This window comes from Microcoleus sp. LAD1_D3, from assembly GCF_036702135.1.
In the GTDB taxonomy this organism is placed as follows: Bacteria; Cyanobacteriota; Cyanobacteriia; order Cyanobacteriales; family Microcoleaceae; genus Microcoleus.
Window position 1 is genome coordinate 123,526 of record NZ_JAUBSB010000009.1, and the last position, 41,835, is coordinate 165,360.

A 41,835-nucleotide genomic window follows, 5' to 3' on the forward strand; every position below is an offset into this window, starting at 1 on the left:
CTGACATCTTCAGCGGCGGTTCTGGTGCAGATGTTCTGACAGGCGGTGCTGGTGCGGATCTGTTTGTTTACAAAGCAGCAGGCGAAGGCGGCGATACAATTACCGACTTTACTGTTGGGGTAGACAAATTCCAGTTTGTCAGCGGCGCTTTCGGCAATTTGACGACGACTAACTTTGACGCTGTAAGTGGTTCAAATCCGGACATTACTGGTAAAGAGTTAGTGATTTTCACAGGCGGCAGTTATGCCTCTTTGGAAGATGCACAAGCTAAGGCCCTGGGCAATTCTACAACTGCTGGTTTCTTCGCATTTACGAATGCCTCGAACGAGACTGTGTTGTATTTTGACTCGAACGGTACCGAAGCGGCTGGTTCTACCTTGATTGCGAATCTGGGTACGGCTGCTAGCAATCTGGGAACGGCGGACTTTGTATTCACAGGTACGATCGCACCTTCTGCCAATGGTACTACTACCAACTCAGGCAGCGTTGTGGATTTAATCACTAATCCCGGTACTTTCCCGACAAGCGGAGTTAACAACTTCGGTTCTGGTGTTGGCGGTTACAACTTCAGCACTCCTGTCTTGTTTACCGGAGGTGCGGCTTCTAACAACGTCACGGGCACTGAGTTTGCTGACATCTTGAATGGCGGTTCTGGTGCCGACATTTTCGACGGCGGTTTGGGTAACGACAGCATTTCCGGCGACGATGGCAATGACAGCCTCTTCGGCGGTGGCGGTAGCGATACTCTCAACGGCGGCATCGGTAATGACACTTTAATCGGTGGTTTGGGAACCAATGTTCTCAACGGCGGTGCTGGTGCGGATGTGTTTGTGTTCACCGGAACTACTGCTGACGGCGGGGATGTAATTACCAATTACAGCACTGCTGAGGATCAAATTAACCTCGACAGCACTGGTTTTGCAGCCTTTACAACCGGATCTGGGCCTTTGGGTTCGAGTTTCTACGCTTACAGCAGCACAGTGTCTGATGTAACCGTGTTTGAAGCAACTTTAACCGGGCCGTCCATCATGGCTATCTACGACGGTTTGTCTACTAAACTGTATTACGATAGCAACGGTTCTACGGTTGGTGGTAACAGTTTGTTTGCCACTGTCGATGTCAATTTGGGACCGACCGGTAATTCTGAATTGTTCTTGTTCTAAACGGCAAGAATCCTAATCGAGATATCGGTGGTACGGTTAGGGACACGGCAAGCCGTGTTCCTACAATAAACAGGTAAGGACACAGCATGGCTGTGTCCTTTTTTTTGGTAATTGTTAAACAATTTAGCCGCTCTTTTTTGGGTAGGGAAATGGCATTGCCGTGTCCTCTTTTGCGTTGTTGTCGAGGGTTGGGGTCGATCGCACTCGCGAGGGCAATTTTACCATCCAATCCGGTATTTTACCCGTTACCCAAAATCAAGACACGGCACGGCGCCCTTTCTCTACAATTAATCGGGCGATGGTTAAATTTGTATTCATTAATCCCTCTCCTGTGCAAGTACAAACGCCCTTTTACTTTTTGATAGTAAATTGTCATAACTTTGATTTTAGTCAACAGCTTTTTTAACAATTAAGCGCAACAGCTAATGATAAAAATTTATAGTTTAATGGTAGGAATGAAGCGGGGAATGCCCAGCCTACAAATAGAGTCCTCCATCGCCCAAATCTAAAATCTATGAGTGCCGACTTCTGTGCCCAAAATCCCTTGTCAGTCAGTTTCACCGATGTGGAGGCGGCGGCAAAGCGCTTGGAGGGCAAAGCTTTCAAGACGCCGGTGCTGACTTCGGAAACTTTCAACAAACGCACAAATTCTCAGGTATTTTTCAAGTGCGAGAACTTTCAGCGCACGGGTTCGTTTAAATTTCGCGGTGCTTGCAATGCTTTGATGCAGCTATCTGAAGCCGAAAAACAGCGGGTAGTGCTGACTTTTTCTTCGGGAAATCACGGGCAGGCGATCGCCCTTGCCGGACTGTTGCTACAAATTCCTGCTACTGTTGTCATGCCGACAGATGCGCCAAAAGTCAAGCAAGAGGCGACTCGCGGCTACGGTGCGGACATTATTTTGTACGATCGCACTCAAGTTGCGCGGGAAGAGCTCACCGCCAGAATTGCCGAGGAGCGACACTTGACAATTATTCCTCCTTATGATGATGCGCGGGTGATTGCGGGACAAGGTACGGCGGCGCTGGAATTAATCGCAGAAGTTGGAGAGTTGGATTTGCTGCTGGTTTGCTGCGGGGGCGGGGGTTTGCTGTCGGGATGCGCGATCGCAGCAAAAACTTTGTCTCCGCAGTGTAAAGTAATAGGAGTAGAACCCGAGCAAGCAGACGATGCGGCGCGATCATTCCGCACGAAAACGCTGCACACGGTGACTAACCCGGATACGATTGCTGATGGTGCGCGCACGCCATCTTTGGGGAAATTAACCTTTCCTTTGGTGCTCCATTATGTGGACGATATGGCAACAGTTTCAGAAGAGGCAATTCGCAGCACAATGTTTTTTATGTGGGAACGCATGAAGATAGTTGTTGAACCGACGGGAGTGTTAGCGGCGGCGGCTTTGTTGTCAGGTGTTGTGCAGGCAGAAAATGCGAGGATTGGCGTAATTGTTAGCGGCGGAAATGTAGATTTTCATCATTTACCCAACACCAAAGGATCGTTAGATGCTGCCATTAATCTTTGATACCTGCGTGCCCAGAGAGGAAATTTTATCGGGAGACTTGTCTCTAGATTTATTTGCAGCAAAATTGCGGCTGGTAGTCGAAGGAACTGCACCTCAAGTTTATCAAGATGCCAATAAATTCTTTGCCAATACCTTCGCAACTGATGGCATTAAAACCCTAATCCGGGAAGTTTTCAGCCGCTTGATATCGAAAACCGCACGAATTGCTAATATTGCCGAAGTGATTATGGCTATGAGTAATGAATAGGCACTTTATTGGTTTGGTAAAATTGCCAAGAGCAATGGTTCAAATGCTTTGAAAGCTTTATGAATTTTATGGGGAGATTGAAGTTATGAAAGTAGCTGATTTGACGTATCTACTTGTTCCCAGGCTCTGCCTGGGAACGCATATCAGGAGGCTCTGCCTCCAACTTTTCCCAGGCAAAAACAAAGCGGAGCCTCGCTTACATCGGTTCCCAGGCCGAGCCTTGGAACAGTTAATTTTATTAGGAGGTTAATCTGATGAAAGTAGCTGATTTGTCAAACGAAACTTTAGCGAAGATTAAAACAGTGCGGTGGGATCGGATTATTGAGAAGCATGAAGGGCCGGAGACATGGGAGTCTGAGTTGAGATACGGCGAACCAGAATTTATCGAAATTGAGAGGCGGTGGGTGTTATTGCCCGTTGAAGCATCTCGTCACCAAAATATCACGATTTTGCGGACAATTTGGAGCGCGGATGGCAACTCGCTGACTCTGTTTCTTAAGGATACAACTTTTGACGATGATATGTTTGTATCTGGATATATGGCTGTATGCGATCGACCAAAAGGAGAAGAGTTTTTCTTGGCAGTATTGTACCACGAATGGTTTATCATTGAAAAAGCAGAGGTATTTGAAGGTTGAGCTAAGAATTTTTGGATAATACCACGCGCCCTGCTTTTAACTGGTTCCAAGGCAGAGCCTGAAAATGCCTAAAGTCTCTGATTCTGGATCTGCTGTACCAGGCACAGTTGGATAACAAGTAAATTTATTGAAGAGGTGAATTGATTATGGTTGATGTAAGAAGTGCAGTAGGTGCTGCTCAACAATATTTTATTTCTCTGCAAGATATGATAGGTTTTGGTACCGAAGATTTGAGGCTGGAAGAAGCAGAACTTTCAGAGGATAAAAAACACTGGTTTATTACATTGGGGTTTATCCGACCAGTGGATAAAACAATCAATCCAGTTGCGGATTTGCTCGCAATTCGCAATTATGAACGAGAGTATAAAGTATTTAAAATAGATGCCACAACTGGGGAAGTGCAGTCTATGAAAATTCGCGAAGTATGAAAGATATTGTTCGTTCTTTATTTCAGAAATACAAACAAAAAGGAATTTTAATTGATACAAATATCCTTTTGCTATGGTTTGTTGGTACGGTTAACCGAGAGCGAATTTCAAAATTTAATCGCACCGAAAAATTTGTGCCTGAAGATTACGATCTTTTGCAGCAAATTTTGTCTTATTTTAACAAAATAGTTACAACTCCAAACATCCTGACAGAAGTTAACAGTCTGGCGAATCAGCTTGGAGAACCCGAACGTTCTCAATGTTTGTCTGTATTTGCTGAAGGAGTGACCAGATTAAATGAATCCTATCTGGAAAGTACGGAGGTTGTTAGGACAGACAGTTTTACTAAATTTGGCTTAACGGATTGCGGAATAGCCACTCTTGCAAAAAATAAGTATCTCGTACTGACTGATGACTTCAAATTAGCTAATTACCTTCAAAAAATTGAAATTGATACGATTAATTTCAATAATATTCGCCCCTCTGGATGGAAGTTAAAAAAGTGACTGTATCAAAAAACGCCCCAAACTATTCATCGAGAAAATCATGCCCGTAAATCTGCTAGACGAAAATGCTTCACTGCAATTGATGAGTTTTGGGAATCCGTTGTTTGAATAAATGCTCAAGGATCTCGCCCTTGTACCAAACAGTCCTTAATCGAACACTGTGGGGCGGACTGTTTAGCTTGTTTCACGAGTTTACGTTGTTTTGAGCTGTGCTAGAGTTTGGTGCTCAACTTTGGCACTTTTAGGACTAAACTACTTTTTATGACGATCGTCCTTTTTATTTAATTTGCACAATGTCTGAAGAAACAAACTCAGCGGCTCAATCTACAACTGGTGCAGATGCGATCGATGTTGCGATCGCCTCTGGAATCGACTTTGACGGTACTCCGATTCCGCAGGCCAAATTAGACCTCTACCAGCAAGTAATGGGATTAGAAGCCGGCAGACAGCGCAGTGGCGTGTCAAATACAATGCGATCGCGCATTGTCCGTATCGGTGTCAAACATCTGCCTCAAAACGAGCTCGATAAAATGCTAGTTGCTGCTGACTTCGCACCACTGAAAGATAAAGAAGTTGCGTTTTATTACGGTGGAAAGTAGAAATTTCTACCCTTCTAGACAGATGAATAGTCATCCCCGGATCGGTCAAAATTGGGACAAATCCTAGCAGATGGTGAGTTTATGAGCACTAACGGAAATAGCGTCATCAGCAACCTCGAGTATGATTTGTTAACAGTTTTGCAAAACAAGTCTGAAGCTTTGAAAGCCTACGATACTTACATGAAAGATGCTCAAAAAACCGGTTCTCAGCCTTGTGCTGAACTGTTTCAAAAATTGCAGCAAGCTGACATGGAGCACGCGCAGGAAATTCGGCAGCACCTTCAACAGGTAATGCAGCATGGCAAGATGTAAAGCTGGTGCAACTCGCTCTGCAAGTTATGAGTTATGAGTTATGAGTTAAGTAGCAGCTAAGAGTTAAAGAGTTTTGGATTCACAACTCATCTTCAATTCCTTAAACTCTCTGTCTACCAAGGGTTCAAAATATCAATCTGACCGCTCAACCAATGTCGCTTAGAACTCTTAATTCATAACTAGCAACTCGTGAACCCACTTCTTGAAACTTCAGCTACCGGTAGGGACTTAGGCTTTGCTTAAGTCCCTACCCCTGTAGTGGTAGAGGTTATATAGCAACCGCCAAGACGGTTAGGACGTTGTTAATGGCTGAAACGATGGATTTTATTGCTTCTTCCTTCTTCCTTCTTCCTTCTTCCTTCTGCTATAAAATCTCCGGTTTCAAAGCTCGTTCCATCAGCGATAAAACAGCTTGTTCAGGAGTAATTTCACCATTTAATAAGCGATAAACTTGACGAGAAACAGGCACTTCAATTCCGCGTTGATTAGCCAAATCAATCAACACATTAGTAGTATTGACTCCCTCAGCAGTGCTCTGCAATTCGTGCAAAATTTGCTCTAAAGATTTGCCTTCAGCCAATCCGAAACCAACCCGATAATTGCGCGATAAAGGACTGTTGCAAGTAGCAAGCAAATCTCCTAAACCAGACAAACCATAAAAAGTTTCTGCGCGAGCTCCCAAACGAACTCCCACCCGAATCATTTCCGGCAAAGCCCGAGTCAGCAAAGCAGATTTAGCATTAGTTCCTAATTGTAAACCGTCGCAAACTCCAGCGGCGATCGCAAACACATTTTTCAAAGTTCCACCTAACTCAGTTCCCAGCGGGTCTTCATTCACATAAACCCGAAAAATATCGGAACTGTAAATATTTTGCACTTGCTTGGCCGCCGCTAAATCCAAACTCGCCGCAACCGTAGCGGCCGGCAATCCCTGCTGAATTTCCTCAGAAAGATTAGGGCCGGAAAGTACGACTATTGAATTGTTAGGAAACGCATTTTGCCAAATTTGAGATGGAGTGCGCGTACTGGCGGGGTCTAAACCTTTCGTGACAGTAACTATAATTGTACTGGGACTTAACTCTAACGCAAGCAGTCGATCGACCGTTGCTCCAACACCTTTCATCGAAACTGCCGAAACAATAACATCCGCACCTGTTATAACTGATTCTAGATTAACAGAACTGCTGCGCGACCACAAATTAACTCGATCGCCTTTTTTGTCTCCCAGATTTGCCAGTGCCGAACCCCAAGCACCTCCGCCTAATATTGTCAAGCTTGGCATAGAATTTAGTTTGATGAATTTAACCGCAGATTAACACAGATAAATCACAGATAAATCATAGAAATCAATCTGTGTTAATCCGCGTACATCTGTGGTTAAAAAATCCTCACCCTACAAACGCGGCCGCAATCCATAATGACGGTAACGCCAATAATCTCGTAAAATGCGATCGTGATCGAAACACAATTCACGAGGAATCTGCCAAGATTCAAAAAATTGTAAATTTTTAGCATCGTCCGCGGCTTGAGGTTCGCCCGTTGCAGAAGCCAAGAATACAATACTAATAGTGTGTTGGCGGGCGTCGCGGTTTGGGTCAGAATAAACGTAAAATTGCTCGATTAATTCTACATTCAAACTTGTTTCTTCTAAAGCTTCGCGTTTTGCCGCCGTTTCTACCGCTTCCCCGTAATCGACAAAACCGCCGGGAAGTGCCCAGCCGTAGGGAATATTGCGGCGTTCGATGAGTATGATCGGCCGATGGGGGCGATCGGCTAATTCGATGATAATATCAACTGTAGGAGCAGGATTTCGGTAAGTCATTTGCGAAGGAAGAAGGAAGGCACGACACGAATTTTGACACGGATACACGGATTAATTTCAACTGGTTCGGAGTTCCTTCTTCCTGCTGAATTATGCTAAACCGCGAATTAGTACGCGCTGCCTTTGCAAAACCTCTGCATAAAGCTTTTCCAACTCAGTAATATTCTGACTGAGAGTGTATCGCTCCATCGCCCGTTGGCGTGCTTTTTGACCAAGCAGCATTCCCAACTCAGGATGGTCGCAAAACAGCGGCAGCAAGGTTTGCAACTGACTCCGTACCCGCTGAGTATTCAAAACTATCCCCGCGCCTTCCTCCAAGGCCTCGCCGTCAGCACCGGCATCGGTTGCCAAACAAGCTAAACCGCAGGCCATCGCTTCCAGCAGCGACAGCGACAATCCCTCCACCAAAGAAGGCAAAATAAATACGTCTGCACCCCGCAGAATTTCGATCCGGCGTTCCTCCTCGGCAACAAATCCGAGCCACACAATGCCATCCTCTTCACCGTAAAACAGTTGCAGCGAGGCTGCTAGGGGCCCGTCGCCTACGATCGCCAATACGTTCCCAGGGCCAAAATTGCACTGTTTCCAGGCCTTTAGCAAAGCCTCGACATTTTTTTCCGGGGCAATGCGGCCTTGGTAAACAAAAATTCGATCGGCTTTTAATTCCGACTTCAACCCCGAAGGCCCGGGCGAATATTTAACAGCATCCACGCCGTTGGGAATCACTGCCACCCGTTCTTCCGGCACTCCCAACTTGACCAATATATCCCGCTGAATCTGAGAAAAAACGATCGTCGAGTCGTAGTTAGCCAAAAACGGAGCGTACAGTTGATACATCAGGTGTTGGGTTCCTGATGTCAAATTCCGCAATTTGCGATCGAACGGCGGGTGAAAAGTCGCCACCAGAGGCAAATTCAATTCTTGACAAATTTCCGGCAGCAGAAAGTCCAGAGGCGAAAGCGTCAGGGAAGCGTGAACCACATCGGGTTTCAGCCGCCGCAGAGATTTCATCAGCACTGTGCGGGACTTGAGAGTCGGAATCGTATAAATTTGCGATTTGTAGTGACAGGGTAAAGAGACTTCGTTGCAACTCGCGGGCGAGAGCGAATTGGTATATGAGGTTTGAGCAATTCCCTTTCCCCATGAACCAGTTGCCATACTCCACGCCGTATTGTTCCTATCCAGTGGGCCCGCTTCTTGGGCAAAGTGCAGGAAACTGACCTGGTATCCCCGGTCTAATAGTGCGTTGGTGACTTCCCTGGAGTAAGTGACGTTACCGCAAAAAGGTGATTTTTTTCCTAGCCAAGCGATGTGCATTCGAGTAAATCAGAGTTTGTTATTTTTTAGATTCGATCGACTTTGCTATTAGTGCTACGGGAAATATACCAGGTTAAGACACCGCCAGCGATCGCTAATCCTGCTAAAGCCAAAAATACTGTCGGCAAACCCAGAAAAGTTTCTGCTACCCCGGCCAAAGCCAACGGTAAACTCAAAGCGATATTAGTGGCATTGTTTTGCAGCCCGAAGACTTTTCCCCGCATTTCTTCTGGGGTTTCTGCTTGAATTGTAGTCTGCATCGGCACTCCTACCAATGAGGCAAATAAACCCAATAGGGTAATGAACAGCACCGAGAGCCACAAATGGTGGGTAAATGCAGAAAGGCCCATCAAAGCAAGTGCCATGCCGATCGATCCGATTAAACTCAGTTGGGAGTGAGAAAATTTGTGGCCGAGATAGCCGACTGTCGCCGCCCCACCAGCCATTCCGACGCCCACCGCAGCCAGCAAAAAGCCAAATTGCGACGCTTTCATACCGGGGAGGATTTCTGCCAGCCGCACCGCTAGAACTGCCAAGGCTGCAAAAATGGAAAAGAGAATAATTAGTTGAATTAAAGCATTGCGGACTTTCGGTTGATCGTTGATGTAACGCAGGCCGTCTTGCAAATCTGCTAGGGGGTGTGGCGGTTCGTGTTCGGCATCGTTTTTTTCGCCTGTTTTCATCGACAGCAACAGCACTCCGGCGAAGGCGTAACTTCCGCCTACTACTAATTCTTTGCCGATGCCGAGTCCGCCGCCGATGTTGGAAAATAGGGTGTCGGCTAAAGCTAGTAAGGGTTCTCCGACTGCAAAGCCAATAATCACCGAACCCATCATGGTTGTGGTGTAGAGGGAGTTTGCTGATAGCAGGTGGCGGCGTTCCACAATTAGGGGAATCACTGACTGTTCTGCTGGGGCGAAAAATTGAGTTAGAGTCGAAACGAGGAATGTCACTAGCAACAGCAAGCAGAATCCGAGCGGCAGTTGACCAAGTTCCCACCCGTCAGAGAGCCACAGCAGCACCGGCAATGTTAAAACGAAGGCTCCCCGCAGCAGGTTTGTGGCGACCAGCACTGCTTTTTTCGACCACCTATCGACATACACGCCTGCGGCGGCCCCGAACAGCACTGCGGGAATGGTAAAGGCGATCATGATTGCTGATACCCACCTGCTGATGGTTTGATCTGGCGCTTGAAAGCGGCTGGCTACGAGGGCGATCGTCAGTACGAGATAAACTTTATCTGCTAGTTGGGAGAAAACTTGCCCACTCCACAATGCTAGAAAATTTCGGTTTTTGAGCACTGGCAGAAATCCTGTTTCTTTTTCGGGAATTTCGGCTACTGCTTCGGAGAGTTCTGGTGCTGGCTCTGCTGTGGGCAGCGGGGGGATTGCTTCGGGTTGTTGGCTTTTGCCGTTGCTTGACTCTGTTTCTGGATTTGTGGGGTATTTATCCATTTCTGGGTGTTGGACGTTGCTCCATTGTCGATCGGCCAAGATGGGCTCGGAGCGAAAATCGGGAAAATTTTCTCGTTCTTCCATCTTGTGGTGGGTCACAGCTAAAACAGATATTCTCAAATCAGAATCGGACAGTCGCATCATAGGATTTGGGGTGGATGGCCTGGGATCGTCGAAGTTGGGGGAATGGGAATTTGAAATTGAGGTGTTAACCCCTAAGTTTATTAATAATCTCGTAACTTTATCTATATCTATTATCTGATGTCGCAACAACCTTGAGAATTTACTTGAAATTGCCGGCAGGTTCGGGTATCCCCCCGGCTGGGGGTGCGATGTACGATCGCCCCTTCACCTATTTAAATCCACACTCAAAATTTAAAACTCAAAATTCTCTAAGTAGGTGTCGATCGAGCTTCCCGACCGAATCGTGCAACCTAAATGATACTGGGCATATTGTCGCAAAATATTTTCTACTGATACCCAAGTTGTTCGATCGGCAATCCCCTCTCCTAGTTCTGGACTAGCCAACTGTTGCAGCGCTGCTAATTCCTTAGCATTAATCTCGAAATTTGTCAAGTGTTTGCTGCTATTCGTTTGGCGGGAACGGGAGGCGGATTTGTACAAGCTACCGGTTTCTGAAGAGAGTTCTGCCTCTAGCTTAGCTAGCTCGGGCAAGCTGAAGCTTCCCCCAGAGGGTATACTAAACCCGGTTTGCCAGTTCGGATCGGTGAAATTTGGGATGAGTGGCCCTCTGGTGGCGCAGCAAACTTGGACTTGGGGCGCGAGGCCTGCTAAGGCTAGCAGGTGAAAAATGCCGTGGCTGAGGTGGGCGACAAGCACGGCGGCGGATTGGATTTCTGTGCGATCGGACAAACGCTCCAAACGGCTCAAATGTTCGCCCAGCAACCAAAAGAGTTCTTCTTGGGGCTCATCGGAAAGGGCACTGGCGATCGCCAATTCGGCCAGATATTGCGCGGCTGCGAGTTTCCCTAGGTTACGGCTCAAACCCGGATGGGATTGTACCGTGTCGGCTTGGGTAATTTTGTCGAGCGATCGACCTTTGGCAATTAGCAATTCGTTGACAACAAATAATTCGCTTCTACCGCCAATAGTCGATCGCTGTTTCCGAACACCCGGTGCTACGGCTCGAATTAAGCCAAATTCCCGCGTTAAAACTGTCAGCAGTCGATCGGATTCGCCGATGGGCGCACTCTTTAGATTGATTCCAGTTGCTTTGTAAGTTCGAGTCACTCGATTTTAGATTTTAGATTTACTACATTACTTCGGACAGTTTCATTTTCCTCGTTGGTCGATCGACCTGGAACAGTCATTCTACTGTTGGCAATCAAAAACTGTCCAAAGTATTGTTACTAGACAGTAGCAAAAACAGTCCAGCAGGCAGAACTTTTAGTTGTAGGGTGCGTAAAGGCGCACCAATTCCCAATTAGCCATTACCAATTAGCCATTGCTAATAACTAATAACTAATGACTAATGACTAATGACTAATGACTTTTATCTAAATTATCTCGCTGGCGGAGTAATTCAGGGCCGCGGGAAGTCCCCAAACGAGTAGCACCAGCTACTACCAAATCTAGAGCTTGTTCATGAGTACGAATTCCTCCGGCCGCTTTAATCCCAATCCGTCCCTTCGTAACTTCCTTCAGCAGTCGCACATCGTCAACTTTCGCCGGGCCAAAAAAGCCAGTGTTGGTTTTGATGTAAGCCACACCAGCTTCCATGCAAATCTCAGCCGCTAATTGTTTTTCGGCATCGGAAAGGAGAGAACTTTCGATAATTGCTTTGATGGTGAGATTAGTTTCTTCGCAAATTTGGGCTAATTCCCGGTGGAATTCGTCGATTCTTCCAGCTTTCAACAATCCTAAGTTAACGGAGACATCTAACTCTACGGCTCCATTATCTGCAGCTTCTAGAGCTTCGTAAACTTTCACCGTTGAAGTCGAAGCACCGGTGGGAAAACCTATAACTGTACAGACTTTGGGACGTTTGCCGTGCAGCAGCTCAACTGCTTGTCTGACGTAGGCGGGATACACGCAAACTGTGACAAAGCCAAATCTCTCTGCTTGTTGGCAACAGTTTTCTACTTGCTCTGGCGTAGCGGTGGGGTCGATCAGGCCGTAGTCGATCAAGGGGGCAATATCGATGTCTGCCTGGTTTGCAGCCATTGTTTTTTTATCTCTGAGGTAACTACTTCCTTATTATGTAGCGCATTTACCAATCTTCGACCGAAAGCAGCCCGGGTACAACCCCTCTGAATTCATCCGTGAGATCGCTTTCTCCAATTCTCCAATCGATTGACTTTACTCCGACCCCGACTGAGTACAAATACTCGATGTGCTGGTAAAAACTCTGGTGGGAATTGGTTGACCAATTAATTACAAAAAAATAATAATTTTGTATCTGTCTTTAGATACATTTTGGCTCTTTCTTTAGGTATACTTTGTTAAAAAGAGTTGCGGTAGAGCCTGCGTCAGCTACGCTATGGCAGAGCCTGGTAGCGTCTACTGTTTTTACTCTTAGTAGTGCTTTAAAAACATAAAAGCCAGTGCCAAGCATGAATCATTTAGAACTCGAACAAGAAATTGGGAAAATGGCTATAGCGATGATGAGTCGCAATAGTTTAATTGGTAAAGATTTGATTGCGGATCTCAGAGGGCGGCTGTCTGTTGACAGTTTAGCTGCTTTGATGATTGTCAGTATGGAGCGTTTGATTTGGTCTGACTGCGAGTCCGTGATCTGGAGTTTGAGTTATTTGATTCCTGCTGACGTGATGGAAGAAATTCGCCGCATTACTGCGCTGGTTGTTTGCAAGCGATTGATGGGCAAGGGTTTTGTGCTGGGGAAAGATTTTAGTATTGATGGAACCGGCCAGTTGATGTTGAGTGAGAATGCTAAAACAGCGGTTGTGGTTGCTTGAATTGGGCAAGTAGAAGTTGGATCTATTAGCACTATGAGATTTGCAGTTGGACTTTGGGCGCTCTAGCACTCTTGGTGTGACTGCAAACCTAATTCGGGATGCGGTGGTAAGAGTTGCGTGATTCACGGAGAGTTAAGATTCGCAGCAGCTCTAAAAAACGATGAGTGCGGTTAGCTAAAAGAGCTTTTTACGAGAGGAAAATAGTTAGTTTCGACCGCAAATTGTTGAGATTGTTATTGGGAGTGTGTACGGGCGATCGCCCTGTATCAAATTTTTCAGATTTTTAGTGGAATTACAGTTTTAATCCAGGTATGGTTTCATGTAGAATCATCCCTAAGATAGATACAAAATATTATGAACTTAATTCAAAACTTGGAAGCGGCTTGGTATTACCATCTGGGTTCGCGCCACCTCGAAGCTAACGATGATCATGGTGCTCTGGCGAACTTTAACAGAGCTGTGAAGTTGCAATCAGATCATTATAAGGCTTGGTTCGGCCGAGGTATGGCTCTGGGGAAATTAGAACGGCACTTAGAGGCGCTGAAGAGTTTTGATGAGGCCTTGGCGGTGGAGCCGAATGCGAGCTTTGGCTGGCACAACCGGGCTATTGCTTTAGGAAAGTTGGGTCAGTGGTTGGAGGCTCTCAACAGTTTTGACCGGGCTCTGGAGTTCAGTCCGTGCGCGGCGAGTATTTGGCACAACCGGGGACTGACGCTGATCGATATGGGGCTGTACGAGAAGGCGGTTCGGAGTTTTGATCGATCTTTAAATTTGCACCCGGAGGCTGCTTGGGCGTGGTACAACCGAGGTAATGCCTTGTTGGAACTCAAGCTTTACTATCAGGCGCTCAACAGTTTTGAGCGGGCGATCGAGTTTAATCCTGACGACGCCAAGGCTTGGTACAATCGCGGTCTAGCTGCCAACTCTATGGGACTTTACAAACAAGCAGTGGCTAGTTTTAGCCGATCGATCGCTCTACAACCGGGCAGAGCCGAAGCTGTGGGCGAACGGAGAGTAGCTTTGGAGAAATTAGTAGGTTTAAATCAGAGAAATGGCAAGTTTACTCCCACATCTGAGCGTCCCTTTGAAGATTATTTAATTTGGTACAACCGGGGTGTGGAATTGGCGCGAAAAGGCTGCTACTCTGAGGCGATTGCTTGCTACGAAACAGTTTTAGAAATAAATCCTGATTTTGCTAATGCTTTTTACAATAAAGCTTGCTGTTATGCTCTACTGGGGTTTGCTGATTTGGCCCTTGACAATTTGCAGCGGGCTGTTGAGTTTATCCCTAATTTATACCGAGAGCTAGCTTTAGCTGACTCTGATTTAAGCTGCATTTGGAAACAAGAACGTTTTGAAGCGCTGATCCAAGGTTGATTTTACGCAAAAAACAGCTCGCCCAATTGGGGAGCTGTTTTTTTGGCGGGTGCAAATTCGATCGCCCGACAGTATTTGTGCAATCTTTGCTATTGCACAGAAACTCGGATTGAGGGGTTAACCGGCCTCTTGGCAACTACGATCACCCGGTAGGTGCCGGACTCGGGGAGTTGAGCAAAAGTTTGACCTTCGCCTTGATCGAGAAGTTGTCCCGACGGAGATTCGATCGCCAGATCTAGATTTTTGTTGCTAGCTGTCACCCTCATTGTCTGTCCCTGCTTGCCTTGAAGCGTGATGGGCTGGATTTGGTAGCCGGACATTTTGAGTTTGACTGTGGCTTGTTTTTCCTTGAATGCTATGGGAATTGCGCGATCGGGCCTATAAGTCCACTTAGCGTTAAAGTCGCGTCCGATCACGAAGCTGGTGGTTTCACCTTTCGGGGTAACTCGCACGCGGTAGATGCCTGACTCTGGCAACTGGCCAATCCACTGATTGTCTGCTTTTTCAATAACCCCCATATTTTCACCATTGGGACTGTACAGTTCGGCTGTCAGTTGTCCCGCCCACAGGGAGAGAGTGAGTTCTCGCCCTTTGATGCCTTCAAAAATATAGGTGGTGGGTTGGTTGATGGTTTCTCGGATTTCCGAGGTTGACATTCGCTTGATCGGTTCGAGGTTGGGAACCGATTCAGAGGTAACGGGTTTGTTAAGGGTTTGTGTAATTTCCGAGGCAGCCATCAGCTCGCTCGGTGCAATTTTGGGGGCTACTGGGCTGGCAAATACTGATTTTGCCGTCATCATGAGTAGCATTCCAGTCAGTAAAATTAGTTTTTTCATGTCGCACTTCCGAGGGGGGTAAGGAATTGTATATGGTTACTTGTGTTTGCCTGTTTTCACCGGATTAAATCGGGCGATCGCACAGAGGCTACAGCAGCATAGAGGATACACGTAAATATCCCGTACTTGCACAAAACCTGATGGTAGCAGATTGGCAGTGCGGGAGCTAAGTAGTAGGCTCTGTTTTTCGGGACATTTCAATGATACTACCTACGCATAATATCATCAGAGAATATTAGTAATTGGGTCGAGGAAAATTAAAGCTGTTTCCCAGGATCTTGTTAAAAAAATGCCCACACCCAAAAAACGCGGTGTTTTGGATTCTGGCTCTGCCTTACTACTAGAAAACTGCTAGCACCCCACGGGGTTACAGCCCCTCGTATTGCTTCGTTTTTGGCGATCGCCTAATTATGTAGGGCGCTGCAAACCGCACCTTACCATATTTGTAGCACGTCCAACCCTGGTTTTCCTAAGTTTTGATCCTGTATTTTTATCGGGCAGATTTAGTCAGACTCTCTGATACAAACGAGTTTATCACTGCCAAATCTGCCTTGCCAGACGAGGTTAATTTGTATTACGAACCTGCCAGAATTTTTAGGTAAGCTTCTACTGTTTTGGACAACCCCATTTCTAGCGCTTCTGCAATTAAAGCATGACCAATCGACACTTCTAGTATATCAGGAATCGAGCAAAATTTTGCTAAGTTTTGCAAATTTAAATCATGGCCGGCATTCACCCCTAAACCTGCTGATTGAGCGGCTTGAGCTGCTAAAACATATTGTTGAAAAACAAATTCTACTCTACCTTCGCGAAAAGCAGTTGCGTAGGGTTCCGTGTACAATTCTACTCTGTCTGCTCCAACTTCTTTTGCTAGCGGCATGAGAGCCGCATCTGCGTCCATAAACAAGCTGACTCTGATGCCGTTGTCTTTTAATTTTTCAATGATTGGTAAGAGCCGATCGCGATTTTCGGGAATATTCCAACCGCTATCCGATGTTAGCACGTCGGGAGCGTCCGGCACCAAGGTGCACTGAGCCGGTTTTACGTCGCAAACTATATCCATAAAGGGCGGCTGAAACGGATTTCCTTCGATGTTAAACTCGACGGTTAGCATTTTGGCTAATTCGTAAACATCGGCAGCTTTGATGTGCCTTTCGTCGGGGCGGGGATGGACGGTAACGCCGTGAGCTCCGGCGGCAATTACTGTTTTTGCGGCTTCGGTAACGCTGGGGATGCCGATGTTTCGAGAGTTTCTGAGGAGGGCGATTCTGTTGATGTTGACGCTGAGTTTTGTCACGGGATGTTACTCTTTAAGGTTGATGCTACTATATTAATCGCTTTCGGTACGAAACCTTGAGCCTATTGCGGTAGTGTTAGGGCATTCTCCGAGTAAAAATTAGCTTCTGCAAGCGGTAAGCTCTCGGCAAACAAAGCCTCCGCTATTGGCTGTTTTACTGCCAAATCTTCAAGATTTGCGATGCAGAAAAGCGGTGCGACGCGCTCGACTATTGCAGGGGGAAAATCTCGGCTGAAATATTTTAGTTGAAAGTCGTATCTGTGGGGACGGTAAATCATGCCCAGCAGTTCGATTAAGGGTAGAAGCGTCCAATTGTGATAGTTGCCGAGCGCATCTACTAAATGTCCGCGATAAATCTCTTTTTTTACCAGAGGTTGCAGCAAATCGAAACGGATTTTAATTTCGTTGAATCTCGACTGCATTGTAGATAAATGTTTGCTTCGATCCAAAGGAGGCGGTACAATTAGATTAACTTTGTCAAAGGCGATTGGCACTTTCCCGTGTCTCTCTATTTCCAGGAAATCGTTGCGACTGCTGCGCCGAAAAACGGCGAAATCAATTAGCAAGAATGGCGGGGTTTCTTTCAGCCGCCAGAAGCACTGCGATTGACCGTGCCAAGCGGGTTCGGCAACTCGATATTTTAGTTCGATTTCGCCAATTTCTGCGAGGGCTTTTTCAACAATCTCAAATGTTTCTTCCACGCAGTTATCTTCAACCACAACGGCAATATCGAGGTCTGACCACTCGTCGGTGTATCCGTGGGCTGCTGAACCTCCTTGCCACAAACCGAGAACAAAATCTAAAGGTTGTAAGGTAGAAACAATCTTTTCGAGAATGATTTGTCTCATGGAATCAAGCTACACTGTTTGTTTTCCCTGGCTTGCACAAGTTTAACAAACGATCGCGTGTTGAGATTGCTCCGCGACAGTTCTCCGAGGAGTTGCTAATGCGTGCGGTTGTCTACTGCTGCCAAAAATTACACGGCAAGCAGCAGGGGAGAGAGGCAATCTTTGGGATAGTGCGATCGCCCGCGATTGAAAATCAGCCTTATATTGTCAGAATCAGAAACTTGCCCGCTGTCCGGTAACATGAGAAAGGATTAATTTTTAACAGCGCGGCATGGCTACTACTTGGGAACTCGACTTTTACAGCCGTCCAATCCTAGACGAGCGAGAGAAAAAAAAATGGGAAGTGTTGATCTGTGAAAGCCCGCTGAAGGTAGGCGACAAAGCCGAATCTCTGTTTCGCTACTCGCAATTCTGCTCCAGTTCTACCGTGAATTCCCTGTGGCTAGCGGGTGCAATTAAAGAGGCGATCGCCGCAGCACCGAAACGGCCCGAAAAAATTCGCTTTTTCCGCCGCCAAATGGCGAACATGATTACCAAAGCCTGCGAGGACTTGGACATTCCCGCCGCCTGCAGCCGCCGCACCCTCGCCCTCAGCCTGTGGCTGGAAGAACGGATGCAAGACGTTTATCCAGGCGAACCGGGCTATCAACCGGTTGTGAACCCGAGCGTTCAATTTGTACCCGAAACGCCTGTGGCACTGCCGGAGGCTTTAATCGGCGAAAAATGGGCTTTTGTGAGTTTGCCGATCGCAGCTTTTGACGAAATGTCCGAGTGGGATATCGGATTTGGCGAAGCTTTCGGACTACCGATGACACGCCTCGCCCCTGAAACGCAAATTCCGGGACTAATTATCTACTCGTCGAGAGCAACAGCCCTGGCAGGTTGGATGTCAGGGTTGGAGTTGGCTTTTCTGAAATTTGAGAGCGGCCCACCAGCTAGGCTGGTATTAGATACGGGAGCTAATGATCGCTGGATTTTAGCTAATCTCAGAGACGCAGCAACTGAGAGAGAAGCGAAAGGATTTGAAGCCGCGAAAAAACAAGCAAAACAAGTACATTTCTTAGCAATTCAGTCGAATCCCGAATCGGAATCTTTTGCGGGATTTTGGCTGCTGCACGAACTAAATATTTAGTCATTAGTCATGAGTCAGCAGTCATCAGTCAGCAGTTAATCTACAGTCATTTAGAAAGAGAGTTAACAGCTATATTGACTAATAACTAATGACTAATGACTAACGACTAACGACTAATGACTAAATATTTACCGATCGCCCATTACCAACCACCGAGAATAATGACCAATCACCAATCAGCAGAACAACTGTTAGAACTAGCCACCAAAGCAGGTGCAGAAGCTGCTGAGGTATTGGAATCGCAATCGCTCTCACGGCCGGTCTTTTTTGAAGCAAACCGCCTCAAACAGCTAGAAACCGCCCAAGCAGAAGGCATTGCACTGCGGCTGTGGCGGGATGGGCGGCCGGGTTTGGCGGTGGCCTACGGGCCTGTGGAACTACAAATTTTGGTGGACAGGGCGATCGCGCTTTCGCAACTTAACGAACCGGAAACCATTGAACTTGGCACCGGTGAGAAAGTTGTTTATCCCGATCGCGGAGTGTCGGTGCCGGCCGAACAGCTAGTAAACTGGGGAAAAGAGGGGATCGCGATCGTCCGCGAAGCCTATCCCGAAAGCCTCTGCACCGCCGAACTCGACTGCGAAATCGAGAGCACCCGCTTGCTGAACACCAGAGGCTTGGATTCGAGTCACACCGACACCACCCTCAGCGGTTACTTATCAGCAGAATTAGTGCGGGGCGAAGATTTCCTCAACATTTGGGAAGGCGAAACCCAACGCGGCACCCTCGACTTAAACACCAGCGCCAGGCGAGTTTTGCAACGTTTGGAATGGGCGAAAGACAATGTAGCCCCCGCCACGGGCCGCGTGCCGGTGCTGTTTACAGCCAAAGCCGCCGATTTGCTGTGGGGGACTGTCTGTGCGGCGTTGAACGGCAAACAGGTACTCGAAGGCGCTTCGCCTTGGAACGATCGATTAGGCCAACAAGTGACATCGCCGCTTGTCACCCTCTCGCAGCAGCCGGATATCGGGCCCTATAGCTGTCCCTTTGATGACGAAGGTACTCCCACTCGGGCGATCGTCTTTATCAACAATGGAGTGTTGCAGCTATTTTATACCGATCGCACCACCGGTCGAGCCTTGGGCAGCGGCACCACCGGCAACGGATTTCGGCCGGGTTTGGGCAGCTATCCCACGCCGAGTTTGTTCAATATTTTGATTAAACCAGGAGAGCGATCTTTAATTGATTTAATCGCTCAATTAGACGACGGAATTGTAGTCGATCAAATGCTCGGCGGCAGTGCCGGAATTTCCGGCGATTTTTCAATTAATGTCGATCTCGGCTACCGAGTCAAACAAGGTCAAATAGTCGGCAGAATCAAAGACACAATGGTAGCTGGCAACGTCTACAACGTCCTCAAACAATTAGTAGAATTGGGAGGAGACTCTGAGTGGAACGGTTCTTGCCACACACCGTCTCTAATTGTAGAGGGATTGTCTGTCATCGGCAAGAATTAAAGTCAGTTGGCAGTTGGCAGTTGGCAGTTGACAGTTGGCAGTTGACAGTTGTCAGTTGTTCGTAGTCATCAGTCAACAGTAATCAGTCAACAGTCAACAGTCAACAGTCAACAGTCAACAGTCAACAGTCAACAGTCAACAGTCAACAGTCAACAGTCAACAATTCCCAATTCCCAATTCCCCACATAATATGCGTATTTGTTTTATCGGCGATTCTTTTGTAAACGGTACTTGCGATCCCAAATGTCTCGGTTGGACAGGACGGATTTGCGCGGCTGCTTGCGGACAAGGACACGATATTACCTACTACAATTTAGGCATAAGGGGAGAAACCAGTGCCGATATAGAAACTCGCTGGTTCAGCGAAGTTTCTTGCCGCTTACCTCACTACAGCGACGGCAGAATCGTATTTTCCTTTGGCGTCAACGACACTTACCTAGAAAACGAAAAAATTCGCATAGAAGTTGAGAAATCAATTGAAAATGCCCGCTCTATTCTCACGTCAGCCCAAAATATATTTCCAGTATTAATGGTAGGGCCCCCGCCAGTTATCGATGCCGATCGCACAAGGCGGATTGCCAACTTATCCGAAGAGTTTGCCCAAGTTTGCAACGAGTTAAATGTGCCGTATTTAGATGTTTGCACCCCGCTGCAAAACTCGGAAATTTGGCATAAAGAACTTACCGAAAATGACGTTTCCCATCCCCGCGCCGCCGGTTACGCTGAATTGGCTAAAATAGTTCACAATTGGGACGGTTGGAAAGCGTGGTTTAAAAATATCAATATATCAGATCAAGAGACAGTAACGCTGTTCCGAGCCGTCGGCAAAAAAGAAATGGAACTGATTAAAGAAAGCGATTTTCTGGCATTTCCGCCACGCTTATCCTTTCAGCCTACTTTTTATCCCGTAGTTCACAAAGCCTATGCCATACAAATCGCGCGAGATTGGAATACAAGAGATGCAGCATCGGGATATTTCGGCTATGTCACTCGCTTTCGGGTTGCGGCAGAATTCTTAAAAAAATATCCAGTTCAAAATGTGGGCAGTTCGATTCACCAAGAATATTGGATTCCGGCAGAAGAATTGAGCGAATTTAATCAAAACATTGTGGGAAAAATTGAAATTTTTGCGGAATATCAACCCTAAACTAGGAGCGAACTATGCTAGAATTTAATCAATTTGAAATAGTGAGTTTTGACTGCTACGGCACTCTGATAGATTGGGAAAGGGGGATATTACCTGCCTTGAAACACTTGCTGTTAAATCGGCAAATTGATTTCAGTGATTTGTTTGCTGGTACAGCCCAACACTTAAAAGTTGAATTCGACTGGTTGATTACTGCGGAAAAAGTGCGATCGTACAAACCGTCAACTCGCAACTTTGAAATAGCTCTAGAAACAATGAGAATTTCTGCTGACAAACTCCTGCACGTTGCTCAGAGCATTTATCACGACACTGTACCAGCCGCATCCATGGCAATCTCAACGGTTTGGGTAAATCGTAGACACGACAAAACAGGATTTGGGGCGACACTGCCGGCCAGCGGCCAGCCAGACTTGGAAGTACCCGATTTGAAAACATTGGTGGAAATGATAGGGTAAACAACCGCAGAGTAACGCCGATTAGTAAAATTCATCTACGTTAATTTTGGTGCACCTCCGGTTAAAAATTAATTATATTTTGCCAAGTCGAATGATTTTTCGCTAAAGTGCGATCGATCAGACAATTCTCAGGTCATCTACGCTATTTATGCCGTACATAACTATCCCTAAACAATTTAGGGAACCTTCCAGGGTCATCAAATCTCAACTGTTTTTACGACCGAAACGCCTCGCTATTTTTGAAGCTTGTCTGATCGGCTTAGTGGCCGGACTGGCCGGTGTTTTGCTAAAGTCAGGAGTCGGATGGCTCGGCAGTTGGCGAGTTGCTACCTCGACATTAATCCCAGCTTGGATATTACTGCCCAGTGTCGGTTTATGCGGCGGGTTGCTGACAGGTTTCTTGGTTGAGCGTTTTGCTCCAGAAACTGCCGGCAGCGGCATTCCTCACGTCAAAGCTGCTCTCGGCGGAGTCAATCTTTCCTTAGATTTGCGAGTAGCCGTCGCCAAACTTCTGACGACTATTTTAGCAGTTGGTTCCGGTTTAACTTTAGGCAGGCAAGGCCCGACTGTGCAAATAGGAGCATCTTTAGCTGGCTGGATAGGTCACTTGATGCCCACTTCCCCAGATTACCGCCGACAATTGATTGCTTGCGGTGCTGCTGCTGGATTGGCTGCGGGTTTCAATGCTCCCATTGCAGGAGTTTTGTTTGTAGTTGAAGAACTGCTGCACGACGTTTCAGGATTGACTTTAGGGACTGCAATTATCGCTTCATTTATCGGTGCAGTTGTCTCGCAGCTTTTGGGGGGTGATAGTTTAAGTTTGAACCTTCGCGCGTACCAAACCAGTTTTGAGGCTCAGGAAATCCCATTTTACATACTATTAGGAGTTTTAGCGGGATTGCTGGGAGCTTGGTTCACCAAAGGGATTATGGCTAGCTTGCAATTTAACAGGCGATCGCTCAAATTAGCTTTGCCTGTGCGAATGGCTCTAGCTGGTCTAATCTGCGGTTCAGTAATAGCTTTTCTTCCAGCAACTTTCCGCGATAATACGGGTTTACGGGAGTTTATGCTGACCGGCGAAGCAAGCGGCATAACGAGTTTAATTGCTTTTATAGCTCACTTTTTTCTGACAATTATTTCCGCTGCTTCTGGAGCTCCGGGAGGATTGTTTTCCCCTGCCCTAGTTCTCGGTTCTGCACTTGGTCACATGGTGGGCATTGTGCAGGCAGATTTCCTGGGTGTCGGTTTGCCGGTAACTTACGCTTTGGCGGGAATGGGAGCGTTTTTTTGTGCGGTTTCTAGAGCGCCAATTACTGCGGTAGTAATTGTGTTTGAAATTACGGCGGATTTCAAATTAGTGCTGCCTTTGATGATCTGTTCTGTAGTTGCTTATTTGGTCGCGGAAAAGGTGGACAGTGGTTCTTTATACGATCGCCTTTTGGAGTTTAACGGCATTCAACTGACAAAGGCAAAAGCTGCGAGCAATACTTTGAGCGACTTGCACGCAGATGACGTGATGCAGTGCCGAGTTGAAACTCTTTCGAGTCTGCTGACTTTCGATGAAGTGATGCAGGCATTTTCGCGATCGCACCACCGAGGATTTCCAGTAGTTGAAGATGGCAAATTAGTCGGAATTGTCAGTCAAACCGATTTGGCAAATGCCAGCGAGCGCAATTTATCCGGCAACTCGCTGCTCAAAGAATTTATGACTGTACAGCCGATCGCAGTCAAAGCAAGGGATACTTTAAGCGAGGTATTGTACAGGCTCAACAACTACAATATCAGCCGCTTGCCAGTCGTAGAAGGCCGGCGTTTGGTGGGAATTATTACCCGCAGCGACATTATCCGAGTTGAATCCGATCGCCTCAGCGGAGAAACAACCCAGGGCCCGCATCCAGAACCTTCCTATGTTGTCTATCAAACCAAAGCTCCGCAAGTCGGAAACGGCCGCTTATTAGTGCCACTTTCCAATCCCCAAACAGCACCCGCTTTGCTGCGGCTGGCGGCTGCGATCGCGCGCGATCGCAATTACGAATTAGAATGCCTGCAAATCATCTTAGTACCGCGCAACAGTTCCCCTTCAGAAAGCACAGTGCGGACAACCAAAAGCCGCCGCCTTTTGCAACAAGCCGAACGAATTATTCGCAATTGGAACTTGCCGGTACACACCCAAATACGGGTAGCTCATGACGTGCCTAACGCGATTCTGGAGACAATTAAGGAGCGACATATCGATTTGATTTTGATGGGCTGGCAAGGCGAATTTTCCACAAAAGGACGCATTTTTGGCGATGTAGTTGATACCGTAATTCGGCAAGCAGGCTGCGAGGTGATTTTGGTTAAATGGAGCGAAAAACTATTAGCAACACGCAAGAAAAACGAGTTTTCTGCCACTTTTAGCGGGCGGAAATATGCGTCTATAGAATGGGAGTTAAATGCCGAAAAAGTTGACGGCGCAGATAATCCCACATTGGCGAGAGCCTCCGATTCATCAGCGACTCCTGAAACTGAATTTTCCCCGCCGAATTCAGACATTCCAGCCCCAGAATTGGGACTGCACACGCTGATGGGTTTGCAACGCTGGTTGGTGCCTATTCGTGGCGGTTACAAGCAGGCTGCGGCTTTGCGGCTACTACCTGCTTTGGTGGCTGCGAGTGCTGTACCGGAGATTAAATTGTGTCAGGTTCATCAGCCTTCTGTTGCAGAACCCGATCGCGGAGAATTAAAGCAAGCGGCGGAGTTTATCAAGCGCAGGGTTAGCTGTTCGATAATAGCGACTTCGGTTTGCGCTAAATCGGTTTCTGATGCTTTAATTGATTTGGCTCAGAACGATCAGTGCGATGCGATCGTCCTGGGAGCGAGCCGTGAAGGGCTGCTGAAGCAGGTGATTCACGGGAACATCCCGGAAGCTGTGGCGCGCGGGTGCGACTGTACAGTCATTTTAGTGCGATCGGCCTCTTAGCAAATTCATACCATTTTATTCTTCTTCCCAGGCTCTGCCTGGGAATACATAGCCGGAGGCTCTGTTTCCCATCACTAATACAGCGTATTCCAGGTTTATGAAGTTTATAGACAAAGACTTTCCCCGTGTCTCTGCTGGGGTCGAAGTATCGGTAGTATGTTTTATAAACTAATACGGTTCTGTTAAGGCTTAAATAGTAGACAGATGTGATTTTACTGTTTCAGCCTGCCTATAGTCGGGAAGTAAACCCAATAGAAAGACTGTGGGGGTATATAAAAAAACGGCTTTGCTGATTTACGGTATGAAATTCTAAAGAGGCAAATTAGAGAAACCAGTATTCATAAAGCTTCTGGATTTTCCAATTATTTTTTTCATACCCTGATTAAGCATCGCCCAAAATTTTAAGGGTTCCCCGCAACGCCGTCTTACCTCAGCTTTTGACCTGGTATTTTACCAGGTGGGTACCGTTGGCTCGGACTTAAAGTTTCTGGGTACAAGCCCAGTTTACTGCTGTCCAAACATCTTGATTCCCGAGAGTTAAGAGTTATAGATCAAAAAAACATTATTGGCAGTCACCAACGTCGCAGTAGAACCTTTATTTAATATATACCAACTAACCCGATTTTGGCAAGCTTCGAGCAATTTAACCTGCATACCAGATAGATTCAACGGTTTGAGCAAGATCCTCTGCTGACGATCGCCCCTGAGCCACCTTGTCCGCGTCGAGCACAACTGTAACGTGACCGAGTTTGCGGCCGGGACGCGATTCTTTCTTACCATACCAATGGACAAAAGCACCGCTAATTTGTGCCAGTTGTTGTCTTTTTGCTAAATAATCGGACTGGGCCGACTCGTAGCCTAGCAAATTTACCATGACAGCGCCTGCACATTTCAGAGCCGAATTACCTAAAGGCAGTTGACAAACTGCGCGCAAATGCTGTTCAAATTGTGAAGTTTCACAGGCATCAATGGTAAAATGTCCCGAGTTGTGGGTACGCGGTGCAATTTCATTGACTAACAGCTTATTATCGGCGGTTAAAAATAATTCAATGCCGAATACCCCGACAGCTTGCAAACTGTTGAGGAGAGTGCGGGCGATCGCGCAAGCTTCAGTTTTCACATCTAAGCTAATATCAGCGGGCGCAATTACCAGATGACAAACCTGATTTTGCTGCTGAGTTTCGACGATCGGATAAATCGCAATTTCGCCACTTGCCGATCGAGCTGCAATCACAGCCAACTCGCGATCGAACGGCACAAACTCTTCCACCAGCAAAGACTGACCTTCGAGTTTAGCACGAATTGACTCCAAACTCCCTCGATCATTAACAATAAAAGTACCTTGCCCGTCATAACCGTGGCGGCGAACTTTGACGACAAAGGGAAAGTCGATCGATCCAGCATCCGAGTCTCCTTCACTCGGCACGCTGTCGGAAACAGAAATTGCCGGAAAGTCGATCGCCACCGCCTTAAACAATTCCGGGGGCAAATCTGCGCTGCAATCCCATTCCCAAAACCTCGGAGTTGGCAAACCCAAACCTTGTAAATAACAGCGCTGAACGTACTTATCCAACAAAGGAGAAAGCGACGACAAACTCGGCTGAAATAACACACCTTGCTCTTCTAGCGGCCGCAAACCATCCAAATCCACAAACTCATTTTCAAAAGTAATAACATCGCAGTCATCCGCCAATGCAGCCGTAGCCAAAACATCATCAACAGCAGCCAAAACAGCACCAGCAGCAACAGAAACTGCCGGGTCACTAGCATGGGGAGTTTGCACTACCAATTCAATACCCAGCGCACTAGCAGCATCCCCCATCATCGAAGCTAGCTGGCCGCCGCCGACAACGCCCACCCGCTTAAATTTTGCAGACGAACTCGCGGCGGTTTGATTTGATTTCATGTGAGTAAAATTCCCCAGAGTCAACCTGCCTATCTTATCGCTATTTGCCCCCGGAGCAATTATAGTAATTGCAGAGTTAAAAGCCAAAAAATAGTTTTAATTGCCTGATTAAATCGAGGCAGAACCCATAAAAATTGGGCAGCTAAAGTCTTTAATTATTGCACGCTCCCAGCCATTGAGAAACAGCCGTCGAAGCCCACTCCTCCAGAAAAGTGCCACATCTAGCAATTCCCTAGCGCCAAGCATGGCATAATTGACAGCACTGCAAAAAGCAGATAGACAGATGCCAACACTGAAAATCAGACATTCAGGGAACAAAATTTATAGGTGAGGATACTGTGAAAGTTTTAGTTGTGGGAAACGGAGGTCGCGAACACGCGATCGCAAAAAAACTGCTAGAATCTACGCGGATTAAACAAGTATTCTGCGTACCGGGCAACGGCGGCACAGCTACCACCCCAGGCTGTCAGAATCTGTCGCTCAACATCGACGACTTCCAAGGCATCGAACGCTTTGTGATGGTCAACAACATCGGATTAGTCATCGTCGGCCCCGAATTGCCCCTATCGCTAGGCATCGCCGACTATTTCCAACAGAAAAAACTCATGATTTTCGGCCCCACCAAAGCCGGCGCCCAAATTGAATCCAGCAAATCCTGGGCCAAAGAATTGATGCTCGAAGCAGGCATCCCCACACCCCAAGCTGCCGTATTTACAGACGCAGAAGCAGCAAAAGCATACGTTCTGGAACAAGGAACCCCAATAGTCATCAAAGCAGACGGACTCGCATCAGGCAAAGGAGTCACCGTTGCCACCACCGTCAAAATGGCTCACAGCGCCATCAACACCATTTTCCGAGGCGAATTCGGCACCGACAACATCCGAGTAGTCGTCGAAGAATTCTTAACAGGTCAAGAAGTCTCGATTCTCGCCCTCACCGACGGCATCACAGTGGAACCGTTGCTGCCGGCCCAAGACCACAAAGCTATCGGCGAAGGCGACAAGGGAGCCAACACCGGCGGTATGGGAGCCTATGCCCCAGCGCCCATTGTCACCCCGGAACTCATGGAAAGGATTCAAGAAGAAATTCTCGAACCCACCCTCGCAGCACTGCAAAAACGCAAAATCGACTACCGGGGTGTACTCTACGCAGGTTTAATGATTACCCCCGACGGAGAACCCAAAGTCCTAGAATTCAACTGCCGTTTCGGAGATCCCGAAACTCAAGCGGTTTTGTCGCTGCTGGAAACCCCTTTAGAAGATTTGGTGCTCGCCTGCTGTCAGCAGCGTCTGGGTGAATATTCTATTCGCTGGAAGTCGGGGGCCTCTGTTTGCGTAGTTTTGGCTTCTGGGGGCTATCCTGGAAGTTATCAAAAAGGCAACGTTATTACAGGTATCGAGGAAGCTGAAGCCAAAGAAGCACAAGTGTTTCACGCCGGCACCCAGTTGAAGCAGCAGCAGTTGGTGAGCGACGGTGGCCGGGTTTTGGGCGTCACTGCGACGGGAGAAACTTTGGAACAAGCTATCTCCAAAGCTTATGCAGCAGTTGATTGCATCCAATTTGAAGGCGTCTACTGCCGCCGGGACATCGGCCGCCGAGCTCTGGGTGATAAAAATTAGGAATTGCGACATCGGCCGCCATCCGAAAGCCAAGCAATCTCAATGTAGAAATGTAACAATGAAGTTTGGTATCTCTGCGGTGGCGGTAGCGGACAAGTCGCAGCAGAAAATTTGATCGGGAGCCAAGGGAATTGATCTTGCTTTTAATATTGAACGGGTGAACTGGTGAAATGCTGGCCATACTAAACAAAATCGGAGAAATTATTGCCCGCTGGTGGTCGGATTTTACCCTCCAGACCCGCCTGATGGCCGCTGCTACCCTCGTAGTGTCGTTAATTATGAGTGGCCTGACATTCTGGGCCGTGAATACTATCCAGCAAGACGCCCGACTTAACGATACTCGCTACGGCCGCGACCTCGGCCTGCTGTTGGCGGCAAATGTGGCGCCGCTGATTGCCAAAAACGATCGCTCCGAAGTCGCCCGCTTTTCCCGCCAATTTTACAGCAGCACCTCCAGCGTCCGCTATATGCTTTACGCAGACGAAGCGGGGGATATTTTCCTGGGGATACCCTTTTCCGAATCGGAGGTGCAGACTTCCCTGACGCTGCGCCGCCAGATCAAACTTCCCGATAATTTTCTCGCGGATATTGAGGCGAGAAATTTAACTTCTTTGCCTTTGGTGCGGCAGCATTTGACGCCAGATGGAGAAGTTACCGATGTATTTGTGCCGTTAATTCATGAAGACAAATATTTGGGAGTTTTGGCGATCGGCATTAACCCAAATCCCGCCGCAGTTATCTCTTCAAATCTTACTAGGGATGTCACTTTAGCAGTATTTGTCACAATTTGGGTGATGGTAATTTTGGGGGCTGTATTTAATGCCCTGACAATTACTCAGCCCATCAAACAATTAGTCTTCGGGGTGAAAAATATCGCCAGCGGGAATTTTAAGCAGCGAGTTGACCTGCCTTTAGGGGGAGAATTGGGCGAGTTAATCGGCAGTTTTAATGAAATGGCCCAGAAACTCGAAAGTTATGAAGAACAAAATATTGAAGAGCTGACAGCAGAAAAAGCTAAGTTGGAAACTTTGGTATCAACGATTGCTGATGGCGCCCTTTTATTAGACGCAAATTTGCAGGTTATTTTAGTTAATCCGACGGGGATGCGGATTTTTGGATGGGAAGGCAAAAAGGCGATCGGAGTAAATGTTCTTAACCTTTTACCTTCGGAAGTGCAGCAGGACTTGGCGAGACCTTTGCAGGAAATAGCTGCGGGCGATCGCGAAGGCGGCGAATTTCGCATCTCGATGAGCGAACCCGTTAACCGTACAATTCGGATTGTTTTAACTACTGTCATTCTGCACAAAGCGCCCGGTGCCGAACCGCTGTGCAAAAGCTGCATCCGCCATGAGGAAGATACCTGTACCGAACCACAACACCCGGTAGCTGTAGAGTGTACTTTCTACGAGCAAACCTCGAAGCATCAAGGTTCCGGACATTACCGGGAAAGTCTCAAAGGCATTGCAATGACAGTGCAGGACATCACTCGCGAAGTTGAACTAAATGAGGCTAAAAGCAATTTTATTAGCAATGTTTCTCACGAATTGAGAACGCCTTTATTTAATATCAAATCTTTTATCGAGACTCTCCACGAGTACGGAGAAGACCTTCTAGAAAGCGAGCGCAGGGAATTCCTAGAAATTGCCAATCGAGAAACCGATCGACTAACTCGTTTAGTTAACGACGTGTTAGACTTGTCGCGACTGGAATCCTGCCGAGTTTATCACTTGGACGCTGTTGACCTCCCGCAAGCTGTGGAACAAACCCTGCGGACTTATCAGTTAAATGCTAAGGATAAAGGCATTGAATTAGAGCAAGAAGTTGACCCGTATTTGCCACCTGCTTTAGGTCATTACGATTTGCTGCTGCAAGTATTTGCAAATTTAGTAGGAAATGCCTTAAAATTTACGCAGTCCGGCGGCAAGGTGGCAATTCGAGCGTATTTGCTAGAGTCGGAGGCTGCGACTACCAAAGACGGCAAATCCGGGAACCACAACTTGTCACCGAATGCCGGACATTTTCCGGTAGTGCGGATCGAAATTTCTGATACTGGAATTGGCATAGATCCTGAAGATCAACAAGCAATTTTTGATCGCTTTTTCCGTGTAGAAAACCGAGTACACACTTTAGAAGGAACGGGATTAGGTCTTTCTATTGTCAGAAACATTATTGACAAGCACCACACTAAAATTAATTTGGTTAGCGAAGTTAATGTGGGTACGACTTTCTGGTTCGACTTGGCAGTTTATCAGCCGAAACAAACAGTAGAGATGGAGAATTCTTGGCCAGTGGAAGCAAAGGTGGAGACTGAAACAATTGCGAGTCATGTTAGATCGATTCCGGTTGCACCGGAATGATTGTTGACTGTTGATAGTGATATTGTTTCCGGTTGATTAGGAATCAAGAAGAAAGCAGATTAGTTAGATGGGGATTTTTTAATCGCAGATATCAGTTTCGGAACACAGATGAACGCCGATGGGATTTTATCTGTGTCTATCGGCGTCTATCTGCGGTTAAACCTACATTCCTTGTTGTCCGGTAGATGGGGTTCTAATTACGTCAAGACTTAAGAAAGAGTCTTTCTAGCACGTTCCGATCGCTCTTCTGCGGTATCCATAACATCCGCCATTTTATCCACCATTTCCCCTGGGTAATTTTCTAGTACCCGAGTAGAAAGCGAAATTCGGCCACGACTTTCATCGAGGTCAACCACGATCGCTTTCAGGGGTTGACCGGGAGCAAACACCTTTCCAAGGTTATCAATATATTTTTGGCTAACTTGCTTGATGTGCAGCAAACCGCTAACTCCTTCCAAGTCCACAAACACGCCAAAAGGCTTGATGCTGCTGACTTTTCCTTCGACCAACTGACCAATTTGCAAATCCTTGAAAGCATTCGATTGAGTGGCCATCCGCTGGGAAAGTACGAGTTTTTCTCGTTCACGATCGACCTCCAAAAAATTAACGCTCAAAGATTGACCGATCAGCGATTCTAGGTTATCGCGGTCCACTAAGTGCGATCGGGGAATAAAACCGCGCATTCCCTGAACATCTACAGTCACGCCGCCCTTATTCGCCCCAGAAACCCGCACCTGAAGAACTTTACCGGTTTCCTGCAATTCAACTAAATCTTCCCAAGCTTGCTGAATTTGTAACTGCCGCAGGGACAAGGTAACTTGGCCATCTGCATCTTGTTCGCGGATAATCAAAAAGTCCCGTTCCTCGTCCAGCGGAACCACTTCCGACAAATCCGTTACTGTTCTCAAAGCAGCCTCTTCGATCGGCAAAAAAGCCGAAGACTTGCCGCCGATATCAACATACGCGCCGTTTGAGTCGTACTCGAACACTTTGCCGCGCACTACTTGTCCTTTCTGGAATTCGTAATTGTGCTGTTCGAGGGCTTTAGCAAAATCATCCATTGAAAAGGATGCTTTTGCGCTTTGAGAACCTGTAGATTTGGAATTCATGTCAGTTTAGTTGTCAGTTGTCAGTAATTTAGTTGGCAGTCGTCAGTAGAAAAAATTTTCCCACTCTCCCCATCTCCCTATCTCCCCATCTCCCACTCTCTAAGCTGGTTGAAGTTGCTGATGAAATAGCTGCTTCACCTGCATCCACGAGTCGGCTGCTGCCGTAGCGTCGTAACTGCCGCGGTGGTCGCAGAAGAAGCCGTGATCGGCATTGTAGCGGAAAATTTGGTGAGAAATACTGTGTTTTTGCAATTCTGCGGCGATTTGGTCAACTTGTTCTAAGGGAATGCTGGGGTCTTGGGTGCCAAAAAAGGCGTAGAGAGTGCCTTTAATGTCTGCTGTGCGGGCGATCGTGGGGGTTCCGCCGCCGGGGGTTTGGGTGGCGATACCGGCGCCGTAGAACGACGCTGTAGCCTTGATTTCGGGCAAAGTAGCGGCAAGGTAGGCGACGTGTCCTCCAAAGCAGAAACCAATGCAGCCAAAACCTTCTTGTTTGACAGAGGCTAGAGTTTTGAGGTAATCGATGGTGGCTTGGATATCGCCCAGAAGTTCGGAAGCTGTGGTTTTTTCTTTGTATTCTCTGCCGATTTGGATGGCTTCGGGTGTGTAGCCGGTTTCAAAGCCGGGGGCTTGACGCTGGTAAATGGCTGGGGCGATCGCCACATATCCTTCTTTTGCTATTCTTTCAGTAACTTCGCGGATGTGCGAGTTGACGCCAAAGATTTCTTGAATCACGATAACTGCGGGAAATTGCCCTGGGGAGGCTGGCTGGGCTAGGTATGCAGCTATTTGCAAATCCCCGTTAGGAACTGTGATGTTTTTGGTGCTAATTTCGGCTTTTGTCATCGGGAGTTTTAAGGTAAATGCCACTCTACTGATTTTAAGTTAATTTGGGGATTTTGTATGCAATTTGCCAATAATATTTTTCGGAACTGGGAAGCGCAAATACTGCAAATCTGGCAGGTTAAAATTCGCTATTTATTGAAGGTTTTGGTTTTGCTGAATAAGTCGGGGCAAATCACTCCTAGCAATTAATTGGGGATTCAATCCCGGTAAAATATAACTTGTTATCTGTGATTTGCTAAAGCATAGATTTTGATAAGGCTACGATTGGGAAGCTTTTGTCTGGCTTTTTGGGGAGATTTTCTAGATAAGCGTCTAACTCGATTAGCTGTTCAATATGAGCTAATCTTTTTTTGATATATCGGAGTTTTTTTTTAATCTATTTGCTTTCTGGTTGGCGGAAGCGTTGTGGTTTTTTAGCTAATTTTAAGTAGTTTTTTATGGCTATATTGCGGTAGGTTATTGGTTTTTCCTTGAGCTTCCCTTTATGGGCAGTGGATGTAGTAGAGTGTGTTTGAGTGTGGTGAGTTAAGTGAGACTGAGTATGGTAAGTTACGATCGCCATGCCGAACAAAGTCATGCAACCAGTTGAGGAGATTGATGCTCAAGTGGGCGCTTGAAGCAATCAGAGAGGATAAGCGAACAAAGTCCTGCAACCAGTTGAGGAGATTGATGCAGGCTAGGACTCAAGTCTAAGTTACGATCGCCACGCCAAAGAAAGTCATCCAACCCAAGGAAGACAGTATTTTGTTTTTTCCGCTGTGCGTTTGCTGTCAGGCTAAGATCGAAGGTATTGGTGGGATAGAGCCCGTTGAGCGCAAAATATTTTTTGCTGAGTTTCCGTGAATGGGTAGGTGTTAAAATCGGGGTATCAAATTTTTCGGCTCAAACTCATGTGCAGCAATAGTTTGATGCCCATATTCTGAAAAAACGATTGACGGAAAGTCTGTAAGCTCTACAGGATAAGGTTTTGCAGGGAGTATGGAAAATCTGGTATTGACAAGCCGAAGGCTGCAATGGTACTTTTGTTGTTGACTGACGCAACTGCACCTTGAAAACTAAATACACCCTGGCTTCTGGAACGGGCGGCCCAAAAAAACCTAAAACCCTATCAGGGATTGAAACTATAATATACATACTTTATTGTTAAATCAACAAAGGCCCAAAAAAACCTAAAACCCTATCAGGGATTGAAACGGAATTGCTTCTTTATGCACCGGGCGCTTGAAACCCAAAAAAACCTAAAACCCTATCAGGGATTGAAACATTTTCCCTCCTTAAGGTAAACCCATCATTTGATCCCAAAAAAACCTAAAACCCTATCAGGGATTGAAACTACAAAAAACAGTAAATTCACCCAGGTGGGTTCCCGCCCAAAAAAACCTAAAACCCTATCAGGGATTGAAACTTTTGATTGTGATTTCGGAGGAGAGACAAGCAAGCCCAAAAAAACCTAAAACCCTATCAGGGATTGAAACTCGTACTGTCCCCGACCAACTCCGCTTGTTGTAACGCCCAAAAAAACCTAAAACCCTATCAGGGATTGAAACTTTGTTGCTGTTTACGACTACCTGAGCAAGTGCGTTAAAGCCCAAAAAAACCTAAAACCCTATCAGGGATTGAAACGCAAAGCACTTTGGCAGTGGTGCTTTACTCGCTTGGAGGCCCAAAAAAACCTAAAACCCTATCATGGATTGAAACTGGCATTATTCCACATACTGTGTAAGATTCTCTCGCCCAAAAAAACCTAAAACCCTATCATGGATTGAAACTCCAAGAATTCTCCATATCGGCAGCGTTTCTTAAGCCCAAAAAAACCTAAAACCCTATCAGGGATTGAAACCGATCCGAGTTTGAATGCACATAGTTTTTGTGGTGCCCAAAAAAACCTAAAACCCTATCAGGGATTGAAACATCGGGCGCGACGTTGAAGTCGTGACCTGCAGGAATCCGCGCCCAAAAAAACCTAAAACCCTATCAGGGATTGAAACATGGCGAACGGAAAAGAGGAACCATTGAGCTTAAACGCCCAAAAAAACCTAAAACCCTATCAGGGATTGAAACATCAGTTGAGCAAAAAGTCCAGCGTTGATGATGAGCCCAAAAAAACCTAAAACCCTATCAGGGATTGAAACCACCCGATGGCCGCCGATGAATGCCGCTATTGCTCCAAAGCCCAAAAAAACCTAAAACCCTATCAGGGATTGAAACTGCGAGCCAGTGGGATTACCTCTACCCCTCCGAAGTCGCCCAAAAAAACCTAAAACCCTATCAGGGATTGAAACCAGAGTTCGCAGAAAAGTACAACGAGATTTTAAATAGCCCAAAAAAACCTAAAACCCTATCAGGGATTGAAACTCATACCAAACCGAGCTAAAAGCGTCTGTGATTCGGCCCAAAAAAACCTAAAACCCTATCAGGGATTGAAACCAGCTTTTCTCGACCGTAATTCGCTTGCTTGCGAACTCGCCGGAAAAAACCTAAAACCCTATCAGGGATTAAAACCACATTCGCGGGGGCAACACCGATTCGCCGATGATCGCGCCGGAAAAAACCTAAAACCCTATCAGGGATTGAAATTTGCTTGATGAAGCGGCCATATTTCTTGGCGATGCCGGAAAAAACCTAAAACCCTATCAGGGATTGAAACACCAACAGTTTCAGCAACACCCATATCTGAAAACGCCGGAAGAAACCTAAAACCCTATCAGGGATTGAAACCTGCGATTGGTACACGGTGAGGAAGTGCGCTCGGCCGGAAAAAACCTAAAACCCTATCAGGGATTGAAACAGAGGGATATCCGCCGCACCCGGTGCTAGCAAAATAGGCCGGAAAAAACCTAAAACCCTATCAGGGATTGAAACCTTACCGGGTAAGTTGCCACTGAATTGATAGAGTGCCGGAAAAAACCTAAAACCCTATCAGGGATTGAAACGCTTGGTACACTGGGGAAAGACCAGAGGCTATTTTAGCCGGAAAAAACCTAAAACCCTATCAGGGATTGAAACAGGTAGGGAATAGTGAAGGGAATTGTCGTCTCCCTCGCCGGAAAAAACCTAAAACCCTATCAGGGATTGAAACTTTGCCCCGCTACTTGGTTGCGACAAAGCCACCACTGGCCGGAAAAAACCTATTTCCCCATCGAGGGCTTGAAACGCCCAAACTACAAAATTATTGGCTCAAAAATAGACCTCTCCTCTCTCTTTTTATCTCCTCCCATAACCTCAAGCAATCGATCGACTACGCGCCTCCAAGTAAAATTTTCAGCCACAAAAGCCGGGCCCGCAACCCTCGCTGTCGCAGCCAATCCAGGCTGTTCGATCGCCCCTTGCATCAAATCAGTCAAATGTTCCCACTCAGGAGCTAAGATAAATAAGGTTTCCCCGTCACTCACCACAGCCGTAAATTTACTCTCAATCCGCAGTGCAAAGTTCGATCGCGTAAAATCATCGGTAGGGCCGCCCGCAGTGCAAATAATCGGCAAACCGCAAGCCACAGCTTCCAACACCGGCAGATTAAAACCTTCTGCCAAATAGGGAGAAACATAAACATCTGCTGCTTGGTAAAACTCAGCTATTTGAGCAAAAGATAGCTGGCTACCAGTATAAATTAATCTCGGTAAAACCCTCGCTCTTTCGGCATCGTTGAGCACAACTCGGCAGGCTTCCGCAATCTCGTCTCTAGACGGATAAAGCAGTTCAGAACCTTTTAAAACTAATCTCGCATGGGGATATTTGTCAACTACCGCAGCGAAGGCTTTTAATAAAGGGCGAATACCTTTGCGATCGGTTTGTCCTCCGATATTTAAAAATATAAAATAGTTTGACCAGCCGAAGCTTTGGCGCAGCGATTGACGCCGATCACCCGCAGCAGGATAATAAATCTTAGGATCGACACCCAAAGGTACGACGGCAATGCGATCTGCCTCAACTCCGCTGCGAATTAAGCCGGCTTTTGACCAAGCTGAAGGTGTAATAATTTTCGTTTCTGAATTAACGGGGGTTTGGGCGATCGACTTAACACCCATCGCCTGTAATACTGAACTGGTAATAATCCCCCATTCTGTGGCTGCAAATACCCAAGTTTGAGCGCTGGTGGAGGCCGAGAAGTCCCACGGGCAGTACATTCGCAGGGTAACATCGGCTGACTGATTTACCGCAGGGTTCTTAATGCTGCGAAGTAATGTTTCATTTGGGCGATCGAACAAACTAATTTTCGTCTCCCAAGCTGCGTCAATGTAGGGCATATCGCGGTGGAAAAGCTCAATTTGTCCTCGCGGGCGATCGAGCATTTCCAGCAGTTGAAATTGATTGGCTACGCAATAGGAATGATAAATAAAACGCCAGCCTTCAACAATAATCTGCAATTCACAACTCCCGCTTTTGGAATTAAAAATTTAACTAATAATCAGAAATTGGTAATTAGCAAATAGCAAGCAGAAATTACCAATTACCAATTACTAATTACCAATTCCTTACTTAATCACTTGCCAATCCATAATCCGCCACTGTCCCTCTTGGCGGATCAAGTCGTAGCGCACCCGCAGGTTTTCATTGCGCGAAGAAACGAGCTGAGCACGATCGAACACTTCGGCTTTTTCCGCGACTTGGGCTTCTACTTGAGCGCGATCGGGATTAGTCGGATTCGTGTTAACTCCATTAACTTGCAGCTTGTGTACATAACGCTGGTGCGCGTTGTTTCGCTGTTGAGCTTCTGCCATCAATTGCCAGCGAGACAAAGCCGGTTCTGTCAGAACTTGCTTTAATTCTTCGACAGCGTGGTTAGGGCCCAAAGCCGCTGCTTTCGCCGACAGCCAGCTTTGAACTATTTGTTCGGCTGATGCCTCCGTGATTTCTCCCGACACTGCGCCTGCAGCGCTCGGCTCCGGGGCCGCGGCCAAGGCAGGGATTTCTACGGGCGGTTCTTCCAAACGGACGAGGGCTTGCTCTCCTTGGAGGGATGGGCCCGATAGGGCTTGCATCGCGCTAGCCAACAGACTGAGTATTAACCACAGGAATAACAGGCTCAGGACACCTGCGACTAGAAACAAAGCCAGCCTGTTTGGAGGCATGGACTTGACTTGGGCGGTAATTTCTGCTGCCTTGGTGCGCGCCCGATCGGCAAAATCGCCCTTTAGCCCATTGCCGCTTGCTCCGCTGCGCCCTGAATGTTGGCGTCTGCGTTGTTTGGAAGTCGAGTCTGCGGGGTGTGGCACGGTAGCTATCGGGAGAGAGACGGCGGCAGCAGCGGGGCTCGGCGCAGCCACAGTTGCCTGAGATTTCGCGTTCGAGGCTGCGGTGGAAGCGTCGCCCGGTACGGGGGTCAAGGTGACGGTACTGGCTCCCTGCTTCGCTGTGGGTGGCTGTGCGGGTATGGCAGCGGGCGATCGGCCTGCGGTCGGTTGCAGCCGCCCTGGGGGCTTGCCGGAGCGGGGCTGTACGACGACCCATTCGTTGGCGGTTTCTGCGTCCTGTGGCAAAGCTTCTAGGTAAGCTTGTACTTTCGGGTCGGCAAAGTAGTCTTTCAAGGACACTGACTCGTTGGCCAAGTCGCGGAAGTGGGGAAACACTTCTTCTTGTAGCCAATGTTCGGCGTACAAGCAAAGTCCGGGCAACAAGTCGGGAGAATCTTGGGAATGTTCGCGAATGAAGGCCAGGGGTTCTTTTTCCGAACTGAGTTCGAGGGAGCGGCTGGCTTCTTCTGTCTGGCCCAGCAGCAGGGAACAGACGGCTTTTTCCAGGTGAACGTCTTGGCGGCGACCGAGCTGCATCAGCATCAGCTTGGCGCGACGGATCATCGATGGCTGTCTGGCGGCAAATCCTTGGGCTAACAGGGTGTAGACCGAGAGGTAAGTGGCGACTGCGGAGGGGCGGCCGGCTTCGGCTTCAAATAGCGCCTGCTGCTCGCTGCTGGTTAGGTGTTTACGCATTTGCTGCACGAACCGGAGGAAGTCTTCTATTCCTAAACCCGATCGATCGTCTCCCGAACCGTCGATACCGCCTCGTTCTTGAAGCATTTCTCGCAGGATTTGCAGTCCCCGGCGACGCTCATCGACTTTTTCTTCGGGGAGTGATAATAGCTCTAAAATGTTGTACGGACGGAGTTTGTATATGTCGGCTTGCATTTCACCCCTCACGCTTGCAAATAGGCTTTCGCGCAGCAGCAATTCTTGACCTGCTTCTAATGATTTTGCGGCATTTTCGTACTGACCTTGCTGCCACTGTTCGCGGCCGAGTTCTAGACAGGCAAGGCTGACGGTTAAAACTATATCTGGCCTCACGAGCTCTTTGTCGCCGAAACGACCTTCTGCGATCGCGATGCTGCCATTGTTAAGATACGGGCGACCCAGCTTCTGTACGAGTTCGTATTCTCCCAGTTCTTGCAGTATGAGCAGGGCTCCTACGAATTGGTTGTCATCGATTTCAATACTTGGAGTGTGGGGGTCGGGAGCTGCCTCTAAAGCCTTGGACTCTGCCGGAGCGGTTTCTCCTGCGTCTTGCAGGAATGTGTCCGTGCCTGCTGAGGTTTTTGACCTCTGGTGCTTGGCTTCCTGTGCGGCTTCCGACTCTCGATCGTAAGTTTTGGCTAAAAAACTGGCATCGTAAGCTTTGCGCCCCTCTGAGTCTGACAGAACGGCGCAGGCTTCATCGAGCAGTTGTTTGCGGGCGACAATCGCAACTTCGGAATACTCCCTGCGCGGAAGCTGTAAAGTTCGATCGCGGTGAGCCTGCTGCAACTGTTCGGCAGTAGCTTGAATCGGTAGACCCAAAATCCGGTAGTAATCTAGTGGAATTAACATAAGTTAAAGAACTGTCCACTTCCCCAAAGCGCTAGCAACTGAATTAGCCTATCTTAAGTGACATACTCCCGCAAACCAAATCAAAAATTCTGGTGTTGGCTTCCAACCGCCCCATTCACGGTATGTTGGACTTGCCGTAGAGATACTCTGATTTTTTTCCCTCTAGGGCGTTTTACAGTGAGGAAAATGCAAAGGCTCACTGCCCGTCAGCTAAATGAGTGGTTTGACTCTTGAGCATTTTCGGGTTTGAGAGTAATGGAATTATATCATTCGTGTGCATGGGGTTTAGATGGGAGTTGGTTCTCCGAGTCCCGGCAATCCGCCCCGAGGGCCAAACTCATTTTAACAATTGGTGAAGTGCTGCACAGAAAAGGTGCGATCGTTTTCTGCTGCGGTTGTGTCCCATCTCGGTTTAAATTTAGATGTCAAGGAAGCCGATCGTCGGGTATTAATTATTTATGGTTCAGGAACGGACTTTACCAGTTTTTGACGCGCAAAGCGTAACCATTTCTCGGGATGAGGGCTTAATGCTCTACGAGGATATGGTCTTGGGGCGCTATTTTGAGGACAAGTGTGCTGAGATGTACTACCGGGGCAAAATGTTTGGTTTTGTCCACTTGTACAACGGTCAGGAAGCTGTCTCTACTGGCGTGATTCGAGCGATGCGCCGGGATGACACCGATTACGTCAGCAGCACCTACCGCGATCACGTTCACGCTTTGAGCGCGGGCGTGCCGGCGCGGGAGGTAATGGCGGAGTTGTTCGGGAAGGAAACTGGTTGCTCGAAGGGCCGCGGCGGTTCGATGCATATGTTTTCGGCCGAACACCGACTGTTGGGAGGTTATGCTTTTGTGGCTGAGGGGATTCCTGTAGCTACGGGGGCGGCTTTTCAATCGAAGTACCGCCGCGAAGCTTTGGGGGATGAGAGTTCCGATGGCGTGACTGCTTGTTTTTTTGGCGATGGTGCCGCAAATAACGGGCAGTTTTTTGAGTGTTTGAATATGGCGGCTTTGTGGAAGTTGCCGATTATTTATGTTGTGGAAAACAACAAATGGGCGATCGGAATGGCCCACGAGCGAGCTACTTCTGATCCGCTGATTTACAAAAAAGCTCATGCTTTTGGCATGGCTGGTTTTGAGGTTGACGGGATGGATGTTTTGGCGGTGCGGGAAGTGGCGAAGGAAGCTGTGGCGCGGGCGCGAGCCGGCGAGGGACCGACTTTGATTGAGGCTTTGACTTATCGCTTTCGCGGCCATTCTTTGGCCGATCCTGATGAATTGCGTTCTAAGGAAGAGAAGGAATATTGGTTCCCCCGCGATCCAATTAAGAAGTTGGCTGCTGATTTGATCGATCGAACTTTGGCAACTGCTGAAGAATTGAAAGAGATCGATAATAAAATTCAAGCAGTAATTGATGATGCAGTCGATTTTGCTGAGAAAAGCGCTGAGCCAGATCCTAGCGAATTGTATCGGTTTATCTATGCAGAAGATGAGTAAGCTTTTGTGCATTTAACTTGTATGTTTAGGGCTGCCAGGATGCCAACCCCACAAGAGTCATAGATCCCCGTAGGGACACGGCGAAAGCCTTTGTCCCTACTGCACTTCCTAAACCTATAATACGCTGTAAGACTTACGTACAAACTCTACTTGTACGGTGTGCACTGCGAACCTTACTACCATAAATTGTGGCTAGAATCAAAGGTAGATTTTCTAGACGAAAAGAGGCGATATGATAAATCTCGATCGCAATCTAACTCAAGCCAGCAAAAATATGGGTGCAGTGCGAGTCAAAGTCAAGCTAACGAATGCCATTGATGAAGAGTTAGTCAAGAGAGGAGTGCTCAATCCAAATCTGTTGCGTGTGTACGAAGCAGAAGCACTCATAGATACTGGTGCAATACGCACAGCTATTCCTGTAGAAGTCTGCGAGCACCTGGGTTTAAGAATTAGGAGTCAGGAAATAGCAAAATATGCTGATGGCAGACAAGAAACAGTAGGATTGACTGGGGCTATTATCATTGAAATAGAAGGGCGCGAAACGATTGAGGCGGCAAGGGTTTTAGGCGATATGGTGCTAATCGGTCAAACTGTGTTAGAAACTTTAGATTTGCTAGTAAATTGCAAAAATCAGCGTCTAATTCCCAATCCCGAAAATCCCGAAAGGCCTGTATTGAGAGTTTAATACTAAATAAAGTATAGCCTTTCTCAGAAAGATGAGGTACCCGACGGGCATAGGGCATAGGGCATAGGGCATACCTCACTTTTTTGAGAACCGCTATAGTTGCCTTTGGGATAGAATCAAGCTGAAGATCGAGAGGTTCAGAAAATTCCCTGAGCTTGTCAGAACCAAGCTTATCTGCTATTCCTTGATTGAGAGAAAGATAAACGCCAGAGAAGTCCGCGCGAAAAAAATAAACACAGTAAAACCCCGACTGGACATTCTCAGTTACAAGCTTGTTAAATATTGCTATCCAAGGAACTTTAGCCCAAGAACCATTACCTGCTGAAGCTTTTACGCTATAGATTTCTGGTAAGTCCAATTAAGCACTTATTGATTTCGGCACTATATTTCTGACATAAGTAGCAAATGAATGTCCTTTGATGTTGTCGTTACTGACCAATGGAGATTCAAACATGATTTTTTTAAGGGACTCTCTAAGCGCCATAGCCACTAATTAGGGCTTGCTGAAAAAGTAAGAAAACAGCATTTAGAAAGATGAATGAACTCGCGAATCCCTTGATAATAT

General features: G+C 47.2%; 36 protein-coding genes, 1 other RNA gene, 1 pseudogene and 1 CRISPR repeat array. Of the genes and pseudogenes, 22 read left to right on the forward strand and 16 right to left on the reverse strand.

All coding sequences use genetic code 11. The features are described from left to right. The 8 genes from QUA74_RS07930 to QUA74_RS07965 all read left to right on the forward strand — a co-directional run. Positions 1-1,163 (forward strand): calcium-binding protein (locus QUA74_RS07930; protein ID WP_333326768.1); only part of this gene is annotated, 1,163 nt, incomplete at its 5' end. 514 nt (positions 1,164-1,677) lie between these two features. Beyond that, the gene (locus QUA74_RS07935; RefSeq protein WP_333326770.1) at positions 1,678-2,685 is read left to right on the forward strand and encodes a threo-3-hydroxy-L-aspartate ammonia-lyase; all 1,008 of its coding nucleotides are present in this window, start codon (positions 1,678-1,680) and stop codon (positions 2,683-2,685) included. After that, positions 2,666-2,932 carry a hypothetical protein gene (locus tag QUA74_RS07940; protein WP_333326772.1) on the forward strand — a complete coding sequence of 89 codons (267 nt, stop codon included), beginning with the start codon at positions 2,666-2,668 and terminating at the stop codon, positions 2,930-2,932. Before QUA74_RS07935 ends, QUA74_RS07940 begins: the two co-directional genes overlap by 20 nt. A 254-nt stretch (positions 2,933-3,186) precedes the next feature. After that, positions 3,187-3,570 (forward strand): hypothetical protein, encoded by a 384-nt coding sequence (locus QUA74_RS07945; RefSeq protein ID WP_333326774.1) that lies wholly within the window; start codon positions 3,187-3,189, stop codon positions 3,568-3,570. 146 nt (positions 3,571-3,716) lie between these two features. Continuing rightward, entirely contained in the window at positions 3,717-3,998 is a 282-nt protein-coding gene (locus QUA74_RS07950; protein WP_333326776.1) for a hypothetical protein, read from the forward strand. Continuing rightward, positions 3,995-4,504, forward strand: coding sequence for a PIN domain-containing protein (locus tag QUA74_RS07955; protein WP_333326778.1), 510 nt, complete (start codon positions 3,995-3,997; stop codon positions 4,502-4,504). Before QUA74_RS07950 ends, QUA74_RS07955 begins: the two co-directional genes overlap by 4 nt. 293 nt (positions 4,505-4,797) lie before the next feature. Next, positions 4,798-5,103 (forward strand): small RNA NsiR4-regulated ssr1528 family protein, encoded by a 306-nt coding sequence (locus tag QUA74_RS07960; protein WP_333326781.1) that lies wholly within the window; start codon positions 4,798-4,800, stop codon positions 5,101-5,103. Positions 5,104-5,184: 81 nt separating this feature from the next. Continuing rightward, on the forward strand, positions 5,185-5,415 hold the full coding sequence (locus tag QUA74_RS07965; protein ID WP_333326783.1) for a hypothetical protein: 231 nt from the start codon (positions 5,185-5,187) through the stop codon (positions 5,413-5,415). Between the two features lie 364 nt (positions 5,416-5,779). Here QUA74_RS07965 and QUA74_RS07970 read toward each other — a convergent pair whose 3' ends face one another. From QUA74_RS07970 to deoC, 6 genes are all read right to left on the reverse strand, one after another. Beyond that, entirely contained in the window at positions 5,780-6,697 is a 918-nt protein-coding gene (locus QUA74_RS07970; RefSeq protein WP_333326785.1) for an NAD(P)H-dependent glycerol-3-phosphate dehydrogenase, read from the reverse strand. A 111-nt stretch (positions 6,698-6,808) separates the two neighbouring features. Continuing rightward, positions 6,809-7,237 (reverse strand): NUDIX hydrolase, encoded by a 429-nt coding sequence (locus QUA74_RS07975; protein ID WP_333326787.1) that lies wholly within the window; start codon positions 7,235-7,237, stop codon positions 6,809-6,811. 90 nt (positions 7,238-7,327) lie between these two features. Next, entirely contained in the window at positions 7,328-8,554 is a 1,227-nt protein-coding gene (locus QUA74_RS07980) for a glycosyltransferase family 4 protein (RefSeq protein ID WP_333326789.1), read from the reverse strand. Between the two features lie 26 nt (positions 8,555-8,580). Then, entirely contained in the window at positions 8,581-10,152 is a 1,572-nt protein-coding gene (locus QUA74_RS07985; protein ID WP_333326791.1) for an MFS transporter, read from the reverse strand. A gap of 231 nt (positions 10,153-10,383) precedes the next feature. Then, positions 10,384-11,259: a DNA repair protein RecO gene (gene recO / locus QUA74_RS07990; RefSeq protein WP_333326793.1), complete on the reverse strand. Its 876-nt coding sequence runs from the start codon at positions 11,257-11,259 to the stop codon at positions 10,384-10,386. Positions 11,260-11,511: 252 nt separating this feature from the next. Continuing rightward, positions 11,512-12,192 (reverse strand): deoxyribose-phosphate aldolase, encoded by a 681-nt coding sequence (gene deoC / locus QUA74_RS07995; RefSeq protein ID WP_333326795.1) that lies wholly within the window; start codon positions 12,190-12,192, stop codon positions 11,512-11,514. A 389-nt stretch (positions 12,193-12,581) separates the two neighbouring features. Here deoC and QUA74_RS08000 point away from each other — a divergent pair, with 389 nt between their 5' ends. Further along, a complete protein-coding gene (locus tag QUA74_RS08000) occupies positions 12,582-12,944 on the forward strand; it encodes a hypothetical protein (RefSeq protein ID WP_333326797.1) in 363 nt (120 codons plus the stop codon). Positions 12,945-13,298: 354 nt separating this feature from the next. Continuing rightward, the gene (locus QUA74_RS08005) at positions 13,299-14,321 is read left to right on the forward strand and encodes a tetratricopeptide repeat protein (protein ID WP_333326799.1); all 1,023 of its coding nucleotides are present in this window, start codon (positions 13,299-13,301) and stop codon (positions 14,319-14,321) included. Between the two features lie 89 nt (positions 14,322-14,410). On the opposite strand, the gene QUA74_RS08010 is transcribed toward QUA74_RS08005, so the two are convergent. From QUA74_RS08010 to QUA74_RS08020, 3 genes are all read right to left on the reverse strand, one after another. After that, a complete protein-coding gene (locus QUA74_RS08010; RefSeq protein WP_333326801.1) occupies positions 14,411-15,157 on the reverse strand; it encodes a hypothetical protein in 747 nt (248 codons plus the stop codon). 574 nt (positions 15,158-15,731) lie between these two features. Beyond that, the gene (locus QUA74_RS08015; RefSeq protein ID WP_333326803.1) at positions 15,732-16,454 is read right to left on the reverse strand and encodes a pyridoxine 5'-phosphate synthase; all 723 of its coding nucleotides are present in this window, start codon (positions 16,452-16,454) and stop codon (positions 15,732-15,734) included. A gap of 62 nt (positions 16,455-16,516) precedes the next feature. Further along, positions 16,517-17,302, reverse strand: coding sequence for a nucleotidyltransferase domain-containing protein (locus QUA74_RS08020; protein ID WP_333326805.1), 786 nt, complete (start codon positions 17,300-17,302; stop codon positions 16,517-16,519). 98 nt (positions 17,303-17,400) lie between these two features. Between QUA74_RS08020 and QUA74_RS08025 the strand changes: the two genes are divergently transcribed. The 6 genes from QUA74_RS08025 to QUA74_RS08050 all read left to right on the forward strand — a co-directional run bounded on the left by QUA74_RS08025 (position 17,401) and on the right by QUA74_RS08050 (position 24,455). After that, positions 17,401-17,541 (forward strand): hypothetical protein, encoded by a 141-nt coding sequence (locus QUA74_RS08025; protein ID WP_333326808.1) that lies wholly within the window; start codon positions 17,401-17,403, stop codon positions 17,539-17,541. Positions 17,542-17,573: 32 nt separating this feature from the next. After that, a complete protein-coding gene (locus QUA74_RS08030) occupies positions 17,574-18,434 on the forward strand; it encodes a Tab2/Atab2 family RNA-binding protein (protein ID WP_333326809.1) in 861 nt (286 codons plus the stop codon). Positions 18,435-18,595: 161 nt separating this feature from the next. Beyond that, positions 18,596-19,891 carry a TldD/PmbA family protein gene (locus QUA74_RS08035; protein ID WP_333326847.1) on the forward strand — a complete coding sequence of 432 codons (1,296 nt, stop codon included), beginning with the start codon at positions 18,596-18,598 and terminating at the stop codon, positions 19,889-19,891. A 190-nt stretch (positions 19,892-20,081) separates the two neighbouring features. Next, entirely contained in the window at positions 20,082-21,038 is a 957-nt protein-coding gene (locus QUA74_RS08040; RefSeq protein ID WP_333326811.1) for a GDSL-type esterase/lipase family protein, read from the forward strand. A gap of 14 nt (positions 21,039-21,052) precedes the next feature. Then, positions 21,053-21,493 (forward strand): hypothetical protein, encoded by a 441-nt coding sequence (locus tag QUA74_RS08045; protein ID WP_333326813.1) that lies wholly within the window; start codon positions 21,053-21,055, stop codon positions 21,491-21,493. Positions 21,494-21,641: 148 nt separating this feature from the next. Further along, the gene (locus QUA74_RS08050; RefSeq protein ID WP_333326814.1) at positions 21,642-24,455 is read left to right on the forward strand and encodes a chloride channel protein; all 2,814 of its coding nucleotides are present in this window, start codon (positions 21,642-21,644) and stop codon (positions 24,453-24,455) included. Positions 24,456-24,860: 405 nt separating this feature from the next. Here the strand turns inward: QUA74_RS08050 and ssrS are convergent. Both ssrS and QUA74_RS08060 read right to left on the reverse strand, forming a co-directional pair. Next, positions 24,861-25,048, reverse strand: a non-coding RNA gene (ssrS, locus tag QUA74_RS08055) — 6S RNA. Positions 25,049-25,098: 50 nt separating this feature from the next. Further along, the gene (locus QUA74_RS08060) at positions 25,099-26,361 is read right to left on the reverse strand and encodes a 5-(carboxyamino)imidazole ribonucleotide synthase (RefSeq protein WP_333326816.1); all 1,263 of its coding nucleotides are present in this window, start codon (positions 26,359-26,361) and stop codon (positions 25,099-25,101) included. A 338-nt stretch (positions 26,362-26,699) separates the two neighbouring features. On the opposite strand from QUA74_RS08060, the gene purD reads away from it, so the two are divergent. After that, the gene (gene purD / locus QUA74_RS08065; protein WP_333326818.1) at positions 26,700-27,980 is read left to right on the forward strand and encodes a phosphoribosylamine--glycine ligase; all 1,281 of its coding nucleotides are present in this window, start codon (positions 26,700-26,702) and stop codon (positions 27,978-27,980) included. Positions 27,981-28,150: 170 nt separating this feature from the next. Further along, entirely contained in the window at positions 28,151-30,337 is a 2,187-nt protein-coding gene (locus QUA74_RS08070; RefSeq protein WP_333326820.1) for an ATP-binding protein, read from the forward strand. A 209-nt stretch (positions 30,338-30,546) separates the two neighbouring features. Here the strand turns inward: QUA74_RS08070 and QUA74_RS08075 are convergent, their stop codons facing one another. Further along, a complete protein-coding gene (locus tag QUA74_RS08075; RefSeq protein WP_333081864.1) occupies positions 30,547-31,446 on the reverse strand; it encodes a S1 RNA-binding domain-containing protein in 900 nt (299 codons plus the stop codon). Positions 31,447-31,545: 99 nt separating this feature from the next. Continuing rightward, on the reverse strand, positions 31,546-32,292 hold the full coding sequence (locus QUA74_RS08080; protein WP_333326821.1) for a dienelactone hydrolase family protein: 747 nt from the start codon (positions 32,290-32,292) through the stop codon (positions 31,546-31,548). Between the two features lie 57 nt (positions 32,293-32,349). On the opposite strand from QUA74_RS08080, the gene QUA74_RS08085 reads away from it, so the two are divergent. After that, complete coding sequence (locus QUA74_RS08085; protein ID WP_333326823.1) at positions 32,350-32,481, forward strand: hypothetical protein; 132 nt, start codon at positions 32,350-32,352, stop codon at positions 32,479-32,481. Positions 32,482-33,377: 896 nt separating this feature from the next. After that, positions 33,378-35,371: direct repeats of the CRISPR family, unit length 37 nt; unit sequence GCCCAAAAAAACCTAAAACCCTATCAGGGATTGAAAC. A gap of 82 nt (positions 35,372-35,453) precedes the next feature. Here the strand turns inward: QUA74_RS08085 and QUA74_RS08090 are convergent. Both QUA74_RS08090 and QUA74_RS08095 read right to left on the reverse strand, forming a co-directional pair. After that, on the reverse strand, positions 35,454-36,656 hold the full coding sequence (locus QUA74_RS08090) for a glycosyltransferase family 4 protein (protein WP_333326825.1): 1,203 nt from the start codon (positions 36,654-36,656) through the stop codon (positions 35,454-35,456). A 108-nt stretch (positions 36,657-36,764) separates the two neighbouring features. Then, positions 36,765-39,089, reverse strand: a complete 2,325-nt coding sequence (locus QUA74_RS08095) for an IMS domain-containing protein (RefSeq protein WP_333326827.1) — start codon at positions 39,087-39,089, stop codon at positions 36,765-36,767. Positions 39,090-39,441: 352 nt separating this feature from the next. Between QUA74_RS08095 and QUA74_RS08100 the strand changes: the two genes are divergently transcribed. From QUA74_RS08100 to QUA74_RS08110, 3 genes are all read left to right on the forward strand, one after another. Continuing rightward, positions 39,442-39,579 carry a hypothetical protein gene (locus QUA74_RS08100; protein ID WP_333326829.1) on the forward strand — a complete coding sequence of 46 codons (138 nt, stop codon included), beginning with the start codon at positions 39,442-39,444 and terminating at the stop codon, positions 39,577-39,579. Then, positions 39,548-40,585, forward strand: coding sequence for a pyruvate dehydrogenase (acetyl-transferring) E1 component subunit alpha (gene pdhA, locus QUA74_RS08105; protein ID WP_333326830.1), 1,038 nt, complete (start codon positions 39,548-39,550; stop codon positions 40,583-40,585). Before QUA74_RS08100 ends, pdhA begins: the two co-directional genes overlap by 32 nt. A gap of 232 nt (positions 40,586-40,817) precedes the next feature. Then, positions 40,818-41,270 (forward strand): clan AA aspartic protease, encoded by a 453-nt coding sequence (locus QUA74_RS08110; protein WP_333326832.1) that lies wholly within the window; start codon positions 40,818-40,820, stop codon positions 41,268-41,270. 181 nt (positions 41,271-41,451) lie between these two features. Here QUA74_RS08110 and QUA74_RS29830 read toward each other — a convergent pair. Beyond that, positions 41,452-41,628: pseudogene (locus QUA74_RS29830) on the reverse strand (MrcB family domain-containing protein); the annotation flags it as partial. Positions 41,629-41,835 lie beyond the last annotated feature (207 nt).

Coding starts and splice junctions, on each gene's coding strand:
- QUA74_RS07985 (WP_333326791.1), bottom strand. CDS start 10,152: ATGATGCGACTGTCCGATTCTGATTTGAGAATATCTGTTTTAGCTGTG.
- QUA74_RS08020 (WP_333326805.1), bottom strand. CDS start 17,302: ATGAGACAAATCATTCTCGAAAAGATTGTTTCTACCTTACAACCTTTA.
- QUA74_RS08045 (WP_333326813.1), top strand. CDS start 21,053: ATGCTAGAATTTAATCAATTTGAAATAGTGAGTTTTGACTGCTACGGC.
- QUA74_RS08000 (WP_333326797.1), top strand. CDS start 12,582: ATGAATCATTTAGAACTCGAACAAGAAATTGGGAAAATGGCTATAGCG.
- QUA74_RS08095 (WP_333326827.1), bottom strand. CDS start 39,089: ATGTTAATTCCACTAGATTACTACCGGATTTTGGGTCTACCGATTCAA.
- QUA74_RS08010 (WP_333326801.1), bottom strand. CDS start 15,157: ATGAAAAAACTAATTTTACTGACTGGAATGCTACTCATGATGACGGCA.
- QUA74_RS07965 (WP_333326783.1), top strand. CDS start 5,185: ATGAGCACTAACGGAAATAGCGTCATCAGCAACCTCGAGTATGATTTG.
- QUA74_RS08035 (WP_333326847.1), top strand. CDS start 18,596: ATGACCAATCACCAATCAGCAGAACAACTGTTAGAACTAGCCACCAAA.
- QUA74_RS08030 (WP_333326809.1), top strand. CDS start 17,574: ATGGCTACTACTTGGGAACTCGACTTTTACAGCCGTCCAATCCTAGAC.
- QUA74_RS08110 (WP_333326832.1), top strand. CDS start 40,818: ATGATAAATCTCGATCGCAATCTAACTCAAGCCAGCAAAAATATGGGT.
- QUA74_RS08060 (WP_333326816.1), bottom strand. CDS start 26,361: ATGAAATCAAATCAAACCGCCGCGAGTTCGTCTGCAAAATTTAAGCGG.
- QUA74_RS07935 (WP_333326770.1), top strand. CDS start 1,678: ATGAGTGCCGACTTCTGTGCCCAAAATCCCTTGTCAGTCAGTTTCACC.
- QUA74_RS07975 (WP_333326787.1), bottom strand. CDS start 7,237: ATGACTTACCGAAATCCTGCTCCTACAGTTGATATTATCATCGAATTA.
- QUA74_RS07940 (WP_333326772.1), top strand. CDS start 2,666: ATGCTGCCATTAATCTTTGATACCTGCGTGCCCAGAGAGGAAATTTTA.
- QUA74_RS07960 (WP_333326781.1), top strand. CDS start 4,798: ATGTCTGAAGAAACAAACTCAGCGGCTCAATCTACAACTGGTGCAGAT.
- QUA74_RS08005 (WP_333326799.1), top strand. CDS start 13,299: ATGAACTTAATTCAAAACTTGGAAGCGGCTTGGTATTACCATCTGGGT.
- QUA74_RS08050 (WP_333326814.1), top strand. CDS start 21,642: ATGCCGTACATAACTATCCCTAAACAATTTAGGGAACCTTCCAGGGTC.
- QUA74_RS08080 (WP_333326821.1), bottom strand. CDS start 32,292: ATGACAAAAGCCGAAATTAGCACCAAAAACATCACAGTTCCTAACGGG.
- QUA74_RS08040 (WP_333326811.1), top strand. CDS start 20,082: ATGCGTATTTGTTTTATCGGCGATTCTTTTGTAAACGGTACTTGCGAT.
- QUA74_RS08085 (WP_333326823.1), top strand. CDS start 32,350: ATGCAATTTGCCAATAATATTTTTCGGAACTGGGAAGCGCAAATACTG.
- QUA74_RS08075 (WP_333081864.1), bottom strand. CDS start 31,446: ATGAATTCCAAATCTACAGGTTCTCAAAGCGCAAAAGCATCCTTTTCA.
- pdhA (WP_333326830.1), top strand. CDS start 39,548: ATGGTTCAGGAACGGACTTTACCAGTTTTTGACGCGCAAAGCGTAACC.
- QUA74_RS08025 (WP_333326808.1), top strand. CDS start 17,401: ATGCGTGCGGTTGTCTACTGCTGCCAAAAATTACACGGCAAGCAGCAG.
- QUA74_RS07970 (WP_333326785.1), bottom strand. CDS start 6,697: ATGCCAAGCTTGACAATATTAGGCGGAGGTGCTTGGGGTTCGGCACTG.
- QUA74_RS08070 (WP_333326820.1), top strand. CDS start 28,151: ATGCTGGCCATACTAAACAAAATCGGAGAAATTATTGCCCGCTGGTGG.
- QUA74_RS07980 (WP_333326789.1), bottom strand. CDS start 8,554: ATGCACATCGCTTGGCTAGGAAAAAAATCACCTTTTTGCGGTAACGTC.
- QUA74_RS07950 (WP_333326776.1), top strand. CDS start 3,717: ATGGTTGATGTAAGAAGTGCAGTAGGTGCTGCTCAACAATATTTTATT.
- QUA74_RS07945 (WP_333326774.1), top strand. CDS start 3,187: ATGAAAGTAGCTGATTTGTCAAACGAAACTTTAGCGAAGATTAAAACA.
- deoC (WP_333326795.1), bottom strand. CDS start 12,192: ATGGCTGCAAACCAGGCAGACATCGATATTGCCCCCTTGATCGACTAC.
- QUA74_RS07955 (WP_333326778.1), top strand. CDS start 3,995: ATGAAAGATATTGTTCGTTCTTTATTTCAGAAATACAAACAAAAAGGA.